The organism is Streptomyces sp. NPDC127084 (assembly GCF_042724175.1).
Classification (GTDB): Bacteria; Actinomycetota; Actinomycetes; order Streptomycetales; family Streptomycetaceae; genus Streptomyces.
Genome location: NZ_JBHXFA010000003.1, coordinates 23094 through 80161, shown reverse-complemented (window position 1 = coordinate 80161; position 57068 = coordinate 23094). Strand labels below are relative to the sequence as shown.

At 70.6% G+C, this 57068-nt stretch carries 49 protein-coding genes and 5 pseudogenes (1 of these 54 only partly in view); 20 read left to right on the top strand and 34 right to left on the bottom strand.

Going from position 1 to position 57068, the window contains the following annotated elements; translation table 11 throughout:
* On the top strand, positions 1-1777 hold the 3' portion of the coding sequence (locus ACFWI9_RS01755; protein ID WP_387158262.1) for a hypothetical protein. 1058 nt of this gene lie to the left of the window's left edge; 1777 of the gene's 2835 nt are visible here — the last part of the coding sequence; its start codon lies off the left edge, out of view; the stop codon is at positions 1775-1777.
* A gap of 528 nt (positions 1778-2305) precedes the next feature.
* On the opposite strand, the gene ACFWI9_RS01750 is transcribed toward ACFWI9_RS01755, so the two are convergent.
* The 10 genes from ACFWI9_RS01750 to gpmI form a co-directional block, all read right to left on the bottom strand.
* Positions 2306-3274, bottom strand: coding sequence for a hypothetical protein (locus ACFWI9_RS01750; RefSeq protein ID WP_387158260.1), 969 nt, complete (start codon positions 3272-3274; stop codon positions 2306-2308).
* Positions 3261-4478 carry an MFS transporter gene (locus ACFWI9_RS01745; protein ID WP_387158258.1) on the bottom strand — a complete coding sequence of 406 codons (1218 nt, stop codon included), beginning with the start codon at positions 4476-4478 and terminating at the stop codon, positions 3261-3263. The genes ACFWI9_RS01750 and ACFWI9_RS01745 overlap by 14 nt, the downstream gene beginning before the upstream one ends.
* Positions 4475-5365: a hypothetical protein gene (locus tag ACFWI9_RS01740; RefSeq protein WP_387158256.1), complete on the bottom strand. Its 891-nt coding sequence runs from the start codon at positions 5363-5365 to the stop codon at positions 4475-4477. Before ACFWI9_RS01740 ends, ACFWI9_RS01745 begins: the two co-directional genes overlap by 4 nt.
* A 58-nt stretch (positions 5366-5423) precedes the next feature.
* Positions 5424-6677 carry a biotin carboxylase N-terminal domain-containing protein gene (locus ACFWI9_RS01735; RefSeq protein WP_387158254.1) on the bottom strand — a complete coding sequence of 418 codons (1254 nt, stop codon included), beginning with the start codon at positions 6675-6677 and terminating at the stop codon, positions 5424-5426.
* A 38-nt stretch (positions 6678-6715) separates the two neighbouring features.
* Positions 6716-11821, bottom strand: a complete 5106-nt coding sequence (locus tag ACFWI9_RS01730; RefSeq protein ID WP_387158252.1) for an amino acid adenylation domain-containing protein — start codon at positions 11819-11821, stop codon at positions 6716-6718.
* A 17-nt stretch (positions 11822-11838) separates the two neighbouring features.
* On the bottom strand, positions 11839-12990 hold the full coding sequence (locus ACFWI9_RS01725) for a phosphonoacetaldehyde reductase (RefSeq protein ID WP_387158250.1): 1152 nt from the start codon (positions 12988-12990) through the stop codon (positions 11839-11841).
* Positions 12980-14098 carry a phosphonopyruvate decarboxylase gene (aepY, locus tag ACFWI9_RS01720; RefSeq protein WP_387158248.1) on the bottom strand — a complete coding sequence of 373 codons (1119 nt, stop codon included), beginning with the start codon at positions 14096-14098 and terminating at the stop codon, positions 12980-12982. The genes ACFWI9_RS01725 and aepY overlap by 11 nt, the downstream gene beginning before the upstream one ends.
* Positions 14095-14952, bottom strand: coding sequence for an isocitrate lyase/phosphoenolpyruvate mutase family protein (locus ACFWI9_RS01715; RefSeq protein WP_387158246.1), 858 nt, complete (start codon positions 14950-14952; stop codon positions 14095-14097). Before ACFWI9_RS01715 ends, aepY begins: the two co-directional genes overlap by 4 nt.
* A 126-nt stretch (positions 14953-15078) precedes the next feature.
* On the bottom strand, positions 15079-15921 hold the full coding sequence (locus tag ACFWI9_RS01710) for a TauD/TfdA family dioxygenase (protein ID WP_387158244.1): 843 nt from the start codon (positions 15919-15921) through the stop codon (positions 15079-15081).
* 10 nt (positions 15922-15931) lie between these two features.
* Positions 15932-17401, bottom strand: coding sequence for a 2,3-bisphosphoglycerate-independent phosphoglycerate mutase (gene gpmI, locus ACFWI9_RS01705; protein ID WP_387158242.1), 1470 nt, complete (start codon positions 17399-17401; stop codon positions 15932-15934).
* Between the two features lie 426 nt (positions 17402-17827).
* Here gpmI and ACFWI9_RS01700 point away from each other — a divergent pair, with 426 nt between their 5' ends.
* The 6 genes from ACFWI9_RS01700 (at position 17828) to ACFWI9_RS01675 (ending at position 24816) form a co-directional block, all read left to right on the top strand.
* Positions 17828-19108, top strand: coding sequence for a hypothetical protein (locus ACFWI9_RS01700; RefSeq protein WP_387158241.1), 1281 nt, complete (start codon positions 17828-17830; stop codon positions 19106-19108).
* A 148-nt stretch (positions 19109-19256) separates the two neighbouring features.
* On the top strand, positions 19257-20483 hold the full coding sequence (locus ACFWI9_RS01695) for an argininosuccinate synthase-related protein (RefSeq protein ID WP_387158240.1): 1227 nt from the start codon (positions 19257-19259) through the stop codon (positions 20481-20483).
* Positions 20477-21244 (top strand): hypothetical protein, encoded by a 768-nt coding sequence (locus ACFWI9_RS01690; RefSeq protein ID WP_387158238.1) that lies wholly within the window; start codon positions 20477-20479, stop codon positions 21242-21244. Before ACFWI9_RS01695 ends, ACFWI9_RS01690 begins: the two co-directional genes overlap by 7 nt.
* A complete protein-coding gene (locus ACFWI9_RS01685) occupies positions 21244-22452 on the top strand; it encodes an acetyl-CoA carboxylase biotin carboxylase subunit family protein (protein WP_387158236.1) in 1209 nt (402 codons plus the stop codon). Before ACFWI9_RS01690 ends, ACFWI9_RS01685 begins: the two co-directional genes overlap by 1 nt.
* Before the next feature lie 62 nt (positions 22453-22514).
* Positions 22515-23780: a lysine N(6)-hydroxylase/L-ornithine N(5)-oxygenase family protein gene (locus ACFWI9_RS01680; protein WP_387158235.1), complete on the top strand. Its 1266-nt coding sequence runs from the start codon at positions 22515-22517 to the stop codon at positions 23778-23780.
* A gap of 106 nt (positions 23781-23886) precedes the next feature.
* A complete protein-coding gene (locus ACFWI9_RS01675) occupies positions 23887-24816 on the top strand; it encodes a fatty acid desaturase family protein (protein ID WP_387158233.1) in 930 nt (309 codons plus the stop codon).
* A 258-nt stretch (positions 24817-25074) separates the two neighbouring features.
* Here ACFWI9_RS01675 and ACFWI9_RS01670 read toward each other — a convergent pair.
* Positions 25075-25575 (bottom strand): annotated as a pseudogene (locus ACFWI9_RS01670) (antitermination regulator); the annotation flags it as partial.
* A gap of 582 nt (positions 25576-26157) precedes the next feature.
* Here ACFWI9_RS01670 and ACFWI9_RS01665 point away from each other — a divergent pair.
* The 5 genes from ACFWI9_RS01665 (at position 26158) to ACFWI9_RS01645 (ending at position 31342) form a co-directional block, all read left to right on the top strand.
* A complete protein-coding gene (locus ACFWI9_RS01665) occupies positions 26158-26394 on the top strand; it encodes an ATP-binding protein (protein ID WP_387158231.1) in 237 nt (78 codons plus the stop codon).
* 254 nt (positions 26395-26648) lie between these two features.
* Positions 26649-27791 (top strand): polyprenyl synthetase family protein, encoded by a 1143-nt coding sequence (locus tag ACFWI9_RS01660; RefSeq protein WP_387158304.1) that lies wholly within the window; start codon positions 26649-26651, stop codon positions 27789-27791.
* Positions 27788-29356, top strand: a complete 1569-nt coding sequence (crtI, locus tag ACFWI9_RS01655; RefSeq protein WP_387158229.1) for a phytoene desaturase family protein — start codon at positions 27788-27790, stop codon at positions 29354-29356. The genes ACFWI9_RS01660 and crtI overlap by 4 nt, the downstream gene beginning before the upstream one ends.
* Positions 29343-30338 (top strand): phytoene/squalene synthase family protein, encoded by a 996-nt coding sequence (locus ACFWI9_RS01650; RefSeq protein ID WP_387158227.1) that lies wholly within the window; start codon positions 29343-29345, stop codon positions 30336-30338. The genes crtI and ACFWI9_RS01650 overlap by 14 nt, the downstream gene beginning before the upstream one ends.
* Positions 30335-31342: a DUF5914 domain-containing protein gene (locus ACFWI9_RS01645; RefSeq protein ID WP_387158225.1), complete on the top strand. Its 1008-nt coding sequence runs from the start codon at positions 30335-30337 to the stop codon at positions 31340-31342. The genes ACFWI9_RS01650 and ACFWI9_RS01645 overlap by 4 nt, the downstream gene beginning before the upstream one ends.
* A 424-nt stretch (positions 31343-31766) precedes the next feature.
* Here the strand turns inward: ACFWI9_RS01645 and ACFWI9_RS01640 are convergent, their stop codons facing one another.
* From ACFWI9_RS01640 to ACFWI9_RS01610, 7 genes are all read right to left on the bottom strand, one after another.
* Positions 31767-33266 (bottom strand): FAD-dependent oxidoreductase, encoded by a 1500-nt coding sequence (locus tag ACFWI9_RS01640; RefSeq protein WP_387158302.1) that lies wholly within the window; start codon positions 33264-33266, stop codon positions 31767-31769.
* A 56-nt stretch (positions 33267-33322) separates the two neighbouring features.
* Positions 33323-34054: a class I SAM-dependent methyltransferase gene (locus ACFWI9_RS01635; RefSeq protein WP_387158223.1), complete on the bottom strand. Its 732-nt coding sequence runs from the start codon at positions 34052-34054 to the stop codon at positions 33323-33325.
* Positions 34051-35274: a lycopene cyclase family protein gene (locus ACFWI9_RS01630; RefSeq protein ID WP_387158221.1), complete on the bottom strand. Its 1224-nt coding sequence runs from the start codon at positions 35272-35274 to the stop codon at positions 34051-34053. The genes ACFWI9_RS01635 and ACFWI9_RS01630 overlap by 4 nt, the downstream gene beginning before the upstream one ends.
* Positions 35271-35801: a hypothetical protein gene (locus ACFWI9_RS01625; RefSeq protein WP_387158220.1), complete on the bottom strand. Its 531-nt coding sequence runs from the start codon at positions 35799-35801 to the stop codon at positions 35271-35273. Before ACFWI9_RS01625 ends, ACFWI9_RS01630 begins: the two co-directional genes overlap by 4 nt.
* A gap of 1060 nt (positions 35802-36861) precedes the next feature.
* Positions 36862-37617, bottom strand: coding sequence for a transglutaminase family protein (locus ACFWI9_RS01620; RefSeq protein ID WP_387158218.1), 756 nt, complete (start codon positions 37615-37617; stop codon positions 36862-36864).
* Entirely contained in the window at positions 37614-38696 is a 1083-nt protein-coding gene (locus ACFWI9_RS01615; protein ID WP_387158217.1) for an LLM class flavin-dependent oxidoreductase, read from the bottom strand. The genes ACFWI9_RS01620 and ACFWI9_RS01615 overlap by 4 nt, the downstream gene beginning before the upstream one ends.
* Complete coding sequence (locus ACFWI9_RS01610; protein WP_387158301.1) at positions 38693-39466, bottom strand: GntR family transcriptional regulator; 774 nt, start codon at positions 39464-39466, stop codon at positions 38693-38695. The genes ACFWI9_RS01615 and ACFWI9_RS01610 overlap by 4 nt, the downstream gene beginning before the upstream one ends.
* Before the next feature lie 214 nt (positions 39467-39680).
* Between ACFWI9_RS01610 and ACFWI9_RS01605 the strand changes: the two genes are divergently transcribed.
* Entirely contained in the window at positions 39681-40016 is a 336-nt protein-coding gene (locus tag ACFWI9_RS01605; RefSeq protein ID WP_387158216.1) for a putative quinol monooxygenase, read from the top strand.
* Positions 40017-40579: 563 nt separating this feature from the next.
* Here the strand turns inward: ACFWI9_RS01605 and ACFWI9_RS01600 are convergent.
* A pseudogene (locus tag ACFWI9_RS01600) lies at positions 40580-41032 on the bottom strand (transposase); the annotation flags it as partial.
* 331 nt (positions 41033-41363) lie between these two features.
* Between ACFWI9_RS01600 and ACFWI9_RS01595 the strand changes: the two are divergent.
* The 3 genes from ACFWI9_RS01595 to ACFWI9_RS01585 all read left to right on the top strand — a co-directional run bounded on the left by ACFWI9_RS01595 (position 41364) and on the right by ACFWI9_RS01585 (position 42536).
* Positions 41364-41612: an SCO4226 family nickel-binding protein gene (locus ACFWI9_RS01595; RefSeq protein ID WP_387158215.1), complete on the top strand. Its 249-nt coding sequence runs from the start codon at positions 41364-41366 to the stop codon at positions 41610-41612.
* 178 nt (positions 41613-41790) lie between these two features.
* A complete protein-coding gene (locus ACFWI9_RS01590; protein WP_387158213.1) occupies positions 41791-42000 on the top strand; it encodes a hypothetical protein in 210 nt (69 codons plus the stop codon).
* 161 nt (positions 42001-42161) lie between these two features.
* The gene (locus ACFWI9_RS01585; protein WP_387158211.1) at positions 42162-42536 is read left to right on the top strand and encodes a hypothetical protein; all 375 of its coding nucleotides are present in this window, start codon (positions 42162-42164) and stop codon (positions 42534-42536) included.
* Between the two features lie 34 nt (positions 42537-42570).
* On the opposite strand, the gene ACFWI9_RS01580 is transcribed toward ACFWI9_RS01585, so the two are convergent.
* From ACFWI9_RS01580 to ACFWI9_RS01540, 9 genes and pseudogenes are all read right to left on the bottom strand, one after another.
* On the bottom strand, positions 42571-43599 hold the full coding sequence (locus ACFWI9_RS01580) for an endonuclease/exonuclease/phosphatase family protein (protein ID WP_387158209.1): 1029 nt from the start codon (positions 43597-43599) through the stop codon (positions 42571-42573).
* 71 nt (positions 43600-43670) lie between these two features.
* A pseudogene (locus ACFWI9_RS01575) lies at positions 43671-43859 on the bottom strand (peptidase inhibitor family I36 protein); the annotation flags it as partial.
* 536 nt (positions 43860-44395) lie between these two features.
* Positions 44396-44824 (bottom strand): DUF6223 family protein, encoded by a 429-nt coding sequence (locus ACFWI9_RS01570; RefSeq protein WP_387158207.1) that lies wholly within the window; start codon positions 44822-44824, stop codon positions 44396-44398.
* A gap of 224 nt (positions 44825-45048) precedes the next feature.
* The gene (locus ACFWI9_RS01565) at positions 45049-45456 is read right to left on the bottom strand and encodes a hypothetical protein (RefSeq protein WP_387158205.1); all 408 of its coding nucleotides are present in this window, start codon (positions 45454-45456) and stop codon (positions 45049-45051) included.
* Between the two features lie 58 nt (positions 45457-45514).
* A complete protein-coding gene (locus tag ACFWI9_RS01560) occupies positions 45515-46411 on the bottom strand; it encodes an RNA polymerase sigma-70 factor (protein ID WP_387158203.1) in 897 nt (298 codons plus the stop codon).
* Between the two features lie 134 nt (positions 46412-46545).
* Entirely contained in the window at positions 46546-47778 is a 1233-nt protein-coding gene (locus ACFWI9_RS01555; RefSeq protein ID WP_387158202.1) for an NAD(P)/FAD-dependent oxidoreductase, read from the bottom strand.
* A 535-nt stretch (positions 47779-48313) separates the two neighbouring features.
* Positions 48314-48454, bottom strand: coding sequence for a hypothetical protein (locus ACFWI9_RS01550; protein WP_387158200.1), 141 nt, complete (start codon positions 48452-48454; stop codon positions 48314-48316).
* A 691-nt stretch (positions 48455-49145) separates the two neighbouring features.
* Positions 49146-49220, bottom strand: a pseudogene (locus tag ACFWI9_RS01545) (transcriptional regulator); the annotation flags it as partial.
* Between the two features lie 154 nt (positions 49221-49374).
* Positions 49375-49518 carry a hypothetical protein gene (locus ACFWI9_RS01540; RefSeq protein WP_387158198.1) on the bottom strand — a complete coding sequence of 48 codons (144 nt, stop codon included), beginning with the start codon at positions 49516-49518 and terminating at the stop codon, positions 49375-49377.
* Between the two features lie 250 nt (positions 49519-49768).
* On the opposite strand from ACFWI9_RS01540, the gene ACFWI9_RS01535 reads away from it, so the two are divergent.
* Positions 49769-50179 carry a DUF4357 domain-containing protein gene (locus tag ACFWI9_RS01535; protein ID WP_387158300.1) on the top strand — a complete coding sequence of 137 codons (411 nt, stop codon included), beginning with the start codon at positions 49769-49771 and terminating at the stop codon, positions 50177-50179.
* A 1509-nt stretch (positions 50180-51688) separates the two neighbouring features.
* Here the strand turns inward: ACFWI9_RS01535 and ACFWI9_RS01530 are convergent.
* Both ACFWI9_RS01530 and ACFWI9_RS01525 read right to left on the bottom strand, forming a co-directional pair.
* Positions 51689-51877 (bottom strand): annotated as a pseudogene (locus tag ACFWI9_RS01530) (FAD-dependent oxidoreductase); the annotation flags it as partial.
* Positions 51874-52290 (bottom strand): arsenate reductase ArsC, encoded by a 417-nt coding sequence (locus tag ACFWI9_RS01525; protein WP_387158196.1) that lies wholly within the window; start codon positions 52288-52290, stop codon positions 51874-51876. The gene ACFWI9_RS01525 and the pseudogene ACFWI9_RS01530, both read right to left, overlap by 4 nt.
* A gap of 93 nt (positions 52291-52383) precedes the next feature.
* On the opposite strand from ACFWI9_RS01525, the gene ACFWI9_RS01520 reads away from it, so the two are divergent.
* Genes ACFWI9_RS01520 through ACFWI9_RS01510 form a run of 3 tightly spaced genes read left to right on the top strand, consistent with a single transcriptional unit; the run spans position 52384 to position 54562 of the window.
* The gene (locus tag ACFWI9_RS01520; protein ID WP_387158194.1) at positions 52384-52698 is read left to right on the top strand and encodes an ArsR/SmtB family transcription factor; all 315 of its coding nucleotides are present in this window, start codon (positions 52384-52386) and stop codon (positions 52696-52698) included.
* Between the two features lie 35 nt (positions 52699-52733).
* Positions 52734-53510 carry an aquaporin gene (locus ACFWI9_RS01515; RefSeq protein WP_387158192.1) on the top strand — a complete coding sequence of 259 codons (777 nt, stop codon included), beginning with the start codon at positions 52734-52736 and terminating at the stop codon, positions 53508-53510.
* On the top strand, positions 53507-54562 hold the full coding sequence (locus tag ACFWI9_RS01510) for an ArsO family NAD(P)H-dependent flavin-containing monooxygenase (protein WP_387158190.1): 1056 nt from the start codon (positions 53507-53509) through the stop codon (positions 54560-54562). The genes ACFWI9_RS01515 and ACFWI9_RS01510 overlap by 4 nt, the downstream gene beginning before the upstream one ends.
* A gap of 60 nt (positions 54563-54622) precedes the next feature.
* Here the strand turns inward: ACFWI9_RS01510 and ACFWI9_RS01505 are convergent, their stop codons facing one another.
* The 4 genes from ACFWI9_RS01505 to ACFWI9_RS01490 form a co-directional block, all read right to left on the bottom strand.
* Positions 54623-55111, bottom strand: a complete 489-nt coding sequence (locus ACFWI9_RS01505; RefSeq protein ID WP_387158188.1) for a GNAT family N-acetyltransferase — start codon at positions 55109-55111, stop codon at positions 54623-54625.
* Positions 55108-55434 carry a metalloregulator ArsR/SmtB family transcription factor gene (locus ACFWI9_RS01500; protein ID WP_387158186.1) on the bottom strand — a complete coding sequence of 109 codons (327 nt, stop codon included), beginning with the start codon at positions 55432-55434 and terminating at the stop codon, positions 55108-55110. Before ACFWI9_RS01500 ends, ACFWI9_RS01505 begins: the two co-directional genes overlap by 4 nt.
* A 62-nt stretch (positions 55435-55496) precedes the next feature.
* Positions 55497-55865, bottom strand: coding sequence for an ArsR/SmtB family transcription factor (locus tag ACFWI9_RS01495; RefSeq protein ID WP_387158184.1), 369 nt, complete (start codon positions 55863-55865; stop codon positions 55497-55499).
* A gap of 51 nt (positions 55866-55916) precedes the next feature.
* Positions 55917-56915: a flavin-containing monooxygenase gene (locus ACFWI9_RS01490; protein WP_387158182.1), complete on the bottom strand. Its 999-nt coding sequence runs from the start codon at positions 56913-56915 to the stop codon at positions 55917-55919.
* Positions 56916-57068: the final 153 nt, after the last annotated feature.

The following is a 57068-nucleotide window of genomic DNA, read 5'->3' as shown; positions in this document are numbered from 1 at the left end:
GCTGGAGGACATCGCGCGTGCCGAGGAGGAACGCGAGCGCATCGGCGAGCACTGGGAGCCCGGAGAGCACTTCCCCTCTCCGGCGCTGCTGCCGCTAGAGCTGACGCCCGCCCGGCGTCGGCTGCTGGAGGAGCGTCGGCGCTGGGCCCGCGAGCTGCGGGATGGTGTGAGGGAGGCCCTGGACACCTGGCGGGCGGAGTACGACACGGCGGGCCCCGACCGCCGCTCGAACATGATCGGCCAGCTGATCGGCCAGGTCATCGCCGTCCTGCTGACAGCCCGGGCGGCCGGTCCCCGGGCCGTGGGCGGTGGTGGTGGCGCCGGTTCGGCGGCGGCCGCCGCCGAACGCGTCCCCGGTGCCATCGGTGCCATCGTGGAGCTCGGCGCCGACGGAACCGCCGTTACCCGGCCCACGCTCGCTCTGCCGAGCGTCTCGGAACTGGCCGACCGGCTGGGCGTAGTGCTGGAGCAGGCCGGCCCGCCACCCGCGCTGGCCGTGGGCGGAGCCGTTCTGATGAGCGCCCCACCGGGCGAGTCTCCGCCCAGTCCCGCCGCAACCGCGCGCGGCAACGGCAGCCGCTCCACCGGCGGCAGCAGCCGGGGCACCTCCGAGCGCCACCCCTTGCCGCCACGCCCGGACCGGGCCCCACGCCGCAGGCTCTCCCGGGCCGCTCGGCGGCGGCTGCAGGAACGCCTGACCGCCGTCGAGGTGGAGGCCTGGCGCCGGGTGCGGCTGCTGGAGGAACTCACTGCCGTCCGGCGGCAGATCGAGGAAACCTTCGGCGAGGCCATCCCCGACACCGCCCTCTGGCGACGGCTACGAGCCCGCGAGGCGGCGCTGCTGCGCCGGTTGGGCCGCCGCGAGCTGGGCAGTGGAACCACCGCCTCGGAGCAGCTGCGGCTGAGCACCCAGGGCCTGATCCGGACCATCCGCGAGCTGCGCCGCTCCGCGCGGGCCATGGAGTTGGACGACGCGGCGCTCCGAGCCGTGGAGGACCTGGACCTCGAGGACCATCTGGCGATCAGCACCTCTGCACACGCCAGTCGCGGCGGCCACTTCCGCGGCTACCCCGTCCGGCACGAACCCGTGCGGGGGCCGGACCTCTCCCCGCTGGACAGAACGGTGATGCGTCGCACCCGGTCCGGGGTGATCAGCAACCCGGCCGGTGCCATCGGCGAGCGCATCGGCCAGCGCACCGCCGACCCGGTGGCCCGCGCCTGGGCACGCGATCAGGCCCGGCGACTGGGCCACACTGGCGAGCCGCTGCGCGGCAGGCTGTACGCCTATCGCCGGGCCGTCCGGGACGGCGAGGAGGTGTTCGTACGCACCGAGATCGGCGATCCCGGAGCCTTTGTGGCGGCCGATGGGGACCGGCTCTCGCTGCTGGTCTACGCCGAGTCCAAGACCAGCCGCCAAGTCGCCGCTCAAGCCGTCACCGAACAGACCGAGGCCGCCCTGACCCGCGCCCACACCGCCGATTACCTGGAGTTCGTCGCCGACGACGGGCAGGTGATCGTGGTCCCGGGGGCGGGGCTGAGCAGCGGAGACCACACCATGCTGATTACCCACGGCGTCCGCGACAGCACCGTCCTGGACTTCGCCGACAACATCCCGGGCGGCCTCGGCACCCACCGCCACAACGTCATCCCCCTCACCCACGCCGAAGTCCGCGACCTCGCCTCGCACTACACCGCCGCCATCCCCGAATCCCGCGCCCTGCCCCCGCCCGCCGACTTCCAGCCGGTGCCCCAGCTTCGCCCGCCCGAGACGCTGTAGGCTCGCCTGAGTGACGGCTCCCCTGTGCGAACGCCGAAGCGTTGCCCCACTGTTCGGTGAACCAGGCAGCGAGCCAGTAGCGGACCGCGTCGACCGAGATCGTCGACTCCCAGGCCGACGCCGAATTCGCTGCCCGTACGCCGAATTCGCTGCCCGTACGCCCACCCGGAGTGGGCGGCCGGCGTGTGGTCGGCCGCGCGGGCCGCGCTGCTGTCCGCGGACAGCCGGTGAGCGCGTACGGCGGGGATCAGGGCGGCAATGACGACGAGGGCTGGCATGCCCACCAGGCAGACGACGGACGGCCACCAGCTGATACGGATGGAGGCCCTCAAGGACGTCACACCCGCACATCTCGCAGCCGCCGTACGCCTGGTCGACACCGGTGACGCAAAAGTGGGACGGACCCCCTTCTGCGACTTGCATGGTGCGAAAATCCGGGCACATGACGCCCTCACAGCCGGGCCATCTTCCCGCGGACTTCGGTCCCGGGCAGGCGTGGCCGAGGGGGCTTCGGGCGCGGCCCCGGGGTCAGTCCGCCGCGCCCGCCAGTACCGGCAGGACCGAGACGTTCCGGAACACCCCGGTGAGGAAGCCGGCCGCCGCCTCTTCGGCGGGGTTCCCCGACAGCAGGAGCAGGTCGTGGCCGCGTGCCGACAGGGCCTCGGGCAGGGCCGGTGACGTGCCGCGGTACCCGCCGGAGGCGACGACGAGGGTCGGGTCCGCCAGGGACCGCAGGCTCAGGAACCGGTCCGCGTGCTCCCCGCCCAGGTGGGGGTCGAGGACCTGCGAGGGCACGGGGGTGAAGCCGAACCGGCTCTTGAAGTTGAACAGGCCGGGCTGGACCACGTGCCCGAAGAGCGACGGGTCGTTGCCGAGCGAGGCGTGGGCCAGGCCCCGGCCGCGGGCGAACTCCAGCGCCTCGGCGTACACGGCCCGCAGCACCCGGCCCGACCGGGCGTCCGGGGCGGACGCAGAGAAGCGCATCTGGAGCACCGAGGGCTCGGGCCGGACCCGCCAGAGGGACCCGGCGACCATGGTCGGGCCCGCGTAGACGCTGACTCCGATGTGCTCCGCGGCCGCGTCCAGCAGCCGCTCCCGCCGGGCGCGCGCGAAGTTCCTCCCGCGTGGCATGCCGGCGATCTGGGCGTCGTAGACGTCCAGGAAGTCGTCCATGAGCTCCTCGGTCAGGCCCTCCTGGACCACGAGCCGCAGCGACTCGTCGAGGATGACCCGGCGCCCCAGCCGGACGTTGCGCCGCTCGGTGCCGGAGAGCGTGGCCGTGTACTCCGCCTCGGAGGACCGTACGGGGGCGCACCAGTTCACCCAGTGCGGGCGGGCCGTGAAGCCGAGTTCGGCGAGGACGTTGTCGTCGGCCTCCTCCGAGTCGGCGAGCCTGGCGATGTCCAGCGGCACGTCGGCCTCCCGCCAGGCCCGGCGTTCGGCCTCGGCCCGGTCCAGCGTCGCGATGACCAGTCCGTCCTGCTCAGCGATCTCCACTGAGGGCTCCTTCCCGAGGGGTCGCGACCGCGATCCGCCCCGCCTGGCGTGTGTACACGGCCCAGATGGCGATCGAGACCACCCAGATGCACAGCGAGGGCAGCCAGAAGCGGAAGCCCTCGAAGCGGCTCGCCCAGGCGTAGAGGAAGCCCGACAGGGGCGTGGCCCCGGTGATGAACATCCGGATGGTCGCGTTGGCCCGGCCGGCGATCTCGACCGGGATCGTCTCCTGCCGGTAGGTGATGGAGGCGACGTTGCTCACGGCGACGGCGAAGCACTCGATCATGAACCCGGCCAGTTTCACCGGCACGTTGGGGACCGAGACGAGTGCGAGTCCGGCGAACGCGATCAACTGGCAGGCCAGGATCCGGCGTTCGGGGCCCGCTGCGGGCAGGATGGCCGGCGCCAGCCGGCTGGCCACCGCGCCCATGAGCAACCCGACCGCGAGGACGCCCGAGATGACGGTGGTGTTCATGTCCCGCTGCCCGAACTCGGTGATCAGGGCCGGTTCGAGCTGGCCGATGGCCAGGTTGGTCATCGACATGGTCACCACGAGCCAGAGGATCTCCCGCTTGCCGACCCAGCGGAACCCGATCGCGAGATCGCGGCGGAGGTCCATCTTCCCGTGGTCCGACGGGACCTTCGGCAACAGCAGGGCCGTCGCCCCGGCGAGCAGGTACAGCCCCGCGATGCACAGGGCCGCCGGGATTGCGCCCAGCGCGGAGAACGCCGCCCCGCCCAGGACCAGGCCGATGACCTTCGAGAACTCGATCGTCGAGTTCAGTTTGGCCACCGCCACGGGCCGGCCTGGCTCACTGATCAGCCGGGGGATCAGGACGAACTGGCCGGTGATGGTGCTCGCGACTCCGCCGATGCCGGAGAGCAGCAGCAGGCCGGCCACCGCCACCTGATCGGACAGCAGACCGGCCAGCAGCACCAGGCACGCGGCCTGCTGCAGCTGGGACAGCACGTAGATCGCCCGCTTGTCGTAGCGGTCGATGAGCGCGCCGAGGAAGGGGGATCCGACATACATCACGCCGCGCATGGCGAACGAGACGAGCGACATGGCGACCGAGTCCGTCGCGCCGAGCACGGCCAGCGGGATGACGATGCCCAGCTGCCAGTCGGCGACCTTGGACAGCATGGTCGAGCCGAGCAGGGCGCGCAGCACCCGCCGGTCCGACGCGGCGGTGCCGTCCGTCATCGGGCGTCCACTCCGCCGCCGGCCGGCGCGGACAGCCGCGCGGCCAGCGCCGGGTGGGCGCACAGCGCGTCCAGGCCGCGCCGGGTGTTCGCCTCGACTCCGGCGTCGTCAACCTGGTGCACGATCCAGCCCGAGGTGTCCGCGTACTCCCGGAACAGGGCGGCCGTCTCGTCCTGCATGCGGCTGAACGACTCCTCGCTCCGCTCACCCGCCACGCCGTAGTCCTCCAGCGCTCCGACCGCGCCGTTCTGAGCGGTGCGCCACCGGTAGGCGTACGCAGACGGGCCGTCCACCAGGATGCCCACGTCCGGCTTCAGCAGCCCGGAACCGAAGACGAGGTCGAGCATGCCCCGCAGCGCGCGAGCCAGCTCGCCGACCGGGGCCGCCGCCGGGTCGCCCTGTCCCTCGGCGGCCAGCCGTTCGGCCACCGCGAGTTCCTTCAGGACGTGCTTGAGGGGGAAGGACTCCTGGACGACGACCGCACCCCGGGCGAGCGCCGGGCGGGTGACCTCCGCCGCCAGCAGGACGTTGCCGGCGATCTCCACGAACGCCGCGGCCAAGGCGCCCGAGGCCCTGTTCCGCATGACCGGCTCGGCGGCCAGGCGGCGCTCCCAGTCCTTGTCGCGCCACTCGTCGTAGCCGCGCGGGATGTCCAGCGGGCGGTCGTCGCGCAGCCCTGCGCCGTACAGGGTGCGGAAGGACTCCAGCCACAGCTGCTGGAGGGGTACGGCCGGCCAGGGCGCGGCGGTCTCCTCCAGCGCGGCGCGCCAGCTGACGGTCACGACTTCCTGGCCCGCCTCCCGCAGGCGCTCCTCGAAGGCACGGCACAGCGTGCTCTTGCCGATGCCGTCGATGCCGAGGAAGGCAACGGTCAATCCCTGCTGCATGTTCTGCTCTCCTGGTGTTCCACTGGGGGGGGGTCGGTGTGCTCCGGGTGGGGGCGGCTCAGCACTCGTCGTTCAGCCGCTGGGTGATCTCCTCCACGTAGCAGCGCAGTCCGTCGACGCGGGAGGCCTCCAGCGCCTTGCGGACCAGGCGCGCCGCCGCGGGCCGGTCGGTGCCGTCGGCCAGGGCCTGGGCGAGGATGAGTTCGTAGGTGACGGGCCGCTGCGGGTCCACCGACCACGCGTACGAGACCCCCTCGGTGTCCGCCAGCTCGAAGTGGTCGAGCTGGCCGACCTCCGGGAAGTCGGCCAGCTCCTGGGGGTGCGTGAAGAGGCGGGCCTCCAGGCAGTGCCGGGCGCGGTCCACGCGGACGTCGTCCGGGGAGATGTGCTCGCCGCGGGCGATGCGCAGCTGGAGTCCGACCAGGTCGACGCCGGTCTGCCGCTCGGACATCTGGTACGCCAGCGGCAGCCGCCCGTTGACCTCCAGGAAGTAGTAGCGGTCCGGGCCGACGATGAACTCCACCGTCATCACGTTGCGCAGGCCGAACGCCTCCGCCACCCGGGCCGCGTCCGCGCGAAGCGCCGCCAGGGTGTCGGCGCCGACGCCCTGGACGGGAGAGGCCTCCAGGAGCTTGAGCCCGTCCGCGACCAGCAGGCTCTCCCGCTCGCCCAGCGGGATCACGGTGCCGTGGTGGTCCACGGCGAGGGTCACACCGATGACCCGGTTCACGGTCAGGTACTTCTCGATGTACCAGGACGTGTCCGCCCCGCCTGCCACGAGGGCGCGTTCGACGTCCTCGGCCGAGCGAGCGATGCAAACCTCCTGGCCGCCGTAGCCGTATTCCGGCTTGAGCACGGCGGGCAGGCCGACCTCCCGGACCCGGGCCAGGACCTCGTCGCGGCCGCGGGCCGAGGCGTGCGGGAGGACGGGCACACCGATGCGGTGCGCGGCCTCCACCGCCGCCGCCTTGCTGCCCGCCAGGCGCAGGGCCGCGGCCGAGGGGCCCACGAAGGTCACGCCCAGGGCCTCCAGGCCGGCGACGAAGTCGGCGTTCTCGGCGAGCGACCCGTATCCGGGGTACACGCAGTCGACGCCGCTGCGCCGTACCGCGTAGAGCACCCGCTCGGCGCTGTCGTAGGTGTCGGGCAGGCCGTACCCCTCGACGAGGACGGTGTGGTGGGCCCACGCCGCGTGGGTGTCCTGGGTGTCCGTCGCGGCGCACAGCGCGGTCGTCTCCAGGCCCAGCGATCGGCAGGTCCGTGCGGCGCGCACCGCGATGGCAGCGCGGTTGGCGATGAGTATGTGCTGCATGTGATCTCCTGGCCGGACGGGCCGCCCGGCGGTCTGGGTCAAGGGGAAAGCCGTTCCATCCACTGCTCGGTCGCCCGGGCGACGCGCCGGATCCGTTCCTCGTCGTGCACGTCGGAGCTGAACTGCCAGGACAGCTCCAGGCCTGCCGGGACGTACTGCGCGTAGAGCTTCACCGCGTAGGGCTGGGTGCGGTCCGTGGTCATCTCGGTGCCCACCGCCCCGGCGCGGGCCCGGAACGGTCCGCTCGGGCCAAGGCCGTTCATGCGGTGACCGAGGAAGTTGAGGTAGACGTCCGGCTCGGGCAGGACGCAGAGCCGGTGGCGGACGGCGGGGTCGTCGTGCAGGTGGCGCAGCGCGCCCCAGGTCTGCTCCATGTCGCGGATCTCGCCGATCTGCCGGCGCAGCGCTGCGGCTACGGTGGCGTCCGCTTCCGGGCCGTTCTGCCCGCTCCGACCGCTGTGCTCGGGCAGTGCCAGCACGTAGGGGGCGATGCTGTTGAGCCATCCGACGGTGTCGGGGAAGCCGGGTCCGCCGGTCGGGTCGGTGCGGCCGTGCCGGCACACGTCGACGGCCGTGGCGCGGGCATCGGTCTCCGCGGTGACGGCCATCACCAGCGCGAGGACGAGCAGTTCCTCTTGCTCGGCCGGGCCGGCCCCGGCGGCCGGGGCCACCGTGGTGGCGAAGGACCTGATGTGGCGCAGGTGCATGCTGCCGGTGGGCCGGTCGGCTGGCAGCGGGCGCAGGGCGTCCCAGGGCAGCGCCTCCCAGCGGCGCAGGAAGTGCCGGTCCAGTGGGCCGTTGGCGAAGCGGCGCAGGGTGCCGGCGTGCGCGGCCCAGGACACGGCCGCCGGGAGCCCGGAGGTGCGGCCCGCGGCCACCTGGTCGTACAGCGTCCCGAGGTCGCGGGTGAGGATCTTGCGGGACATGCCGTCGGTGACCAGGTGGTGGAAGACCAGCAGCAGTCGGTGGCCGCGGCGGCCGGCGAACACGGCGGCCCGCCAGACGGGGCCCTCGCGCAGGCTGAGGGAACGCTGCAGGCGGTCGGCCTCCGCCAGGAACGCCTCGTCTTCCTCCGCCTCGGTGCCCGGCGGCAGCTCGTGCCAGGACAGCGGTACCGGCGGCGCGGGGTCCGTGACGGCCTCGGGCGCGTCCGCGGGCCCGGTCAGGCGCAGCCGCAGCGCCGGGTGGCGGTCGGCCAGCAGGCCCAGGGCGGTGCCCAGGGTCGCCCGGTCGACGGTGCCGTCCGCGTCGAGGAGGACGGAGACGTTGTAGTGGTCGGACTCCCGGTATCCCCAGTCCAGAAAGCGGTGCTGGGCCGGTGACAAGGCCGGCGGCAGGTCGGCGGCGGGTGCCGGGTCGGCGGGCGCGGCGGCGCGTCGCTCCGCGGCGAGCGCCACCAGTTCGCCGAGCGTGGCGGTGCCGTAGAGGTCGGCGGGGCGGATGGGGATGCCGCCCTGGCGGGCCCGGACGACGACCTCCATGGCGCTGAGGCTGTCACCGCCGATGTCGAAGAAGTTGTCGGTGTCCTCAACCGTCGCCGCGCCCAGGACGTCGCGCCAGATGCCGGCCAGTTCCGGGCTCTCGGCGGCCGCGGGGCCGCCGAGTTCGCGCAGCGCCCGGTGGTCAGTCTTGCCGTTCGGGCTCAGCGGGATCTCGTCGAGGGCGACGAACCGGGAGGGCAGGGCGTAGGCGGGCAGCGACCGGGCGAGGTGCGCGCGCAGGCTGGCGGTGTCAGTGCCCTCGGCGAGGACGACGTAGGCGACCAGGCGCAGGGAGTGGTGGGCCCGCTCCGCCACCACGGCGGCGGCGCGGACCCCGTCGTGGCCGCGGAGCCGCTCCTCCACCTCGCCGAGCTCGACCCGGTGGCCGCGGATCTTGACCTGGTCGTCGTTGCGGCCCTCGTAGGCGATCCGCCCGTCGGGTCGGCGCCTGGCCAGGTCGCCGGTGCGGTAGAGGCGGCCGCCGGGGCGGAACGGGTCGGCGATGAAACGCTGTTCGGTCAGGTCGGGCCGGTCGAGGTAGCCGGCGGCCAGGCCGTGGCCACCGATGTGGATCTCGCCGGTCTCGCCGTCGGCGCAGCGCTCGCCGCCCCGCAGGATCTCCACGACCGTGTTGCCCACGGGCCGGCCGAGGGTGATGTCACCTGCCGCGTCGGCGCCGACCCGCTCGCAGAGGGAGTAGACCGAGGTCTCGGTGGGCCCGTAGATGTTCCACAGTGCGCCCGCACCGGCCAGCGCGGCGGCTAGCGAGCCGGTCAGGGCCTCCCCGCCCGAGACGATCGACAGCCGGCTCCCGGGCCGCCAGCCCGAGGCCGTCAGGGCCGCGAACATGGAGGGCGTGCCCATGACGAAGGTGGCGCCGCTGGCGGTCAGCGCCGCGTCCAGCAGCTCCGGGTCCCGGGCCACGGCGCGGTCGACCAGGTGTACGGCGCCGCCGGCGACCAGCGGCAGCAGGATCTCCAGCTGGGCGAAGTCGAAGGACACCGGGGCCAGGGCGAGCACCGCGTCGTCCGCGCCGAAGCCGAACTCGGCGAGGCTGTGCCGGAGGATGTTGGCGATGCCCCGGTGCGGCAGCACGGCGCCCTTGGGCGTACCGGTGGAACCCGAGGTGTAGATGACGAACGCGGCGTCGTCCGGAGTCACGGCTGCCGGGCGCCGGGCGGCGGGGGCCGCACCGCTCCCCGCCGGCTCCCCGTCCACGCACACCAGCCGCTGGTCCGTCCCGTGCGGGGGCACGTTCAGCCCGAGCCGGGTGAGCAGCGCCGCGGGCCGGGCGTCGTCGATCATGAACGACAGCCGGCCCTCCGGGTACTCCGGGTCGAGCGGCAGGTAGGAGCCGCCGCTCAGGAGGACGGCGAGCATGCCGGCCACCAGGTCCCGGGACCTGTCGAGGTGGATGCCGACCCGGTCGCCGGCCCGGACCCCCGCCGCCCGCAGCCGTTCGCCCAGTTCCTCGGCGCGGGCCAGCAGTTCGGCGTACGTGCAGGGGCCGTCGGCGTCCCGCACCGCGACGCGTCCGGGAGCGCGCAGCGCCTGGGACCGCACCAGCTCGTGCACCAACTCCGGCGCTGCCAAGCCGGGTTCCGGCTCTGCCGGCCCCGGCGCACCGCCCGCGGCGACCCCGAACGCCTGCTTGTACATGGTCAGTTCCGCCTCGATGCATTCGATGATGGTGGCACCGCGCTTGAATCCGTGCCGCTCGCCCTCGAACACCACGTGCCGGTGGGGCGCCGCCCCTGGCCGTACGCCCGCCAGGAAGCGCTCGGCCTGCGACGGCGGGCAGATCGGGTCCGCGCTGCCCTGGAAGAGCAGGAAGGGCGCCTCGACCCGGTCGGCGGAGTGCGCCGGGGAGCGGACCAGGTACCGTTCCCGGGCCTGCGGCCACGGGCCGATGAGCGTGTCGAGGTAGAAGGCCTCGAAGCCGCCGTTCTGGGACTCCCGCCAGGACACCGGGTCCAAGACGGGGTAGTACAGGGCGGCGCAGCAGTACGTGTCCGTGGCGGTCAGGGAGACCGCCGCGGTCCAACCGCCCGCACTCGCGCCGCGGATGGCCAGCCGCGCTGGGTCGGCGGTGCCCTCGGCGGCGAGCCCGCGGGCGACCGCCGCGCAGTCCGCCACGTCGGTGACGCCCCACGCGTGTCGCAGCCGTTCGCGGTACTGCCGGCCGTAGCCGGTGGAGCCGCCGTAGTTGACCCCGACGACACCGATGCCGCGGCTGGTGAAGTAGGCGACCTGAAGGTCGTAGGCCATGGGGAAGCGGCTGGTGGGACCACTGTGGGCGAACACGACGTACGGGGGGATCTCGCCGGCCGGCCCTTCAACGTCGGGGTGGCGCGGCGGGAAGACCACGGCGTGGACCTCGCGGCCGTCCGGTCCCTCGAACGACCTGGCCTCGGGCCGGGGCAGAAGCTCCGGGTCGGCCGTGGCCCGGGGCACCGACAGGGTGGCGTAGGTGCCGGCGCGGGTGTCGAAGCACACGGTCGTGAAGTCGGCCACCGCGCTGGCGCCGATGGCGACCAGCCGGCGGCCATGGCTGGCCAGCAGCGGCTCCCACTCCGTGAACGGACAGGGCAGTGCGCACAGTTCGCCGGTGGCTGGGTCGAGGATCGAGAGGGTCAACGCGTGCGTACCGTGCAGGACGGCCAGCAGCCCGCCCTCCAGCGATGCGCACCAGGTCAGGCCCAGCTTGGTCAGCGCCCCGCCGAACTCCTCTTGGCGCGGGCACACGTTGACGGGCACGCCGCCGTCGAGCGGCACGCGGTGGACGTTCCACCAGCCCGGCCGGTCCGTCAGGGCGTACAGCGCGCCGTCGTCCGTCCAGACCACCTGCGCCACCGACTCTGGCGTATCCTGCGTGCGGGCCGTGTCTGCCGTATCCGCTGCCGTGTCCGCTCTGCCTGCTCTATCTGCTCTGTCCGTGGGGCGCGGCGCAACGCCGTCGAGCACGGCCAGCGTGCCGTCGGGGCTGACGGCCGCCACCCGGACCCGGCTGGCGTCCCACGGCATGTCCGGGTGATCCCAGGCGATCCAGGCGACGTGCCGGCCGTCGGGGGACACCTGGGGGCCGGTCAGGAAATCGTGCCCGCCGGCCAGCGGGCGGATCGCGGCGGCGTCCTCGGAGGCGGAGCCGTCCAGCGGCACCGCCACCAGGTCGCGCCGCGGCACCCCGTCGGGCCCAGTGGTCTCGCGTACGCACCACACCTCCCCCGCCGAACACGCGGCGACGGTGCGCGGCGCCAGGACCGGGTCGGCGAAGCACTGGCTGAGGGAGACTCCTGAGACGGGCGTGAGGGGCTGCGGAACCGCGCCGGCTGCTTCGGGTTCGAACCGGTAGAGGCGCTGGTCCTCGGCCCGGACGAAGACGACCAGGGGGCCGTCCGCCGTCTGCTTCCCGGCCCAGGCCCGGCCGCCGTACTCCATCACCCTGCTGCGCACGTTCCAGGGCGCAGGCAGGACGCTGCGCGCCTCGGCCGCGTCGGCGGTGCGCCGCATGAGTGTCGTACGGCCACCCTCGTGGGGCAGCCGCTCCGACCACCAGATCTCGTCGCCGACGAAGCCCGGCCAGTTGGGGTGGCTGTCCGTGGCGCTGACGTCCTCGGCCGAAATGGGGGAGTTCCACGTCCCATAGGGAGCTGCCTTCTTCACGCCCGTCTCCTCATGAATCAGTGGATCTCGCGCAGGGCCCGCAGTACCAGCGCGCCGTCGAGGCGCACGGGGTTGTTGTCGGCCCGTGCCGTCGACCCCAGGCCCGCCTCGACCTGCTCCGGGAGGTCCTCGGCGGATACCCCGTAGTCGGACAGCCGCGGGGACCAGCCCAGGTCCGACAGCAGTCGGCCGAGCCGCTCCGGCACCCCTCGCGGCTCGACGCCCCAGGCGGCGGCCACGGCCTCCAGCTGGGCGTGGACGTGGGCCGCCCCGCGCTCGTCGTCGCCGTGCGTCCCGGCTCGCTCGAGGTTGTAGCCGTACAGCCACTGGAGGTTGAGCAGGCAGGCGACCCCGTGCGGGACGCCGTATCGGCGGGTGAGCCGGTACGCGAAGGCGTGCGCGGCCGTGGTGCGGGTGATGTTGATCGCCCGACCCGCGGCTAGTGAGCAGCGGGCGAGCTCCTCGCGCACCGGCGCCGACGTGTCCTTCAGCCCGTCGCCGAGCGGCCCTGCCAGGCCGCGCAGCGCGTCGAGCGCGTGGGCCCGGGAGCCCGGATCCGACCTCCGGGCCCACAGCGACTCGACGGCGTGGCAGAGGGCGTCCATCGCACAGCTGGTCAGGACGTCCGCCGGGCAGCTGGCGGTGAGCTCCGGATCGATCACGGACCGCGTGGCGGCGGCCAGGGGGTGGTCGAAGGAGTACTTGCGCTCTCCGTCGAAGACGGTGGCGAACCGCGTGACCTCGCTGCCCGTACCGCTGGTGGTGGGCACCAGCAGGAGCCCGCCCACGTCGGTGGCGACGGGGCCCTCGCCGCCCGTGAGGCAGGCGAGGGCCGCGTCGCGCCCGGCGGGCAGCCCGCGCACCAGTTTGGCCACGTCCATGGCGCTGCCGCCGCCCAGACCCACGACGAGGTCGGGCCGCCAGCTGTCGCGCAGGGCGCAGCCGGCGAGTACGTCCGCCAGGTCGGGGTTCGGCCGGAAGTCCGCGAAGAGCCGATGGCTGGGGGCGTCCAGCCAGTGCTCGAACCCGGTCCGCGCCAGTCCGCTCTCGGTGGCCACGACCAGCACCCGGCGGGCGCCGGACTGCTCGATCAGCGCGTCCAGTTCGCGGACCGCGCCAGCCCCGAAGGTCACCGGAACGGTGTCGTCCCCGCGCGTGTCAGGCGTCAAGGGAGGGCTCCTGGACACCCAGCCGGCCCGCGAAACCGTCCCGGATGTCCCGGGTGGTCATCGCCGCCGTCGCGCGGGAGAAGGACGTGCCAGTGCCGGCCACGTGGACGTGCAGCAGGTGCGGGCCGGTCTCGCGGAGCGCGGTGGCCAGGCCGTCCACGACCTCGTCGAGGGTACGGCAGGTCCGCGCCGTGGCGTAGCCCGAGCCGAAGGCGACCGCCGCGAAGTCGGTGACGTGGGACGTGGTGGCCTGGCCGCCGGTCGACTCGTACGTGCCGTTGTCGAACACGAGGTGGACGAGGTTGGCGGGGGCCGAGGCACCCACGGACGACATGGTGCCCATGTGCATGATGGCCGCGCCGTCGCCGTCGAGGACGACCACGGGCTTTTCGGGGGTGCGCAGGGCCACCCCGAGGCCGAACGCGGCCGCGTGGCCCATCGAACCCTGCATGTAGAAGTGCTCCTTGGAGCCGGTGGCACCGAAGAGCTCCCGGGAGGTGTAGCCAGTCGTCGAGATGACGGCGGCCTCGGCGACCACGGGTTCGATCGCCCTGAGCACCTCCAGGCGGCTGAGGCCGCCGCCCGGGTCCGCGACCGGGGTCTCGTGCTTGGCGATGGCGCCCTTCTCGGTGAGCACGAACACAGTCCGGCGCTCGGCCATCTCCGCCACGGCGCGGTCGAGCGCCGCGCCGAACGCCCGCGCGTCCGCGGTGGCCGGCACGGTCACGTGCGCGATGCCCACGGCGTCCAGGAGCTGGTGCGTGGCGGTGCCCATCACGGCGTGCTGCGGTTCGTCCTTGGTGGGGTCCGGCCAGCCGCGCAGGCTCATGAACACCAGGACGGGGATCTCGTAGGTCTGCGCCAGCGAAGTCAGCGGGTTGATGAGGTTGCCGAGCCCCGAGTTCTGGGCGATGACCGCCGAGCGGTGCCCGGCGACCGTGGCGCCGGCGGCGGCGGCCAGCGCAGCGCCCTCGTTGGACGCGGCGAGGTACAGCCCGTCGCGCGTCAGCTGGTCGATGGGGCCGCTGAAGAACGAGCACGGCACACCGGCCACGAAGTCGAAGCCGCGGTCCTTGAGGGCCGCGCAGAATTCGTCGTTGGAGATCATTTCTCGAGCGCCAGCCAATCGCCGAGGTTCTGCAGGGCGAAGACGTCCGAGACGGGCGCGATCTCGTCCTCGACGCCCAGGGAACTGCCCTCGGCGACGATGGCCGTGAACGTGTCCCGCAGGGCCTGGACCGTAGCCCGCAGGCCCTGGTTGGCGTAGATCACCATGGAGACGCCGTGCTTCTCGGCCTCGGCCGCGCTCCACTGCGGGTAGGTGGTCGGCACGATGACGACGGGCCGGCGGCCGTCCCAGGCCTCGAGGAACGCGACGATCTCGCCCTCGTCGCGCTTCTTGGAGTGGATCAGGATGGCGTCCGCGCCGGCGTCCGCGTAGGCGTTGCACCGGGTCAGGGCCTCGTCGACGCCCATCTGGTTGATGAGTGCCTCGCAGCGAGCGATGAGGAAGAAGTCCTCGGTGCGCTGGGCTGACTTGGCGGTCTCGATCTTGCTGACGAAGTCCGGGATCGGCAGCAGGGTCTGCGCCGCGGAGGCGAAGCTGTTGACCTTGGGGTAGAGCTTGTCCTCCATGGCCACCGCGGTGATGCCGGCGGCCTCGTACTCGTGGACCATGTGCGCCACGTTGAGGTTGTTGCCGTAGCCGGTGTCCACGTCGGCGACGACGGGGATGTCGACCGCCTTCTGCATGTTGGCCGCGGCGGCGAGGTACTCGGTCATGGTCAGGACGCTGGCGTCGGGCAGGCAGCGGGAGGCGGAGACCTCCAGGCTCGACGCCCATACCGCCTGGAAGCCGGCCTGCTGGGCGAGCGTGGAGCCGAGGGCGTCGTGGGCACCGGCGGCGCGGACGAGTTCGCCACGGGCCATCAGTTCGCGGAACGACGTACGATGAGCGGGCAACGCTACTCCTTCTGGGCATGCCGGGGACGCCGAAGGGCGCCGTGCGGTCCCGGCGGGCAGGGAAGTACCGCGCGGCGCGCACAGCGCGGCCGGGCGGGAAAGGCTCGTGCGGGGTGATCCGGTGGGTCAGGAGTCCTGGGCGGCGATCCAGGTGCGCAGCATCAGCCGCTGGTGACCGCCGTCGAGGTCGCGGAACTCCACCCTGCCGTGCAGGGTCCACCGGTTGTCGATGAAGATCATCTCGCCCTCCTGGAGCCGGCCCTGGGACCGCAGCTCGGGCGAGTCGAGCAGGGCATCCAGCGTGTCGAGCGCGTGGACCTGCTCGGGCGTCAGCGGCTGGATTCCGGGCTGACGGTGGCCGATGTCGATGTACTCCCGCAGGTAGTGCACGCGGTCGCTGCCGTTACGGGAGTCCAGGACCGGCCGGAGGACCGTCCGCGGGACGCCGGGAGTGTCGTCCCGGGTGTCGAAGTGGACGGGGGTGCGCAGGGTTTCGAGGACGTCGGGCCGCGACGCGAGCCGCTCGACGATGTCGGCCAGCCGGACGAGTACGAGGTCGCCTCCGACGGCGGCCTGGTGGACGCAGCTGAGGGCGAAGTAGTCGGGTACCGGACCGGGGCGGTGGGGGGAGTCGGTGTGCAGGTTCCCGCCGGTCCGGGAGTCGGAGTAGCGGCCGGTCGATCCCTCGCCCAACTCCACGCCACGGTAGCGGACTTCGCGCAGCAGGGTGCCGGCGCCGTCCTGCGGTAGCAGCTCGCCCAGGGCCGCGGAGGCGGCGAGGGCGAAGGCGCGGTGGCCTTCGAGGTCGAGATGCCCCAGTCCGGTGAGCACGAAGTAGCCGGGGTCACCGTCCAGACAGCGTTCGGCGTGCGGCCGCAGTTCGGCGGCGAGTACGTCGTGGGGGGCGTCCCGGGTCAGTTCCGGCGGGACGGGAAAGCTGACCGCGTCGAACACGTTGTGCCTTGCCATGAAACGTCCTTCAAAGAACTCGACCGGACATCGCTTTCGGAGAGTCGATGCCCAGGAGGTGGAGGCAGGTCGGTGCGATGTCGCGGAGGTCGCCGGACCGGGCCGGTTCGCGGCCGGCCCCCAGCACCCACAGGGGTACACGGTTGGTCGTGTGCCGCGTGTGGGGCGTGGCGCCGTCCTCCTCGCGCATGCGCTCCGCGTTGCCATGATCTGCGGTGATCACCATGAACACGCCGTGCTCGCGCGCGGCGGCCGCAAGCTCGGCCACGCACCCGTCGACGGTCTCGGCGGCCCGGCGTACGGCGTCGTAGTTGCCGGTGTGTCCCACGGTGTCGACATTGGCGAGGTTGGCGACCATCAACTGGGCTTCGCCCGTGCTGATTTCAGCCAGCAGCTCATCGGTGATACTGCGGGCCGACATCTCCGGGGCCTGGTCGAACGAGGGAACGTCGGTCCGGCTCTCCACAAGGACGTGCCGCTCACCCGGTTCAAGGTCCTGGGTGTAGCCGTTGAGGAGATACGTGACGTGCCCGAACTTCTCCCGTTCGGCCACGTGCAGCTGCTTCAGACCAGCAGCGGCAACCGCCTGCGCCAGCGTACCCTCCAGTCGGCCCGGATCGAACACCACCGGTACCGCGATGTCGTCACTGTACTTCGTCATGGTGGTGAGGGAGTGACCGGATCCTGCCAGCACGACGGCGAGTTGACGCAGGCCGTCAGGGCGGAAGTTGGTCATGACGATCTCGTCGCCGGGCGCGATCCTGGGCGCGTCGAGCACGACGGGCAGCAGGTTCTCGTCGGTCGCCCCGCCGTCGTACTGCTCCCGCACGGCGGCACGCCAGTCCGGCACGGGTGCGGGCCCGTCCCCGGTCAGCGCGGCGACGACCGCCGCGGTTCTCTCGGTGCGCCCAGAGCGGTCCATGGCGAAGGACCGCCCGACGACCGTGGCCAGCCGGGCGCCGCGTTTCACCAGACCTGACACATCTTCAATCACACTGCGAGCAGGAACATCCCGCCCGTCGCTGACGGCGTGGACGTAGGTGCGGTCCGACCAGCCGAACTCCTCGGCCAGGTCCAGCACGGCCGCGATGTGATCGACGTGGCCGTGCGCGCCGCCGGTCGAGGCGATGCCGATGACGTGCACCGCGGATCTCGACCCGATCGCTCTCTCGAAGACCGAGGCCAGCTCCGGTCTGCTGCGGAATCCGTCGCCCGCGATGGTCCGGTCGATCACGACGGCCGCCTGCGGGATGGTTCTCCCCGCACCGATCGTGAGGTGCCCCACCTCGGAGTTGCCCACCTGACCGGCCGGCAGGCCGACCACTTCCCCCGACGCCTCGAGCAGGGCCGGAGGGGATTGCTCGGCCAGTGCCGAGATAAAAGGAATATGAGCTTCCAACAGCGGATTATGGGGGCCCTCTGGGGCCCATCCAAAACCGTCCAGCACCAGCAAAAGAACGCGCGGATTCGCGCCATCCATGCACTGCCCCCGTATGTCGATCTGAACCGTTGGTGCGGTTCCAGCAAGATCTCCAGCCAAGCCTGCGTGATTGATCGCCGGACGTCAAGGAGGTTAATTCCATGTTCACCGCGGGGGGAAATTTCCACCCACACCCATAAATTACCCCATTTTCCGGCGGGGTCGGTGAAATCGAAAGGAAGCAGGGAGCAGTTGACGGCCAAACCAGACACTGCTTAAATCTGCCACTGATCATCTTGGTGGCCGTGCGGCTGGACTTCCGATCCCCGGCTGCTTTTCCCTCGTCGCCACAGTGCACCCCTTCGGGCCCGCCTCCGTTGCGAAATCCCGGTGCCGTCAATTCCCTTCAGGGCGATTCACCCCGAGCGGTCGCCCGCGATTGACGCGCACCTCCCTCATGCCCCGCGTACTGCTCTAGGAGCTTCCTTGACCGCGCAGTTGAACCACAGTGACGGACCTCACGGCGCGCCCGTCGCCAGGCACCTCGTCTTCGTCGACGCCGCGCACCAGTACTCGATGGCGGCCACGCCCGGCGCGCCGGTCCTGGTGGCCGAGCTCGCCCCCGAGAAGGGCGGCGGACCTGCTGCGATGGAGTTCCTCCGCAGGGAGGACACGGCCACCAGAACGGTCACCGTGCTGACCGGGGCGGGCGCGGAGCTGACCCTCGCACCGCCGACCGAGCCGCTCGCCTCCTGGGCGGCAACCGCGTTCACGGCAGAGTTCGAGGAGTATCTGCGGGCGACCGGAATACCGGAGGCAAAGGATCCGGAAATTTCCGAGGCCGGCCTTTCGGCACTGGGCGCTCTCCTTGTTCTGCGTACGCACACCAGGCCCGAGGAGTCGTACACGGAAGTCCTCGTGTGTGCACGCGTCCGCAGCATCGGCACGCTCTTCACAAGAGTGACACAATTCGCGCACGCGGCGAGCACGGGTATCGCCGAACTCACACACCGCGCACTCGCCGCCGCCGATTGCCTGCAGGATTACGTGCGCATCGAGAACACCGCGTACCTCAACCCCGAATCAGGTATCGAGATCGAGCAGAAGCTGAACCTGCTCGACGAGGTGTCCATCTGGGACCTGAGCAAGCGGGTATGGGGCGCGGTCGACCGCGGCGAGTTCCCCGGATTCATCACCGATCCCGGCTACGAACTCACCCGCTGGCACTTCGTCCAGCACAACTTCGAGGTGCTGGCACCGGCCGGTGAAATCGGTCACATAGCGTTCCAGGCGAACCCGGACAGCCGTTACCAGCTCAAGATCAAGAAGTTCCCCGCGGACGCGCTGCGCCGCGAGGAGTCCTTCGTGAAGGGCGTGGAGGTCGAGGACGGCGACTTCGAGGGGTACCTGGCGCGCACGTACCCGGGCCTGACGGTGCGCCAGCTGCCAAGCTTCCGCCGTACCCGGTTCGACGTCAACGTCCAGTCCCTCGCCACCGGTCACTGCTTCGGCATCGAGACGGACGAGGTCACCGTCCCGGACCACGCCGGCCGCAAGCTGAAGCAGGTCGAGATGGAGTACCTGGAGACCCGCCGCCACGCCGGCATGGACGCGACGACCATCGACGCCGACATGGACCGGCTCACCTCCCTCGTCGAGCGGTACCTCGCCGACCAGGGCATCACCACCGAGCGCACCTTCTACTCCAAGCTCTCCTTCCTGCGCGACTGCCTGGAGGGTCCTGCCGCGGAGGCCGCCAGGGCCTGACCCAACGTGCCGGGCCCGGCGGGCCCGGCGCCATCCCGGCCCTCCCGGTCCCGGCCCGCCCGGTCCCGACGCGGCGCCGCGGTCCGGACGGCGGCTGGCGACACCCTCATCGCTACTCAACACCAGCAGAACCATAAGGACGGCCAGTGTGAAGACAAGTCGAAGGAGAGTCCGCTCCTTTCGCGACATCACTCACCACACCATCGACGTGCGACGCCCCGTCGTCACCCTGTTCAGCGGCGGCCTGGACAGCACCTACCTCCTGCACAGGCTGGTCCAGGCCGGAGCCACCGAGGTACATGCCGTGAGCGTGGGCCTGGGCAGCGACGAAGAGCCTGCCGAGATCCAGCAGATCGCCGACACCCTCGGGGTGCGCCTGCACGCGATCGACGCGCGGACGCGCTTCGTCGACGAGTTCGTCCGGCCCGCCATCGCCGCGCACGCCATCTACCTGGACACGCACCCGATCAGCTCCTCGCTGAGCCGCCCACTGATCGCCGAGACCGCGGTCGGCGTGGCCCGGGAACTGGGTGCCCCCCTCATCCTGCATACTGCCAACCGCTCGCAGAACACCCTGCAGCGCATCAACGGCGCGCTCGAACTCCTCGGCTTCGAAGGTGAGTTCGGCAGCCCGTACGACCTGGAACCGGTGAGCCGGGAGCAGAAGAAAAAGGAGCTCCAGTCCATCGGGCTGGACCAGATGGCCGAACGCTCCGTCAGCGGCGACTCCAACCTGTGGTGCCGTGAGTTCGAGTCCGGCGTGCTCGACGACCCCGAGGACCACGACGTCCCGGAGGAGTACTACCGCTGGACCGCGCGGCGCGACGCCCCCGTGTCGGCGGAGTACGTCGAGGTCGGCTTCCGTGCCGGCGTACCGGTGTCCGTGAACGGCCGCGAACTGCCCCTCATCGACATCATCGAGCAGCTGAACCGGACCGTGGGCGCCCACGGCCTCGGCCGCTACACCGGCCTGGAGCACCTGCCGGGCGGCGTGAAGGTCCTGGAGGTGCGCGAGATGCCTGCCGCCAGGCTGCTGCTCGCCTCCCGCCGCCACCTGGAAACCGCGGTGCTCGACTCCGAGACCCTCCGCGAGAAGCTCCACATCGAGCAGATTTGGGTGCGCGAGGCCCTGGAGGGCCGCTGGTTCGGCGAACTGCGGGCGGCCAGCGAGGCGTTCATCGGCCGGCTCAGCTCCGCCCTCACCGGCACGGTCACCTGGCGGCTCGCGGACGGGCGGCTCGCCACGAGCTCCATCGTCGCGGCGGACCCCCGGTACGTCCGCAGCAGGGAGGACTGGGAGGAAGTCTCCGTCAGGCAGGAGCTGTCGCACTGCGGCGGTAGCCCGGACGACCGGATCGGAATCGCGCAATGGTAGACGTCCAGCACACCACCAGCCTGACGGTGCCGGGCCCGGACCTCTCGGGCCGGCGCCTCGTGGTCATCGACTCCGACGTGCCCACCGCGCGTACCGCGCACGCGCTCGGCTGCCACACCGTGTTCGTCCAGCAGCCGGGCTCCCCTGTACCGGACCTGGTCGACGACCAGTCCGGCTACTACTCGGTCGACTTCACCGGTGAGCTGTTCCCGGGCTTCGTCACGGACGTACTGGCCCCGCTGGCCCCCACCGCGGTCGTCTCGCTCAGCGCAGCGGGGCTGGGGGCGGCCGCCCTGGCGGGCGCGCTCCTCGGCACCCCGGGCCTCCGGCCCGAGGTGCTCGCCGGGCTGGCCGGCGTGTCCCCCACCGCCACCGGGCCGGCCGGCCGCGAGGTGATCCTGCACGCCTTCTCCATGGACGGCGACCACCGGCTGCTGGCCGTGACACCGCGGCCCACCGCGTCCGCGGCGCAGGCCGAGCCGCCGCTAACCCCGCACGAGCAGGTCGCCGCCGCGGCGGCACTCGGCTCCCACCTCGACGGCGCCGGCCTGCTGAACGGGCCCTCCCGCACCCGCGCCCGGGTGTCCGGCGACGCGGTCCACGTGATCGCCACCCGCCCGTATCCCGGCAGCCCCGATGAGGCGGCGCTGGTGCGCCGCGCGACCGGGATCGACCTGACCCGCTGGGCCCTCGGCTGGCCCCTCGGCCTCCGGGAGGCCCACTGCACGGTGTCCGACCGGAGCCTGGAGACGAGCGCCTGATGACTCCCACCGCACTGTTCATCAACAAGCACCCGTACGCGCACTTCAACCGGGGCGGCACCTACATCCTGCCGACCGACGAGGTCGACATCCACCTGGTGACGCGCAACCAGTTCCACGGCGGCGTCGCGGGTCTCGCCGACCATCCGCTCGCCCACGTGTCGCTGTGTGACGCGGAGGAGGAGGACCGCTGGCGGGCGATCTGCGAATGGACGCTGCGCAACCACCGCATCGACCGCGTCATCGCCGTGCACGAGCGGGCCGTCCTGCTGGCCGCCGAGCTGCGGACCAAGTTCTCCCTGCCGGGCATGGGCCACGCCACCGCCACCCGCTTCCGCGACAAGGTGGTCATGAAGGAGGCGGTCCGCGCCTGCGGGGCGGCGAAGGTGCCCGGGTTCTCCGCCCTCGACAGCGCCGCGGACCTGGAGAACGTCGACTGGAGCACCGGGCGGAAGGTCATCAAGAGCCGCCTGGGGCTGGCCGCCAAGGACCTCTACATGGTCGACACGCTGGAGGAGGCCCGTACGCTGGTGGCCGGCCTGGACCTGTCCGGGTCCCACTACGAGATCGAGGACTTCGTCACCGGCCAGATCTACCACTGCGACTCGGTCGTCAAGGACGGCGAGATCCTCTTCACCAGCGTCGGGAAGTACCTCGCGGATCCGGCAGGCTACTCGCCCGGCGGCATTTTCGGCACCGTACTCGTCCGCGAGGGCGAGCTGCAGCAGCGCATCAACGAGCTCAACACGGCCGTCCTCAGGGGCCTGGGCCTCCAGGACGGCACCGCCCACCTGGAGCTGTTCCACACCCCCGCCGACGAACTCGTCTTCTGCGAGGTCGCGGGCCGGCCGCCGGGCGGCATCATCCCGCCGGTGATCCAGTGGCAGTACGGGTTCAACATCGTCGAGACCCAGATCAGACTGGACACCGGTCTCGACATCTCCCTGGGCCCCGCCCCGGCCTCCGAGACCGGCGGGACCTGCGGATTCATCGCCTTCTACCCGGGCGGCAGCGACGAACTCGGCGTCGACCCAGCCGAGTTCGCGGACCTGGGCATCGTGGAGCACATCGGCCACCGGGGGGCGGGGAACGGACGCGGCGGCGTCCGCCACTCCACCGACTTCCTCGACGCCTATGTGGTCAAGGCCCCCGACGACGCGGAGCTCCTGCGTCGCATCGCGCGCGTCGAGGAGACCTACCGCCGCTGAGGCGGTACGGGACTCCCCCAGCGCAGTGCCAGCACGATCCCTCTCTGGACGAAAGACGAGCAATGACCGACTTTGATTTCCTCGGCATCGGTGTGGGCCCGGCGAACTTGAGCCTCGCCGCGCTGGCCGCCCCCGTGACCGAGCTGACCGCCGAGTTCCTCGAGGCGAAGCCGGAGTTCCGGTGGCACCCCGGGCTCATGCTCCCCGACTCCCAGCTCACCGTGACCTTCTTCCGGGACCTGGTCACGCTGGTCGATCCGACGAGCCGGTTCTCGTTCCTGAACTTCCTCGTGCAGGACGGGCGGGCGTTCCGGTTCCTGGAGGCCAACGGCCTCGGCTGCTCGCGCCGCGAGTTCGAGCAGTACTTCCAGTGGGCCGCGGCGCAGCTGCCGTCCGTCCGCTTCGGCACCCCCGTGGAGTCGGTGACCCTGTCCGGTGAGGGCTTCGAGGTCACCTCGCCGGGCGGTGATGTCCGTACGACCCGTACCCTCGTCCTGGGTTCGGGATCCGAACCCCACCTGCCGGACTTCGCCAAGCCGTTCGCGAGCGACTCGGTCCTGCACAGCAGCAAGCTGACCGCGGTCCGCCCCGAGTGGAAGGGCCGCCGGGTCCTGGTCGTGGGCGCGGGCCAGAGCGGCGCCGAGGTCGTCAGCCACCTGCTCTCCGACGAGAACGCGCTGCCGTCCTCCCTCACCTGGACGTCGGGCCGGATCGGCTTCCAGCCCCTGGACGACTCCCCGTTCACCAACGAGTGGTTCGCGGCGCCCTTCGTCGACTACTTCAACGGCCTCTCCGACCGGCGCCGTGCCGAGATCCTGCGCGAGCAGAAGGACGCGGGCGGCGACGGGATCACCGACGAGCTCCTCACGTCGGTCTACCGCCGTCTGTACCACCTCGACATGGTGCTGGACTCGCAGATGCGGCACTGCCTCCTGCCGTCGCGCCGGGCCGTCGGCCTGGAGCGGGACGGCTCCCACTACGTCGCGGAGCTGCTCGACGTCAACCACGACTCGGTGCAGAGGCTCCCGGTCGACCTGGTGATCTTCTGCACCGGGTACCGGCGGGGCATCCCGGAGTACCTCAAGCCGCTGCACGACCGGCTGCGGCTCGTCGACGGCGACTTCGCCATCCGCCCGGACTACACCATCGACTTCGACGGCCCCGAGGACCTGAAGATCTACATCCAGGGCCTCGCGGAGCGCACACACGGAATCGCCGACAGCCTGCTCAGCCTGGCGTCGTGGCGCAGCGCCCGCATCCTGAACTCGATTGCCGGCTGCGAGATTCACCGCGTCGACAACACCACGACCACGGTGGCCTGGCAGTAATTTTCGGCTCCGGTGTCCCGCCCGGGCAGTGCGCCGATCCGGCCGCCTGCCCGGCCAGGGGAGCCACCCATGCGTCGAGCCGGACGACCAATCCAACGAGGGGATCATGACCACCAGCAACGCGGCAGTCAAGCCTTTGTTCGAGCGGACAAGAGTCTCGCAGACCGACGAGACGGTCTTCGTCCTGAAACTGGTGGTCGCGGGGGCCATCGGTGTCTTCGGCGGATTCCTGACCCTGACCTGCGGGTGGCTCGGCACATCCGTCGGCGTGTTCCTGCTCGCGGCGATCTACACGCACATGGTCGAGCTCCAGCACCAGTGCCTGCACCATTCGTCGTTCCGGCGCAGCGGCTTGCACCGGCCGGTCGGCATCGCGCTGGGGCTGCCCCTGCTGACCGCCTACAGCCACTACCGCGTCCAGCACCTCCAGCACCACAAGTACCTGGGCACGCCGCACGATTCGGAGTTCTTCGGCTTCGACACGCGCAAGCCGCTGACGTGGGGCGCCCTACTGCGCAGCACGCTGAGCCCAAAGCGCCTGTTCCAGGTCGCCGTCGACGTCGTCAAGAGCTGCGCGGGCACGTGGACCTACACCCGCGGCAAGATCGGCGACCGCCCGAGGAAGCAGATCATCGCGGAGTACCGCCTCTTCGCCCTGGCCATCGCGGCCGCCGTGGCCCTCGGCTTCGCCGGCTACGGCCGCGCGGTACTCGTCCTGTGGACGATACCCCTCCTCATATCGATCCCGATCCACTTCCTGCTGGAACTGCCGGAGCACGTGCTGTGCGACACCAGCAGCACGGACGTTCTGCGCAACACCCGTACGATCAGCGGCAGTTGGTTCAGCCAGTGGTACACCAACGGCAACAACTTCCACGTCGAGCACCACGCCGCCATGGTCGTACCCATCAACCGCCTCGCCGAACGCCACCCCTTGGCCCGCGAACTGGCCACCCACACCGAGCAGAGCTACGTGGCCTTTTACCTGAAGGTGGCCCGCGAGGCCCACCGCAACACCCGCCACCGCACGGCCTGACAGCCACCCCCCACCCCACCCTTCGGGCCCGGTACGCCCCCGTCCTCCGCGACGGGGCCGGCGCCACCGGGTCCGAAGGCATGCCCCGACCCGGTCGTCCGAGCGGATCCGCCGTTCGCAACCCGGCGGGCGCGCGGACGCCGCCGGGTGCACCAGCCGGGTCGGCGAATCCGTCGAGGTCCGGATGAAGGCGTAGGCCGGCCACGCGGCCAGGGACGATGCGCAACGGTTCAGACACCGCCCGTGGATGCTGTCGTACGCGCGCCGGCTGGCCCTCCGGGCGCGGAACGGCTCTCCGGTCGCGTAGACGTGTTCGATCTTCCCGAAGAGGTCGCTGGCGGAGGCCGCCATGGGGTACGCCTCGAGCAGAAGCGCCCCGCTGACGGAGCTGCCCGGCCGGCCCGCAGGATCGAGGAAGCGGCTGTTGGCGTGGCGGATGCGGAAGTCGGTGAGATGCCCGTCGGCGTCGAGGTGCGGGACGAGAACGAGTGCCGGATCGTGCAGTCCTTCGGTCAGCTCCACGAGCTCGAGGATGCCGTCGGGCTCCCGGGCCGCCGGGAGGCCGACGGCATTGGACGGGGCGGTCTCCAGCGTTTCGGCGCACAGCTCCGCCAGAGCGTCGAGCTGCCGTTCGACGGCGGGCGCGTTGTCCGGAAGGGACTGGGGCCAGCAGATCTCCAGTACGCCGTGGATTCTGCCCCCGGTCCCCGCCGGCAGGGCGACTCGGCCTCCTGCCGGCGTCCGGTGGTGGCCGATGGACCGGTAGGAACAGTGGTCGTGCGACAAAATACGAGGCAGCGTACTACTTCGGCGCCGCCGCACCGCCGCGGTGAAGACTCGTTCGGGTGGCCACTTAGCCGTCCAGGCCCGATCCACCGGAGGCCGACGGAAGGACGCCCCCGGCGCCGAACCGCTCAGAGGCTCTGCTCGCCGGTCAACGTCTCCCCGACAGCATTTTAGGCTTGCCCTCTCAGGTCGGGTCGTGCGGCCGGTTCCGTCCTGATCATCCGCCCGCATGGCCGCACGGAACCGTGGTGAAGAGCGGGCGCGTGTTTGACGGCATGACGGGTAGGCGCGAGCTGGGAGCAGGGGCGAGGTCATTGGGATCCCGTGCCGAGGCGGTGGCAATGCGGCGCTCGGACGCACACCTGGTGCACGCCGGCTACAGCCTGGGCGGAGACATCGGCTGCATCGCCGAGCCTGTCACCACGCCGCCGCCTTCCTCGACCACGCCGGCACCGCCCACAACCTGTCTGTTTCCCCACGTGTGCGGGACCTCACCCAACTGGTCGTCAGCGAACTGGTGACCAGCGCCTGCAAGTACGCCCCCGGCCCAGCGTGATGGAGCTGCGCATCACCACTCGTGCGGTGGAAGTCGCCGTGTGGGACAGCGATCCCACCGTTCCCACCGCCCGTGCAACCAATCCGGAGAGGATCGACCAGCATGGACTGGAGCTCGTCAAGGTGGTGACGCAGGACCTTTCCATCCAGCAGTTACCGGTGGGCAAGCGCGTCACGGCGTCCCTGCCCCTGCTCGACCCACCAGGCGCCCGGGCCACCCCACGCGGCAGCGACTGACCACACGGCGCAACCGGACGACTCTGAGTCAACGGCTGGGTCCCCCGTCATGGGCACATGGGGAAGGCCGGGCCGGCGCCACGCGCGCGCTGCTGTCGTACGCCCCGGGCAGCGGGAGTGGCCCCGGGCCGATGGGCCGGTGGAGTGGAAGGCTCCCCGACCGGTCTCACGCCGGGCAGAGATCAACGCATCCGTGCACGGGCTGCGCCAGAAGTACCGGTGTGCGGGTGAGCGCGAGCGTGAAGGGGTTGCGGATGCTTGAGGTGCAGCCAGCGATGACAGAATCGGGGTGCGTGGTGGAACCACGCACGGCTCTCGACGCCGCCGAGGCAGTCGGGACGGTGCTCGAGCAGCACCTCGAGACGGCGATGGGCCGCGCGCGGGACACGGACCCGCTGTTCGCCCGGGACGTGGCGGGGCACGTGAGCGGGTTCGTCAGGCGGGGCGGGAAGCGGCTGCGAACGGCGTTCACCTGGTGCGGCTGGCGAGCCGCTGGCGGCTCGGGTGACGCTTCGGAGGTCCTGCGCACGGGAGCCGCACTCGAACTCCTTCAGGCGTGCGCTCTCATACATGACGACCTGATGGACGGGTCGTCCCTGCGCCGGGGTGAGCCGGCGACGCATGTCGCCTTCGCCCGGCTGCACCGGGCGGAGCGGATGACCGGACCACCGAAGTCGTTCGCGGCCTCGGCGGCGGTGCTCGCCGGGGACCTGGCACTGGCATGGGCGGACGATCTGCTGACCGAGCTGGCACTCGACTCACCACACGGTCGTCAGATCCTTCTCGAGTGGCGGGCGATGCGCAGTGAAATGGTCGCCGGCCAATACCGCGACATCCACGCGCAGGCGGCAGGCACATCGTCGGATGTCGAGCACGCCCTGACCATCGCCACGCTCAAGAGCGCCCTCTACACCGTCGAGCGTCCCATGGCCCTGGGCGCCGCACTGGCCGCCGCTGACCAGTTCACTTTGCGCGCGTTGCGCTCGGCCGGCCGGTGCGCGGGGCTGGCCTTTCAACTTCGCGACGACCTGCTCGGCGCCTTCGGAGACCCGGCGCTCACGGGCAAGCCCGCCCTCGACGACCTGCGCATGGGCAAGCTCACCTACCTGCTCGCCGTCGCGCTGAGGCTCGCCGAGGCGACCGAGGACGAGGAGGCCACCGCCGTGCTCACCCCGAGCGGGGCTCACCGGACGGAAGACACCGTGGAACGGATGCGGGTGGCGCTGGAGCGGACCGGAGCCCGTGCCGCCGTGGAGTCGCGGATCGCGGAACTGACCGCCACGAGTGTGTGCCACTTCGCGACGGCCTGTGCAGAACGGGAGGTACGACGAGACTTCGCCACGCTGGTCGAACGAGCCTCGGGCGTCCCCCTGGACCCCACCGGGGAGGGCGTGTGAGAACGGTGGCGGGTCCCACCGACCATGTGGTCGTCGTGGGCGCCGGACTGTCCGGCCTGGCCTGCGCCCTTCACCTGCTCGGCGCCGGTCGCCGGGTAACGGTCGTTGAACGGGATGCCGGGCCTGGGGGCCGGGCAGGACGTATCCAGGCCGGCGGCTATCACCTGGACACCGGCCCCACGGTGCTGACGATGCCGCATCTCGCCGACGAGGCGTTCGCGGCGGTCGGTGACAGCCTCGACCGCCACGTCGAACTGGTGGCCCTGCACCCGGCGTACCGGGCCTGCTTCGCGGACGGGACGTCCCTTGATGTTCACACCGACGGCGAGGCAATGGAGGCCGAGGTCCGGCGGTTCGCCGGCCCCTCGGAGGCCGCGGGCTACCGCAGGCTCCGGGGGTGGCTGGAGCGGCTCCATCGGGCGCAGATGCGGCGCTTCATCGACACGAACTTCGACTCCCCATTCGGGCTCCTGCACAAAGACCTTGCACGGCTCGCTGCGCTTGGCGGCTTCGGACGCCTGGACCGCCGGATCGGCCGCTTCCTCACCGACACCCGGCTGCAGCGTGTCTTCTCCTTCCAGTCGCTCTATGCCGGTGTGGCACCGGCCCGGGCTCTCGCGGCCTACGCGGTGATCGCCTACATGGACACCGTGGCCGGTGTCTGGTTCCCGCGGGGAGGGATGTACGCGCTGCCCCGCGCCATGGCCGACGCCGCGGCCCGGGCGGGCGCGGACCTGAGGTGGGCAGCCGAGGCGGCCAGTCTGGAACGGTCGGCCGGCCGGGTACGCGCCGTACGCCTGGCATCGGGTGAACGCGTTCCCTGCGATGCCGTCGTGCTGAGCTGTGAACTGCCTGCCGCCCACGCACTGCTGGGACGTGCGCCCCGACGGCCTCTGCGGCTGCGGCACTCCCCCTCCGCTGTCGTCCTCCACGCCGGGACTGACCGCACCTGGCCAGGGCTCGCCCATCACACGCTCTCCTTCGGTGCCGCATGGGAGCGCACCTTCGATGAACTCACCCGAACAGGGTCGTTGATGAGCGACCCCTCGCTGCTGATCACCCGGCCGACCACGCACGATCCCGCCCTGGCGCCGCCCGGCAGACACCTCCACTACGTCCTGGCCCCCTGCCCCAACACGGCTGTCGGCCCCTCAGCACCCGCCTGGCGGAACCTGGGCACACGCTACCGGGACAGCCTGGTCGCCGAGTTGGAACGCCGAGGTCTCGACGGATTCGCGGACAGCGTCCGGGAAGAACTCCTGGTGACCCCGCTCGATTGGACCGCACAGGGCCATGCGGCGGGCAGTCCGTTCTCGGTATCCCACACCTTCGCCCAGACGGGTCCGTTCCGTCCGCGCAACCTCGTGCGCGGGCTGGACAACGCGGTACTGGCCGGCTGCGGGACCACGCCCGGTGTCGGCGTCCCGACCGTGCTCATCAGCGGCAAGCTCGCCGCCGCGCGCATCACCGGAGGCCCGCAGGGCCCTGCCCCCCGATGCGGCCTGCCCCAGCCGCCGGCCGTCCCGCTCACCCCGACCGTGGCAGGTACCGATGACCCGTCGTGAACTGGACGCCGCCGGGATCACCGATCCCGCCCTGCGCGCCGCCTACACCCAGTGTCGGCGGCTCAACGCCCGTCACGGAAAAACCTACTTCCTGGCCACTCGTCTGCTGCCGCCGGAACGCCGCTCGGCAGTCCACGCGCTGTATGGCTTCGCGCGCCGGGCGGACGACATCGTGGACGACCTCGGCGGGCACCGGACACCCGACGAGCGCGACCGGCTGCTGCAGAGCCTCGAGAACGACCTCGCGCACGGGCTTCGCACCGGCGAGGGGGAGGAACCCGTGGTGCGAGCCTTGGCTGACACGGCCGAGCGATACGCCATCGAGCCCGCGCTGTTCACCGACTTTCTGGGATCGATGCGTGCCGACCTGACCGTGACGGACTATCCGACCTACGCCGATCTGCGGACCTACATGCACGGCTCGGCCGCGGTGATCGGCCTTCAGATGCTGCCTGTGCTCGGCACGGTCGTGCCTCGCGAGACGGCCGCGCCGCACGCCGCGGCCCTGGGAGTGGCGTTCCAGCTCACCAACTTCCTGCGGGACGTGGGTGAGGATCTGGACCGGGGCCGCGTGTACCTGCCCGGGGATCTGCTCGCCGCTCATGGTGTGGACCGGCCGCTGTTGGAGTGGTGCCGGCGCACAGGACACCCTGATTCGCGAATCCGCGGAGCGCTCGTCGCCGCCGAAGCCATGACGAGGAACGTGTACCGGGAGGCGGAGCCCGGAATCGACATGCTGGAACCCCGGGTACGCCCCTGCATCCGCGCCGCGTTCACCTTGTACGGCGGGATCCTCGACGCGATCGCGGACCGCGGCTACACCGTGCTGCACCAACGTGCTGTGGTGTCATGCCGACGGCGTGTGGCGACGGCCGCGGCGGGGGTGGCGCGCGTGGTGGGGGCGCGGTTGCGCGCCCGCGTCGCCGTTACGGCACCCGTGGCAGACGGCGCGGCGCTTCAGTGGAAGGGGCCGGGGCAGTGAGCGGTGGGACGGACGGGGCCCGTTGGCGACCGCCGTTGCGGCGGCGGCGCGGACCCGACTGGGCGTCGCAGGAGCCGACCTGGCGGAAGGCTCGTCCCACGCTGATCGCCGGCGCGCTCAAACGCGCCTCGGCGCGCCCCTCGGGCAACTGGTTCGTCGTCGGTGCGTCCCGGGACATGCGTGCCGGCGATCGTCCGTACGGTAGGACGGTGAGCGGTGTCGAGCTCGTGCTGTGGCGCTCGGACACCGGTGGACTGCACGCGGGTCCCGGCGCCTGCCCTCATCTCGGTGCCCCGCTGCGCGACAGCCGCGTGGTGTGCGGCACCCTGGTGTGCCACTGGCACGGACTGGTGCTCGACGGCAGCACCTTCGCGGGGTGGGAGGCCTACCCCGTGCACGACGACGGGGTACTCGTGTGGGTGCGACTGGACGCGGTCGGCGGCGAGGAGCCGTCCCCGTGCCCCGTGGTACCCGAGCGCCCTGCGGCGGGCAGCGGGGTGGCTGCCGTGTTCACCACGGTGGGGCGGTGCGAACCGCAGGACGTGGTGGCCAACCGTCTCGACCCGTGGCACGGCTCGTGGTTCCACCCCTATTCTTTCGTGGACCTGTCCGTGGTCCGGGAGCCGGAGGTCCACGGAGACGACGCCTTCGTCGTCGATGTCTGCTTCCGTGTGACGAAGCGTCTGGTGGTGCCGGTGCGGGCCGAGTTCACCTCGCCGGGGCCGCGTACGGTCGTGATGCGCATCACCGATGGAGAAGGGGCGTCGTCGGTGGTGGAGACCCACGCCACGCCACTGACGGCTGAGGCCGTTGATCGGCCGCGTACCGCTGTCGTCGAGGCGGTCGTCGCTGCCTCGGACCGGCGCGGCTTCCGCATGGCCAGGTCCGCCGCCCCGGTGCTGCGTCCGCTGATGCGCCGCGCGGCAGGGCGCCTGTGGCGCGACGACCTGGCTTACGCCGAGCGGCGCTGGAGGCTGCGCAGCACAGGGCGATTCCCGGGATGACGGCGGGGGCGAGCTGGGCGGCTCACCTCGTCCACCACGATCCAGGTTGCGCGCCTCGAGGGGTCAGCCATGCTCGGGCCGGAGAGGTGCCCACCGAACCGGAGCCGCGCTCATGTTGGCTCCCGCACTGCGGCCGATGCTGTTCTCGCCTGCCGGTGCCGCCGGGCGCCCCGCGAGCCGAGCGCGGTAGGCGCCCGCCTCGGGAGGAGTCGGTACGCTCGCACCACCGCGTAGTTGTCCGTCCTGGTGACGTGTACGAGCTGTGCGCGGAGGCTGGTCGGGCAGCGGGTGTGCAGGCGGCCGCCTTGAGGGACCGGTCCCCTGACGGGTTTGACGGCGATCGCAGCCGCAGCCCCGTCAGTACACGCAGCGCGAGGACCGGCCGGGCACGGCGGCAAGGCTGTCGGGCCGAAACGGCCGGGGTTCAGGAGCGGCCTCCAGCGAGGGCGCCAAGCGCGCGCAGGGCTGGGGAGCGGCCCCTGCGCGGGACCGTCCAGAGCACCTGGCCCCGGACGCCCCAGGTGGCGAGCAGCGCGTTGGCCGCGAGAAAGCCCGTGGTGGCGGCGCGCTCCATCAGTGCCACGGGGAGTTCGCAGCGGATCGCGTCACCGGCCAGTGTCAGCCGGGGGTGGGGCGTGCGCACGGTGGGACGCCGGTGGTGCGAACCGACGAGGAAGAGCGGGCAGTCCGAGCGCCACTCGTGTCGGGAGTCGATGATGCGCGCCTCTCGTGTTTCCGGATACACCCGGTGCAGCCGGTCGACGAGGGTGCTCCGCAGGTGATCCGGTCGAGCGTCGGCGGCGGCGTAGGCGTGCAGCTCGACCACCGAACCTCCCTTCCTGGCGGCCCAACGGGCGGCCTCACCCTCGTAGCGTTCCAGGACGGTGACGTTGTCCAGGCCGTCGTACCCGCTGGTGCCCAGGAACCCGGGCCGGTCTGAGCGGACCGGCCGGTCGAGCCAGAGTCGTGAGACGAGAAACGGCGGCGCGATACGCAGCGCGGCGATGTCGTCGCGCCAGGAGGCGGTGCCGAGGCCGGGTGAGTCGGCGACGACCTGGCGCAGTCCAGCCGTGTCGAGGGCGAGTACCGCCGCGTCGTGCCGGTGGACACCGGTGTCGGTACGCAGCTCGACCCGTCCACCGGCGAGCAGGCGGATGGCCTGCGCGGATGTGCCGGTACGGACGACTGCTCCGTGGCGCTGGAGGTATTCGCCGAGCGGCTCCCACAGGGCTTGCGGGAAGGGTTCGTTCGGGACGTCGAACAGCAGACCCTCGGCAGAACCGAGGAAGTAGATGTGGAACATCAGCAGCAGTTCCGCGGCCGACAGTTCGCGCGGGTCGGCGAAGAAGCTCCGGGAGAAGATCTCGAACGCCAGATGGTGGGCTGCCTCGGGAAAGCGGATGCGTTCCAGGAATCGGGTCGCGCTGATCCGGTCGAAGCGCTGGTAGACCTCGGGCACCCGGACGTCAAGGAGTGGCAGTGCCGCCCGGGCGTTCATGGCTGCCAGGTCGCGCCAGTCGAAGGTCGGGCTCAGCGCGACGAATCCCAGAACGCTGAAGGGTGGGGTTCGCGGGACGCGGGCGAAACTGTCCGTCAGGCCGCCGCTGTGCAGCAGCGGGTAGTCGGGCAGCGGTGTGAGTCTGCTCAGATCGGGGTCGGTCCGCCGCAGCAGGCCGCGCAGGTTGTAGTACTGCCGGAAGAAGGCGTGGAAGCCCCGGCTCATCGTCGCTTCGGATCCGTCGGCCAGACGGATGCACCAGCCTGCGAGGCGGCCGCCGAGTGACTGCTGCCGCTCGTACACGCTCACATGGGCGCCGCGTTCGACGAGCAGGGTGGCTGCCGCGAGTCCGGCGATGCCGCCGCCGATCACGGCGACGGACGGTGCGTTGCCCTGCTCGAACCTGGGACGCCCGGGTCGGGGCATCAGAATCTCCGCCTTGCGGTCGCGGCCGCGTCGGGCGGTGGTGCGCACACAGCCGCTCACGAGGTGCGCTCCCCCGTCGCCATGGAGCCGCTGCGTGCGAGGAAGGTGTGCACGATGCCGGTCTGCCAGCCGGCGACGGGGACGGTGCGCACGTGCGTGAAGCCCGTGCGCTTCAGTCGTTCGGCGAAGGCGGGAGCGGTATCGAAGGCCAGCACGCTGCGCCAGAGGTGGCGGTACAGGGCGCGATCGCCACTGAGGGTTCCGGCCGGAATGATCACCCCTTGGCACACGACCGTCCACAAGACGCGATGAACGGACGCGCCACTGAGGCTGTACTCGTGGACGGCGAGTCGGCCACCCGGCCGCAGCATTGCCCGGACGGCGGCGAGGACGCGGTCCCGATCGGTGACATTGCGCAAAAGGTAGGCGGCGAAGACGGCGTCGAAGACTCCTCGCCCTATCGTGGCGAGTTCCTCTGCCGTCAGGTGCACGAAGCGCACTTGCGGGGGCCAGGGTTTCGCCAGCGCCCGCGTCAGCATCCCCGCCGAGGCGTCGACGGCGGTGATACGGGCGCGGGGTGCCACCTTCAGCAGGGCCTGGGTGGAGGCGCCGGTACCGCAGCCCAGGTCGAGGAGGTGGAGTCCCTCCCCGTCGCCGGGCAGCCGGAGTCTGTGGGCCGAGCGGAACAGGTCGCCTCGATAGCCGGGGTTGAGCGCAGTAAGTCTGTCGTAGGTACGCGAGGCATGGTCGAAGGCGCATGCCAGTTCGTGGTCGCGCAGCAACGTCATGAAGGGCTCTTTGCGATTCGCGGGGCGGGACGGGAGCGACGGGGCAGGAATGGAAGCTCGACGGCGGTCCGGAGCATCGGGCCCACAGGGGTACGCAGTCCGATCTCCCAATCCTCCCAGGGGGAGGTGGCGCCATCGAGGAAGCGCAGCAGGCGCTCGGCGGGTGTACGGCGGAACAAGCCGGTGAAGAATTCGGGGCCGTCGATTCGTCCGGTATCCAGGGCCCGCAGCAGCACCGCGTCCATGGCGAGCGCCCGCCGTCCGTACGGCGGGGGAACGACGGCGCGTCCTTCGTGCAGTGCGGCGGCGATGGCCCTGCTCTGACGCTGCACGGCGGCAAAGGTGTATCCGGTGGCAGGGCGTGTGGCGCCACCTGCGGCGCCGATGCGGTGGACCGCCGCGCCGACTCGTCGGGGAAAGCGCGCGTCGGTCATGGCGATGACACCCTGCTCCGCCGCTTCCACGGTCAGTGGGCCGAGAGCCAGGACCTCGCGACTGTAGTGGGCGAGTGCCGCCTCGTACGCCTGGATGGTCAATGGTGCACGCGAGAACTCGGTGTACTCGACAAGCGCCCGGTCCGGTGCCAGCGGTAGGACGTAGCCGAAGGCGAGCCCGTGCCGCGGCTGCGGCAGCCGGAAGTCCATCAGGTCGGCGACCGCCTGGTCGAACCGGTCCGTGGCCGTGCGTACGAACCAGCCGCGGAAGTGCTGCAGCAGAAGCGTCCGGGCCGGAGGCAGCGCGCGAAGGGGCCGGGAGTCGAACACATGGCGTGCCCGTAGCGTCAGCGTCCTGCCGTCGGACGTCGTGCAGCGGACTTCCGCTCCGCCGACCACGTTTCGCACAGCGTCAGCCGTCGCACGCAGCATCCGGGACTGGGGAGATCGGGCCAGGTGGGAGTGCACCAGCCGCTCGAACCGCGTGGAGCGCAGCATGCGGTAGCTAAGCGGTGCCGGGTCGACGGTGACCTCGGCGCCGTCGGCGCCGTGTACGCGCAGCCGGGACCAGGACGCGGTGACTGCTTCGTCGAGGTCGCCGGTCCCCCGCTCCCAGTAGCACCAGGTCCGTTCCGGTGGCCGCAACGAGTCGTCTGGCGGCTCCACCACGGTGACGCCAGCCGTACCCGTCGTCGTCAGCCGATGGGCGAGGCTGAGTCCCGCTGCGCCGCCGCCCACGATGACCACATCGTCGCTGTCGAAATGGTGCGGGAGGCGGGGGCTCATCTGGTCCGCCGTTCGATGACGGGTGCTTCGTCCGGGGCTTTGTGGAGGAGTTCCGCGCCCTCGGCCAGGGCGTTGGCGACGGCCCTGACGCCTGCCCGCGGTTCGCCTCCGGAAGGAGACAGTGGGGCGGTGCCGACGACGGGTCTGTCGGTGAGATCTGTCTCCGGGTGCCCGGGCCGAATCCCCTGCACCCTGATGCCGCCGCCGAGCGCGGCAAGTACGAGGACGTTGACCGCCATGAAAGGCTTCGCGATCCCGTCACCGACCTCTTGTGCCCTTCCGAAGGCCACTGCGGCGCACGCGGCCACGATACGGGCGAAGCCGCCGAGTGCGGCGGAGCAGTCGTGGGAGACCCGGACGCAGGACCCGGCGTCATACGCCTGGAACAGGGCTGTCGAGTCCACCGGGTACGGTCGGGCCACTGTGCCCAGGGGTTCCCGGTTTCTTCCGGCGAGGGCGAGGCGGGCCTCCTGGCCAGCCGACTCGGCTGTGAGCACACTGCCGATAACACCGGTCGCATCAGCCACCTGCGCACATACGCCTTTCATTTCCATGTCTCACTCCGCGTCGCGGGGCAGGGCCCTGTGTCTCTGTGTCTCTGTGTCTCTGTGTCTTCGGCAATGGGATCGGCCTTGGATGCGGTCGGCTGAATCCGGCATATGGGCGGCCGCGCCTGGTGGGCCTCATCGGCGGGTCGGGTTCCGACGCGGGCGCACCTTGCATGGGTCCATGGCAACGGGAGCCTCCGCACTTCTTGGGGAATCCGCCAGCACGGCGGTCCACGCGCATGGGCACTGGCGCAATCGGGCATTTGCAGCAACGACGGTGATGTCTACAGCGCTGACGCGGATCTCGGTGGGCTGGCCGGTCTAGCCGCCGCCTTGCCGTCGACCGCCCACGTGGATGCCCCGGGGGTACGCCTGTTCCTCCACCACCCTCGCGGTCAACGTCGCCGCAGCTACGCCGAGGGCAGGTCACCAACACCGCCACGGTCTCCGGAGGCGCCGCGACCGGCACCAGCCCGCCACCGCGACCACCACCATCAGGCGGGCCGGGCCCACCCGCATCCCGCAGCCCAAGCCGCCGCAGCACGACCGTCCAGCCATGGCAAGCCGGAATGCCCGGATACGGCAAGCCGGGCCACGACCGCCCCCCACCACGGCCACTGCCCCGGACCCCGCTGACACCAGGACATACGCACCGGGGCCGACCACCCACCCTTGGACCGTCGGCGCCGGGGCATTGACCTATCAACCCCGGGCTGCTGCCGATCCGGGAGAACGCGAAGTCGGCACATGGGCGTTACGGTGCGCCTCAGCCTGCGTCCGCCTGGACCGTCCGTGCCTGAGCCTTGTTCAGGCGCGGACGATGGCAAAGGCCGGATCGTGGGTCTCGAAGACGGAGTTGCTCGCGGACCCCGGCCGCATGGCGGTGGAGGGGCCGGTGGCGGGACGCGGCAGGAGGTGGCAGGAGGTGGCGCAGGTTCCGTGCGCGCGGCCCGTACCGCCCCCGACCCTCAGCGCGTACCCCTCACTCGTCGTGAGACGCCGTCAGTTTCAGCCGGATCTAGCGAGGAACCCCGGGCGTTTACGCCCGGGAGGAATCGCTTCTCTGGACTGCTCTGACCCGGACGAGGTCCGGGTCGGGGCCTTTCCACAGCTGGTCGTCGGTGGCGACCCGCTGGTGCGCGGCGGGTGAGTCAAGCGCTTCGAGGACTGCGTGGGCGACGTGTTCGTACCATCGGGCGACTTCGGCGGGGTAGTCGGCGTAGCTGCCGTTCTCGTGCAGTACGGGTCCTTCGACGGTCGGGATGTCCGTGATGCCGTCGTAGGCGACGGTGTAGGGCTTTCCCAGGCTGGCGGCGGTGGGCGGGTCGATGGTGGCGTCCAGTTTGATCCACCGGCCGCCGAGGTAGGCCTCGCCGAGGGAGTGCCAGGGGAGTGGCCGTCCGACCGGGCCTCCCCACAGGGTGCGGACCTGCGGGGAGATGAATTCCATGTGCGGGGCGTCGAGTGCCTGGAACGCGATGCGGGCGGGGATGTGGGAGGCACGGGACAGGGCGACGAAGGAGCTGGCCTTGCCCATGCAGAAGGCGACGCCGTGGGAGAGGACGTCGCTGGCAGCCGATTCGCCTGCGGCGAGGTAGCGGAATGAGGCGAGGACGTCGTAGGGGATGTCGCGGACGTAGTGGTAGATGCGTCCCAGTCGCTCGGTGTCGGTGGTAGCGCCGTCGGTCAGCGCGCGTGCGACGGAGACGACGACCGGGTGGTCGGAGTCGAGGTAGGCGGTCGGTCTGAGGTACGCCTCGCCGATGGTGGTGGGCTCGTTGGTCGCGGAGGTCACGGCGTTGTCCTTCGGTGAGTTGTCGCGGGTTGCGTGTGCCGTGCGGGCTTGATGTGGGGCAGGATCTGCTCGCCGACGACGTCGAGGTAGGTCGAGTCCGCGATGTCGGGGATGGTGAACAGGAAGTGGTCGATGCCGGCGTCCTGGTAGGTGCGGATGCGCTCGAGGCACTCTTGCGGTGTCCCGGTGATCAGTCCGGTGCCGGGGATCGACTTGAAGCGGGCGCGCAGTTCGTCCTGCTCCGCGGTGGAGTCGGTCGGTGCGAGCAGGGTGGTGATCGACAGGCGCAGGGATGCGGGGTCGCGGCCGATCGCCTCGCATTCACGGTCAAGGAGCGCGCGGCGTTCCGCGTATTTCGCGGCGGGCCACCAGCGGACGTTGATGCCGTCGGCGTGGCGGGTGGCGATGCGGTGGATCCGCGGTCCTTCGCCGCCCACCCACAGGGGCGGATGCGGCTTTTGGAGCGGAGGCGGGTCGCAGACCGCTCCGTCGATGCTGTAGAAGTCGCCGTGGAAAGCGGGGTGCGGGTCGGTCCACACCCGGCGCATCACCTGCAGCGACTCACCGAGCGCGGTGACCCGCTCCCGGGCCGGGGGGAAGGGGATGCCGTAGGCCTCGTACTCCTGCTGGAACCAGCCTGCTCCCAAGCCCAGTTCCAGGCGGCCGCCTGAGATGACATCAAGTGTGGCGGCCATCTTGGCGAGTACGGCCGGGTAGCGGTAGGAGTTGCACAGCACGCTGGTGCCCAGCCGGACGGTGGCGGTATCCCGGGACAGGGCCGACAGGGCGGTCCAGGATTCGAGCAGTGGCAGCGATGACGACCCGCTCTGCTGGACTGTGCCGCCACTCTCGGGTCCTGCGGCGATGCCTGCGCTGCGGATGTAGTCGTCGGGGCTGAGGGTCAGGAAGTGGTCGCACAGCCACACCGAGTCGAATCCGTGGGATTCAGCCGCCCGCGCGACGCGGGCCATCTCGGGATAGCGGCCCACAGCCAGCCCGCGGATCGTCAGGGCCAGAATCAGTCCGATGTGCGGCTCGCAGGCACCGGGAACCGTCTCGGAGGTGCCGTCTTCGCTCATGGACTTCGCCTTTCTGTCATGTCGGTCATGCCGGCCGGCGCACCCGGCACGGTGCGGGGAAGCGTTACGGTGAAGCCGTAGCGTTCCGGCCGGTAGTGGAAGACCACGACCTCCAGCGCACGGGCGTCGTCGCCGAAGCTGACTCGCTCCAGGACAAGCACGGGCGAGGACTCGGCGATCCCCAGCGCCGCAGCGACGTCGCGGGATGCGCCGGCCGCGTGAATCCGGTGCCGGGCCCGCGTGATGCGCACCCCTAGGCGCTGCTCCCACATCGTGTAGGTGGTCTCGGTGACGGGCTCACCCAAGCGCAGCGGCCCGGCCGCCTCCAGGACTCCCGTCGGGAGGTGGATCGTGACAAGCGCGACCGGCTTCTCCCCGTCCCCGTACCGGCGCCGGATCGTCAGCACCCTGGACTCCCCCAGGAGCTGCGCGACATGCGCCGCAGCGGGTTCGACCCCGAAGCCCAAGACGTCGATGTGCGGTGTGATGCCCTGCTCGAGCAGCACCTCGGTGATGCTGCGCACGCCCGAGGAGAGTTCCTGGTTGACCGGCTCCGAGACGAAGGTCCCCAGCCCCTGCTTGCGTACCACCCAGCCCTGTGACTCCAGTGTGCCCACCGCAGCACGGACCGTGACCCGGCTCAGACCGGTTTCGGCGATCAGCTCCCGTTCGGTGGGCAGCCGGGTCCCCGGCGGCAGATGCTCTTTCACGATTAGGGCCTTGATCTGCTCCGCCAGCTGCGCCGTTGCTGATACGCGGCCCCGCTCGATCCGGAATCCGGTGGCCCGCAGGCCGAAGCGGGGTTCGTCTCCCGTGCAAGGGGCCGTGAGTCGCTTTGAAGCCAGCCCCGGGGCCCGGGGCCCGGCAGCATCCCTGCCCGGCGCTTCCGACGCGGATTCCGCCCTTGACCCATCCATTTAAGACATTATATAACATCTTACGTCTAAGGGATGCGAGTGACCTTCCCGAAGGAGGCAGGGGACCGTGCCTGACCAGACCCACGTGACCGTGATCGCCCGTTTCACCCCGGCCGTTGACCACACCGCGCAACTGCAGTCCCTGCTCGAAGGAATGATCAGCCCGACCCGTTGCGAGCCGGGCTGCCGTTTCTACGACCTCTACGCCACAGACACGGAAGAGCCGGGCTTCGTACTCCTGGAGCGCTACGAAGACTTCGCCGCGCTGCAAGCGCACCGCGCGACGGCTCACTACAAGGCGTACCGCGCTCAACTGCCCGACCTGCTCGCTAGGCCCCTCGACGTAAGCGTCCTCACGCCGGTCCATGCCACCGGCCCGAGCACGGACTGCAGAAAGCCCTAACCCCAGAGCCCCGTCCAGCCAATCCGGCACAGCCCTGGAGCGATCCGACCCAGGTCGTAGCCGCGGCGCCTGGCGGAGGGTGGCGGGTGCACGGGAAGGGCGAGGGCCCAGCAGGACGCCGCTGACGTCGCCGTCGCCGTCCCCGAACCCCTAAGGCCAGCCGTTGCCGCCTTGGACGCTTCCCGCATGCGGGCCCAGGACCGGGCCCGCCGAGTCAGCACCCGCCCCGCAGCGATCACACACGGGAAACCGCCCTGGCCATCCTGCGGGACCTGGCACTCTTCCTCATCCACTTCGAGCCCACCGACCGCGTCTTCTTCATGCACCAGGGCTATCAGTTCGAGTTCATGCGAGGCACCGGACCTGATCCCGAGGTCTGGTCATACTCCGAAGGCGAGCACGCAGACGCAGACGTTCCCCTCCGCAGTTACGCGTCCTTCACCGACTAGCTCCGCGCGACTGCCGAAGCAGAGATACCTGCGTGGAAGCAGCATGTCGAGACGGTGCGCGAGGAGATCAACGCCGACGGCAGTGTCACGTTGCACTGGTAGGCAGTCCCAGGGTCAGCTGCTCGTCACTTCCTTGCCTGGCGTGACGGGAAAGGCGATGGATTCGTCGAAGGAGACCCGGGCCTGAAGGCAGTGGTGGAGCTGGCCGAGCATCCGGTTGAACAGGTGCCGCAGAGCCTGCATGTGCCAGTCCCCTCCCGCTCGGCGGCGCCGGTAGTGGGCATCCGCGCCGGTAGAACCGCTGATGGAGGCGAAGGCCTACAGGTGGCCGACATGGCTGAGCCGGTTGTTCTTGACGAACCGGCGTCCGACGTAGCGGCGTTTGCCGGAGGCCCGGGTGATCGGGGCGGAGCCGGCGTACGCCTTCAGCCCACCGGCCGTGGCGAACCGGCCCCTGTCGTCGCCAATCTCGCCCAGAATGCGGGCACCGACCTGAGGGCCGATGCCGGGGTCGACCGCGACACCTACCGACGCCGCAACACCGTGGAACGCTGCTTCAACCGACTCAAGGCATTTCGCGGCATCGCCACCAGATACGAGAAGACCGCCACCTCCTACGAAGCAGCGGTCACACTCGCATCGATCCTGCTCTGGGCAAGATCACTTTGAAGACGGACCCTAGATCGCTAGGGCCTGTCCAGTGAGTCGGCAGGGTCCCGCGCAATCAGGCATGGGCGGGGGACAACGCCCGATCCCTTCTTCACACCGCCAGGAACCGGTCGGCCAGGAGCTGCACGCTCGCGATCCCCGTCGTATGGGCACAGGATGGAGATGACGGAGCCGACCAGCGGCTCGGCGATTTCGAACGCCGGGCGCGACAACCGGAAGGAGGCACACCATGCCCCAGTTCATGGATGTCCACCACGACATGAAGGGCATCACAGCCGACCAGCTGAAGGAGGCCCACAGGGCCGACCTCGCCATAGAGAAGGAAGAAGGCGTCCACTTCGAGAAAGCCTGGGCGGATCCGGAGTCCGGCACGGTCTACTGCCTCTCCCAGGCCCCCTCGGCCGAAGCCGTCCAGCGCATCCACGAACGCACTGGTCACCGGCCTGACGAGATTCACCCGGTCCCCCTGACCGTGTGAACCCCCAGCCGGGGAGCCGACCCCAGGGAGCGGCTCGGGCCTGCGCGCGCCGGGAATAGGGTCCCGCCGATGGCGGGCCAGTGGATGCGTCCCATACCGGTACATGTACCCAAGCGCGTTCGCGCTGGTCACGGCACTGGACAAGCCTCGGAGGCATGGCGCTGGGCAAGCCTGGGGTGTGGGTGGGCAAGCCCCCTCCGGGGTTGCCGCGAGCAGTGCCGACCGCTCCCCCGAGGCCGTCCAGGCCTACTTCGAGGACTACTACGAGCGCCCCGTCCCCCTCGACGCCGTCCGCCACGTCCTAGCCGGACACCCCCTAACCCCTGAGATCGCCGGGGCCCTCAACCCGAACGAGACGGTGGCGAACGCTGGATCACCGACCCCATAGTCCCGTAAGGCCACGGCGCCACCAGCCACCGGCGGCTGACGGCGTTGCTCGCGATACGAAGTTGAATGCGCGATGTCGGTCAGCCATGTGTGATCACGGGGCGTCCTCGGTCGTAGATCGCCCGTAGCCACGGTTCCCTGACGGCGGGTATCCGCGCGAGCGTGTACCGGAACGCCTCCCTGGACGGGCTGGAACGGGTACCACGGGTGCGGCGGCAGCGGGTCGTCCCGCTCGACGCCTGCCGGCAGCCCGCCGACCACCGGCAGCCTGGCCGGGTGGGGCGGGAAGGCCAGCTCGGCCCAGAGCGCGGCATCCATAGGTACCGGTACCGCCCCGGCACGCGGCTGCCACATGTCGCCGGTTTGCGGATGAACCGGCACCAGCACCAGGTCAGCGGTCGGCTCCCCGAACTCCGGTCCCGCCAGGTTCAGCCGCTTCGCGCCTTCCCCGGCGGGCAACAGCGCGCCGAGTGCCCGGCCGAGGAGCTCCCCGACCGGTCACGGGAGGCAGAAGGAGACCGCCACACAGCAAGCTGACGGGGGCAGGCTGGCCCCGCTGACTGGCCTGTTGTCAGCCGGTTTCGCGGATACGCATCGCGATGGGGTAGTGATCGGAGAAACCGTCCTTGTTGACGGGTTTGCCCATGCCTCCGAACAGGACGGGGACGGGATACCGCCCGGTGCCGACCATTCCAGGTGTGCCGGTGAAGATGTGCACGGAGGCCGGGTCAGCGCGCAGCGGCGCACGGTCGATGAGCATGTTCTCGTTGACGAGGAACTGGTCGAACACGTTGGCGTGGTTTTCGAAGTAGAAGGTGCCTGCGGGGCGCGCCGTGCCGTCGTTGGTGGCGTCGGGGTCTGTGTGGTCGTCGGTTCCCATCAGGGGCCACATCAGGTTCAGCAGTGGGTGGGTGGTGGTGGCGTTGACGACCTTCTTGCGCTGGCGTGTGCTCAGGGCGTGCTGGGTCAGCGAGGTGTCGAAGGGGTCGTCGTTGAAGTCGCCCATGACCAGGACCGGGGTATCGGGTCCGTGGACTTCGAGGGTGCGTTCGTGGAAATAAGCGAGTGTCTCTCCGGCGGTGGCTCGGTAGGCGGCTGATTCCATGTGGCCGCCGCGGCGGGAGGGCCAGTGGTTGGCGAAGACCGCGAAGGTGCGGCCTTGGACGTTCTGGAAGTTGACCTGGAGGATCTCGCGGGTTCCGGTACGGCGCATCACCACGTGCTGGAAGATCTGGTCGATCGGAGCCGTGAACAGCGCGGAGTCGAAGATGAAGGCCACGTCGACGCCTCGCTGGTCGGACGTGTCGGCGTGCGCCACCTGGTAGGTGCGGTCTGGTACCAGCGTGTTGATGGCGGCAGCCAGTTCCTGCATGACGAACTCGTTCTCGACCTCGCACACGCCCAGCAGGTCCGGGCCCTGGCCCGTGTTCATCTGTGCGATCACCGATGCGAGCTGGCTGATCTTGCGATCCCGGAGCTCCGGTGTCCACCCTCGCAGGTCGTTACCCAGCACGCGGGTGAGCTTGTCACTGCGGCGTGGGGAGCGTTCCTCGTCGAATAGGTTCTCCACGTTCCACCACGCGACATAGAGAGTTCTCAACGTAACCGCCTTCCGTCGGCGCCAGGAGTGGCGTTGGCCGCGTACTGCGCATACCGGTTCGGGTTGCCGCTCTAGCCGCAGTCGTTGCGGTTGATCTTCAAAGAGCGGGTCTGGTCGTTGAGGTTGTAGGACCGCACGTCATGGATGGAGCCGCCGCTGCGGGTCACGCACACCAAGCGTCCGGCATAGTTCCTCTTCTCGTACACCCGCGCGGTGCGGTCGGACTCATTCCGGATCGAGCTGCCGCGATCCGGTAAGCGTGAAGGCTGCCAGAATTTGGAAAGCGAGCCTGCTCATGGGAATCCTCCCTGGCCCTTTCAAGCGTCGCACCGTTGCAAGTCGACTGCACGTCCGGGTCTCGCATGTGCCCCCCGCGCACCGGCGAGGTCCCCCTACGGCTCTCTTGATCGGCAGTCGGACCTGGGACGGGCTGGCACCTCCACGAGGGGCGCAACTCCGGCCTGACACACCTCGGCCAGGCCGGGGCGAGCCCGCTGGTGCAGATGGCAAAGTCCCGGAACGCGCGGACCGGCTGCTTGACTTGCAGTCGATGCTCGACGTCGGACTGTCCGGCGGCGTCTATACGTCGCAGAGCGGCGCTGGCCCATTCCCTAGAGGCTGGGGCCCGGTGACTCGGCGTCGTTCCCCGCTGATCCCCATGCCGATCAGCGACGTACCGGCTGGGTTGGTCGGCCTTGCCTCCACTGCTCGCCCGGCGGCAGGGGTGCTCTGACCAGGGCTGCTGCGGGCAGCCCACCGAGTACAGCTGGGGCCTTGCCGAGGATTCGCGATGAGATCAGCGGGTTTGGTGGGAACGGGAGCGGGCCAGCCAGCCGAGGGTCACGGCGATCAGGCCCAGAACCATGGCGAAGTAGGCGCCGCCGAGCCCGTTGCCGGTGCCGAGACCGCCATCAGCGGTGGCCGCGACCGTCCCGCCGACGACCAAGGCAACCGGACCCGTCACGAGAGCCGTCACCGCTCCGTTCCGCCGGGCCCAGGTGACGATGCGTCCCCGCGTGCTGGTGCGGGCCAGGGCCAGACCGCCGCTCACCGAGCCGAGGAGACCGGCCAGCGCTGACAGAAAGGCTCCGACCCGGCCGACGCTCACGGTGTAGACGCTTGCGGCGACCGGCTGGACCGAGAGGTCCGCGGCGGCCGGTTCGGCGAACGCGAGACCGCCGATCAGGACGGCAGCGGCAATGGTGAGCACGGATCGAACGGGCATGAGGTGTCCTGCCTTTCTGAGATGGGTCTGAACTGGTCATTCGTCAGATCACGGCCCCCAGGGGCCCGGGTATGACCGCGAATTGCGGCTCCCAGGCGGCGTCGGCGATGACGGTCCGGAGTCGTACCGGGCATCTGGGCCCGGCCGGTCGGTGCCGAGACGGCTCTCGTGACCGTTGGGTTCACCGTTGAGATCGCCATCCCCAGCGGTCCGCCAGGCGGCGGCTAGGACCTGGCAGCCGGGCGCAGCGGCAAGCGGGGGGACAGTGTCCGGACCAGGGCCAGGGTGCTGAGGGCGAACATCACCACGCCCAAGGGGACATGGAACGAGGGCACGTGCGCGACGCCCAGCGCGACCTGCGCCGAGGCAAGGAGGAGGAAGCCGGTGGCGTACAGGACGGGGCGGGGGGATCCGCCGCCCGCGCGCCAGGCCAGGATCGCGGCGAGCACGTACAGCATGGCGGCCGCGTACATCACCTTCGACCCGACGTCGTGCATCAGATGGCCGTGGGAGGAGGTCAGCAGCATGCCCGCTGTGACCGCCTGGAAGAAGAGGGTCAGGGTCTGCAGGGCTATCGCGGTCCGGAGGAAGGTGCGGCCGCGCGGCGCGGCGGCCGTCGTCGGTCTGGTCATGGTGTGGTTCCCCTCTTGTGGTGTGCGGCGATCGGCGGGTGCTTCCGAGTCGTTGGCGTCAGCGCAGGGTGAGCGGGGTCTCGGAGGTGACGTGGGTCAGCTTCTCGGGATTGCGGACGAAGTAGAGGCCGGTGATGCGGGCGTCCTCGACCCGGACGGCCATGACGCCGTCGAGCTCGCCACCCACGTATACGGCGAGTGCGGGGCTGCCGTTGACCACGGTGGGCTCCCAGGTGATGGTGGCCTCGACCTTGGCGGAGCCGCCGAGGTAGAAGCGGACGATCTTCTCGGAGCCGATGACCGGATGCAGCGCGGCCCTCTTGAGGCCGCCACCGTCGCTGAGCAGAACGACGTCGGGGGCGAGTACGTCGAGGAGGTCTTGCGGGTTACCGGTCTCGATGGCGCGCTGGAAGGACTCCAGAGCCGCTCGGGTCTCGCTCAGGGAGGCCGTTCTGCGGGGCCGGCGAGCGCCGACATGCCGGCGGGCGCGGTGCGCGATCTGGCGGACGGCGTTGGGGCTCTTGCCGACGGCCTCGGCGATCTCGTCATAGTCGACCTCGAAGACCTCGCGTAGTACGAACACGGCCCGCTCGGTCGGGGAAAGGCTTTCGAGGACGAGCATCATCGCCATCGACATGCTCTCGGCGAGTTCGATGTCCTCGGCCACGTCCGGAGTCGTGATCAGCGGTTCGGGCAGCCACTGGCCGACGTACGCCTCGCGGCGGCGCTTCATGGTGCGCAGCCGGTTGAGCGCCTGCCGGGTCGTGATCCGCACCAGGTACGCCCGCTGGTCGCTCACCTGTCCCAGGTCGACCTTGACCCAGCGCAGCCAGGCCTCCTGGAGGACGTCTTCGGCGTCGGCCGCCGATCCGAGCATCTCGTAGGCGACGGTGAACAGGAGGTTGCGGTGGGCGACGAACGCTTCGGTCGCCAGGTCGGTGGTGTGGTCGGTCATCTCTCGATCTCTCTCCCTCGAATGCCTGGTCAGGCTGCCCGCCCCGCGGTGCCGACGCCCCGCCGTGCTTGGCCTGCGGCGGTACCGGCGGTGATCGCCGCTTGGGCCAGGTGTGCACGACGACATCGGTGTTCTCAGCCATGGGCGGCTCCTCCGTTTTCCAGGGGGCGGACCGTCTTCTCGATGGACGGATCCGGCGCGGCGGCCAGGCGGCGCTTGCGCTTGGGCAGGCCGAAGGTCGGGTGCGAGGTGGCCCACAGCGACATCTTCACGATGCCCGCCTTGATCCGCGCGGCCTTCCGGCCGCCTACGTACTTCGGCTTTGCCTGCGCCTCGGGATCGACCAGCTGCAGGATCCCGTCCCGCCGCCCGAGGCTGATGTGGTTGCCGAGGTACTCCAGCTTGGTGTGCGCGATCTTGCGGCCGGTCAAGCGTCCCACAATCGCGTCCGTGGCCTGTCGGCCGGTGTAGCCGGCCGAGGCGCAGGACATCGGCAGCGGCCGGCCGTTGTCGCCGATGGCGTAAGCGCTGTCGCCGGCGGCGTAGACGTTCGGGTGGGAGACCGACCGCATGGTGCGGTCGACGACGATCCGACCGTCCTCGGTGACCTCGAGGCCGCCGGCAGCGGCGAGGGAACTGACCGCGAACCCGGCCGTCCACACGGTCGCGTCGGAGGCCAGGGCGGTGCCGTCGGCGCACAGCACCCGCGTCGCTTCGACGGCTTCGACGCCAGTGTGCTCCAGGACGGTGATGCCCAGCCGGTCGCAGGCCCGGAACAGGTGGCTGCGGGCTCCGGCGGAGAGCAGGGCGCCCAGCTCGCCGCGGGCGATCAGGGTCACCGACAGGCCGGAACGGGATTCGGCGAGCTCGGTGGCGGTCTCGATCCCGGTCAACCCGTCGCCGACGACAAGCACCTTCCCGCCTTCGCCCCGCGCGTCCAGGCTGTCCAGGCGCTGACGCAGGCGCAGCGCGGCGGGCCGGCCGGTGACGTGGAAGGCGTGTTCGGCCACGCCGGGCACACCGTGGTCGGCGACGTGGCTGCCGAGCGCGTAGAGAAGCGTGTCGTAGCCGAGCTCGCCGCCGCCCCTGCCGGCCTCGGATACGGCGACGACCTGGCGCTCGGGGTCGACGGCGGTGACACGGGCCAGGCGCAGCCGTATCCCCGTGCCCGCGAAGACGTCGGCGAGCTGTGGAACCTCGATCTCCTGGCCGGCCGCGAGCTGGTGCAGACGCAGCCGCTGGACGAAGTCCTGCTCGGCGTTGACCACGGTGATCTCGGCGTCCGCCGGGGACAGCCGGCGAGCCAGGGTCCCCGCCACGTAGGCCCCGGCATAGCCGGCGCCGAGGACGACGATGCGGTGCTTCATGTCTCGCTCCTGTCGGGTTGGCTCGCTCCCGGTGACTTGAGCGGAACAGCACTCCGATTGCTGACGGGAACTGACACCGGCGTATCCGCTGCCCATCACGACTGCCTCGATATTTTCGGCCATGCTGTCTCCTCTGTCTCAAGGGGTTCGGCCTCAAGACACCGCGCGACTGATCGCTGTGACAGCCTGTGAGGCAGATCACTCCACAGCTGTGGGCTCGGCACGCGAAGTCTTCACTCACCTCCATACGGGCCCGCGTCCGGGTCGGCAGGCGCCGGCAGGAAGCTCACCGCGGACCAGGCTGCACTCGCCCAACGGCTCTACGGCGAGCGGGAGAAGACCGTCCAGCAGATCGCGACATGTTCGGCGTGCCGAGGTCGACGGTGTACGGGCACCTCGGCAATACCACGACCGTGCCGCGCCAATCGAAGAAGACCGGGTGACGAAGCCCTGGAAGCTACCAGCGGGTTACTTTTTTTCCTGGTGTCCGCGCTAGGACTTCGGGGCCCCTTCGTACGGTGCGGCGGCATCGGGATCACTCGCGGTCCCCTCTGTTCCGGACCTGCGCCAGCAGCTTGGCCACGACGTCGTTCGCGCCGTCGTCGGCCCGCTCAACGAGCGTGTACACCACGTCGTCGCCGGGCCCGTCGAGGACCTGCCGGGTGAGCCGTTCCACCAGCCCGGGGTCGGTGCCGCTGCCGGGTGTTCACCGACTTGTGCACGGAATCGGAAAACAAGGCCTGCGCGCCGCGAGCACCTGTCGGACCGCACGGCAGATTTCAGTGGCGCAGGATTCATTTCAGTACGCCCTTCAGTACTGCGGCCTCGAACGCGGGCGGGCAACCATCCGACCGTGCTCGATCGTCCTTCGGGTATGCCACACCCGAGCCCCGAACCGCCCCCAACTCCGCCTGCATGGCCGCACTGTGGCCACGGCACCACCCCGGATGATCAGGCTGGCTGCCGCGGCATCCGCATCCCAGGCCAGACCGCCTGTCTCGCGCACGTGGAGGACAGCGCAGTCCGCACCCTCGATGGCCCAACCTCATGAGTGCGCGTACCCACGTCATGCATGTGTGCCTATTCGACCGCCAGTTGAGGGGGCGAGCACCGCGAGCAGAGGCCGTACCTGCTCCGCATATACGCGCGAGCCGCTCCGACCATTCGCCGCCGAGCCCGTGACTGGCTTCGCGTAGCCGCAGCTGGGTGGCGACGAAGGCCTCGGTCTCAGCCGACGTCCACGGATTGGCTCGCTCGGTGTCCATCGCCTCCCGAAGGGCTGGCGGACTGGCCCAGTTCCCGCAGGCGCCCGGTGTGTTGCTGTGCAGCGGGGCTTGCTCTCGCCGCGCCGGTAGACGCCCTTCTGCCTACCGCAGGTACTCGTGCACGGCCGGCTCGGGAACACGGAAGCTGCGGCCCACGCGGATGGCCTGCAGCTCCCCCACGGACCATGCCGACCTGCCGCCGCCGCGCCGCCCCGACGACGAGGTCGCCGATGAGTCGGTCCAGCGCGGTAATCGAGGGAACTCCGTCTGCGGCGCGCCGATTGTTGCCCATGCGCGCCCGCTGGTGCCCCCGCGCCCCGAACGCACGCTGTCACTCGTCGAACGAAGGCGGTGTCCACTCCCCTTCCCAGGACGCAATCGTGCAGACCGTGCAGTCCCCCGCCCACGCCGACAGCTCCTCCTGCTCCTGCGGAAGCAGTTCCAGGGCGTTGAGGTCGGTCGTCGTCTCGTTCATCGCTCTGCCTCTCTCTTCGCCTTTTCGGCCACTTTGACCCTGAGGGGGCGATATCTCTACGAATCACCAGAACTCTTAGCGGTTTCTTTGCACGTAGAAGCCGTTGTCATTGGGGCTTTCATGCGCGTTCACGCGCAGCACATCTGAGCCAACCTCTCCCTAATTCTCCACTCCAGAGCGCTCCTGAGTGCTGTAGAGTGGAGTGGTAGTCAGTGATCGTGTCGTTCGGAGGAGAACCGAGTTGCCCAGCGTGAACTTGAACTTCGACTTGTCCGTGATTGCCCGCCTGGCCGCCCTCGGGCCGGACGAGACAGTCCACATCACCCTGTCTGTCGACGAACCCGCCGGCGCAGCGCACGAGGGCGCCTCCAAGGCGGGGCGTGCCGTAGCCCCGCAAGGCCCGCTGGCCGAGCTGCTGCTGAAGGGGCTGCTTGAGGCCGGGGACACCCTGTCGTTCCAGCAGCGGCGGGCAGGCCGGGAGGCGGCGGCCACAGTGACCGCCGACGGCCGACTGATTGTCGAGGGACAGGCGGCGCCGTTCACCTCACCGTCGAAGGCCGCCGCCGCCGTCACCGGTACCTCGTCGAATGGGTGGGTGCTGTGGCGGACCGCTGACGGCCGCACCCTCGACGCGCTGCGCCAGCAGATTCAGCAGGACTGACCCACGTCCGGCCCCCGGCCTCCGCATCAGCCGACCCGGCACCGCCCCTTCAGCCCGTTCATGGAGGAGTACGTGAGTTCGCCGCACCACCTCGCCCGTCCCGTATTACCGCCGGCACAGCTCCCCGGCACGGGGGCCGCGTTTTCCGCAGCTTCGGCAGACGAGCGCGCATGCGTACGCGCGTGAGGAGGACCCCCCGGGGGGGGGGGGGGGGCCCCGCGGGGCGCCGCCGCGGGCGCCCCCCCCCCCCCCCCGGGGCCCCACGGCCGCGAGGGCGAACAGACCCAAGCCCATGTCCCAGGGGGAACCAGGGGCGAAGTCGCCGCCGCAGTCGACGAGGAGGTCCAGGAGCAGTCCGGCCAGCAGTCAGCCGTAAAGCTCCGCCCAGTGGGGCGCGGTGAGTCGGGCGCCGATCGAGCGCAGGGGCAAATGGTCCTTGTGCCAGTTCATGGCCCGGACCGTCGCACCCGAAGCGGACACCCCCTCCGGGCCCGGGCCGCCAGCACGCGCCCGATAGGGACGTTGCCCGCGGAATATGCCATCCGGTCGAGTGAATGAGTGCCTCGCACACCCGAAGCGGCGAGTAGCGTCGATTGCGCCAGTAAGAACGTGGTCGCCCGCGCCCGGTCAAACGCCGGGAGAACGAGCGTCATGCGTACTTTGCCTTATATGGGGCGATGTAAAAGACCGTCGGATACCTCAAGGATCCACTGACGGTCCCCATAACCCCGTATGTGGAAACTGTAAGTGCGTAGCTCAACCCAGTGGGTTGCGCGTCTAACCCCCTGCTCCAGCACCTTGAATGCGGGCCCGGTGACTGCTGGTCTCGGAGCGCCTCAGCCCCGCCCGACGGCGGGGCTTCGCACTTTCGCCTCGCCACCGGACCTTGGTTCCGCACGCCCAAAGCACTGGAGATCTTCCATGGACCCACTCGCCGTACTCGCCGCAGCCGTACTTGTTCTTGCTCTGCTGTGCTCCGCTGTGGTGTGCGTCGTGGCAATCTGCCGTGCTCACCGAAGTGACGTCGTCGCTGTTGTCCGAGCGCTGCCCGATCTCGTAGCCGCACTCTTGCGTCGGCAGAAACGCCCGTGACCAAGCCGCGGCACGGTGCAGGACAGAGGGAGACCGCGGCGCTGCTCGACCGAGTGGCCCGGCTGCGGGAGGAGGAGGCGTGCACGGAGTGGCTGGGCCGCGTGGTACCCGGGGGATTCGCCGCCCCCCGGGGCCCGCTGGCCCCGTCACTCCCCGGCGCGAAACGGCATCGTCGCGGCACAGATCCGTGCGCGCCGTGAAGCAACGGAGTTCTGGTCACAGGCTCGCGTCCGGTGGGGCTGAGGTCGAGCAGCGGCCGGGGTCCTCGCACTGGCCCGGGGCACCCATCGCGGGGAAGCGGCGGACCGCTGGCAGATCGAGGTCACTGCCGCCGGATGCATCTGGTACCTGGTCGACGTCGAACGCCGCACGGTCTGGATCGACCGCGCCTCGACCGGCCACCCCAAGGCCACCGACCGGTAGGTCACTGCCTAAGGGGGTGCCGCCCTTGAAGTTCTCCACCTCGGTCGTGGTGGTCAGCGAGCCGCCGACGAAGATGGAACTGCCGAACAGCAGGGGCCTGAGTCAGGCGCGTGCGGTGTAGCCGGCGGCGGTGTATCCGGCGGGGCCGGAGCCGATAATGACGACATCGCGGCTTTCGCTCATGCCGCAGGCTCCGGGGCGATCTCCGCGATCAGTCCCTCGATGAGCTTCTTGATCTCGTCGCGGATAGGACGTACGGCCTCAACCCCCTGCCCTGCGGGGTCTTCGAGCTTCCAGTCGAGGTAGCGCTTGCCGGGGAAGACGGGGCAGGTGTCGCCGCAGCCCATGGTGATGCACACGTCCGATGCCTGTACGGCCTCGACGGTGAGGATCTTCGGGGTCTCGGCGGACATGTCGATGCCGACCTCACGCATCGCCTCGACCGCGGCCGGGTTGACCTGGTCGGCCGGAGCGGAGCCGGCGGAGCGAACCTCGACCCGGTCTCCGGCGAGGTGGGTCAGCCAGGCGGCGGCCATCTGGGAGCGGCCGGCGTTGTGGACGCAGACGAACAGCACGGACGGCTTGGCGACGGTCATGCGAGCCTCTTCTCAGGCGGTGGTGAGCACACAGCGGCAAAGAGCAGCAGCGCGAGCTGGTGTCAGCGGCCGCTGATGTGAAAGTATCAGTACATGATGACGTCAGTCGACACTGACCTGATTCGGGTTCTGGCCGACCCGCTCAGGCTCCAGATCGTGACCCTCCTCGCCAACGAGACGCTCTGCACCACCCACCTCGTGGAGGAGACGGGCGCCAAGCAGACCAACCTCTCCAACCACCTGAAGGTGCTGCGCGAAGCCGGGGTCGTGGAGACCGAGCCGTGCGGGAGGTTCACCTACTACCGCTTGCGACCCGACGTCATCGAGCAGCTCGCCGGTCAGTTCACCGACCTTGCGAAGACCGCGCGTGCCAACGCCGAAGCGAACCTCAAGCGGTCCTGCCCCTGACCCGCTGTGCCTCATCTGCCCGAGGAGAACCTGCCTTGACCGCCACCGAGCCCGTCGGCACGCCGCTACCCACCGACGCGCCGCAGCCCGCACCGGGCGCGACCCCGCCGCGCACTCCGCTGATCGCCCGTGGCGCTGCGGAGCTGGTCGGCACCGCCGCCCTGGTGGCGATCGTGGTCGGCTCCGGCATCCAAGCCGCCGAACTCACCAAGGACGTCGGCCTGCAACTGCTGGCCAACTCCACCGCCACCGTCTTCGGCCTCGGGGTCCTGATCGCCCTGCTGGGCCCGGTTTCCGGCGCCCACTTCAATCCGGCCGTGACACTTGCCGAGTGGTGGACCGCCCGCCGCGGCGGCGCGGGAGTCAACGCCAAAGAGCTGGGCGTATACGTGCCGGCTCAGGTCGTCGGTGCGATCGCGGGTGCGATTCTGGCGGACGCGATGTTCGGCGAGCCGCTGGTCAAGTGGTCCACCCACGACCGCTCGGCCGGCAACCTCCTCCTCGGCGAAGTCGTGGCGACTGCCGGTCTGATCCTGCTGATCTTCGGCCTGGCTCGCACCGACCGGCTCCGTTTCGCACCCGTGGCCGTCGCCTCCTACATCGGCGCTGCCTATTGGTTCACCTCCTCCACCTCGTTCGCCAACCCGGCTGTGACGATCGGGCGGGCCTTCACCGACACGTTCGCGGGGATCGCCCCCGCCTCGGTCCCGGCTTTCGTCACCGCCCAACTTGCTGGGACCGTCGTCGGCCTGGCGCTGGTGGCGGTCATCTTCCTGCCCGGGCGGGCGCCGGCCGGTGAGCCTTCCGCATGACGCCGGCGACGCAGGTGGTGGTGATCGGCGGCGGTCAGGCCGGGCTGGCCGCCGGGTACCACCTGCGCCGAGCGGGCGTCGAGTTCGTCATCCTCGACGCCCAGCCCCTGCCGGGCGGCGCGTGGCAGCACACCTGGGACTCCCTGCGTCTGTTCTCGCCCGCCGCGTATTCCTCGCTGCCCGGCCGCCTCATGCCGACCCAGCCGGGCGAGCTCTATCCGGATGCCGCTCACGTGGTGGGCTACCTCACCGACTACGAGCAGCGCTACGACCTGCCCGTCCAGCGTCCCGTACACGTCGAAGGCGTCCACCGCGACGGCACATGCCTGCGCATTGAGACCGATACCGGCGCCTGGCAGGCGGACGCGGTCATCAGCGCGACCGGCACATGGTCGCGGCCTTTCCTCCCCGCCGTCCCGGGCCGCCGCGATTACCGCGGCGAGCAACTGCACACGGTGGACTATCGCTCCCCGCGAGAGTTCGCGGGGAAGCGGGTGATCGTGGTCGGCGGCGGCAACTCCGGGGCCCAGATCGCCGCCGACCTCGCCGATCAGACCGACCTGACGTGGGTCACCCAGCGCGAACCTCGTTTCCTGCCCGATGAGATCGACGGCCGCGTCCTCTTCGACGTCGCCACCGCCCGCCGCCGCGCCCTCGACGAAGGCCGCGTCGACAGCGGCGGCGTCGCGTCCCTCGGCGACATCGTCGCCGTCCCTCCTGTCCGAGCGGCCCGCGACGCGGGACTTCTCAAGGCTGAGCCGATGTTCACCCGTCTCACCACGACAGGTGCCGAATGGGCGGATGGCACCCGCTCGGAAGCGGACGCGATCATATGGTGCACCGGCTTCCGCCCTGCCCTGTCTCCCCTCGCGCCACTCGGCCTGCGTGGCCACCGATGCCATATCGCAACGGACGGCACCCGGGCCCTGGACGAGCCCCGGGTCCATCTCCTCGGCTACGGCGACTGGACCGGTCCTGCCTCCGCGACCCTCATCGGCGTCGGCCGCCCCGCGCGAGAGGCAGCGCGTCAGGTCGCCGACCTTCTCAGCTGAGTTCCGACTACCGGCATCTCCTCACGCCGATACGACGGTAGCTCCGTCCACTCAGCGGGCTCAGATGATCAATGGACTTCGCCGTTCGACCAGGAGCACGTCACGCCAGATGCCGTGGTGGCGGCCGATGCGTTCACGCCTACCGATGACTCGGAAGCCGGCCCGCTGGTGGACGGTGAGGCTGGCGGTGTTCTCCGGGAAGATCCCGGACTGGATGGTCCAGATCCCGGCCGCCTCGGTGGAATCGATGATTGCCTTCAGGAGCGCGGAGGCGACGCCGTGCCCGCAGGCAGCAGGGTGAACGTAGACGGAGTGGTCTACCACGCCGGCATACGCGCAGCGGTCGGAGACCTTGGAGGCCGCGACCCAGCCGAGGACGGTGCTGTCGTCGCCCAGGGCGACGAAGCGGTGCTCGGGCAGCTTGGCGGCGTCGAATGCCTCCCAGTGGGGGGCGGTCGTCTCGAAGGTGGCGTTGCCCTCCTCGATGCCGAGTCGGTAGATGCGCAGCACCTGTTCGGCGTGGGCGGAGGTCAATGGGGTGATCTTCATGAGCGGTCCATGATCGCTCGTACGGCGGCGGGAAAGCATTCCAGGCAGGTGGCGTTGACCTCGTAGCGGGTCGAGGTGCCGACCCGCTCGGCCAGGACGAAGCGGACCTCGGCCAGGACCTTCAGATGGTGGGAGACCGTCGGCTGGCCGATCGGCAGGTGCTCGGCGATCTCCCCGACGGCCATCGGGCGGCGCTCGGTGGCGAGCAGGTTCAGCACCCGGACCCGCATGGGGTCGGCCAGGGCCTTGAACCACCCGGCATACAGAGCGGCGTCATCGGTAGTGAGCGCGGCGGAGCCGTGGTCCTTCTCTGACTGATTCATCGATCATTGACGATAATCGATGAATGGTCGGGGTGAAAGAGCCAGCGAGGGGATCGACGGCGTCAGGAGGTCCCGGCGGCGGTGAGGAGCTTGCCCATGGCCGCGAGCACGGAGGGCTCGACGCGGTAGTAGACCCAGGTGCCCCGGCGCTCGGAGGTCAGTAGGCCGGCCGCTTTGAGCTTCTTCAGGTGGTGGGAGACGGTGGGCTGGGAGACGCCGACGTCGGAGATGTCGCAGACGCAGGCTTCTCCGCCTTCGTGGGAGGCGACGGCGGAGAACAGGCGCAGCCGTACCGGGTCGCCGAGGGCCTTGAACATCTTCGCGGCGGTCTCGGCTTCCGCGGCGTTCATGGGGCGTTCGGTCAGCGGCGGGCAGCACGGTGCCGCGGCCTCAGCCGGTTCCAGCAGCGGCAGCACCTTCGCATTCGACATACGTCTATGTTGACATACGTCGAACTAACGCGGCCAGGAGTCGATGCGCGGTCAGCCGACGCCGAGTCGGTGTGCGAGTCGGCGGGCTGCTCGGGCGGCGTCGCGGCCGACGCCGCGCAGCGAGTTCGACGACAGTGAGCGCTGCCATTCCAGGCCGACGAATGCCAGCGCGGGGTGCGTCAGGGAGGCGCCGTCGCGGTGGCGGGGGCGCCCTGCGGCGTCGAGGACATCGAGCCCGTCGAGATAGGGCAGGTCGGGGCGGTATCCGGTGGCCAGGAGAATCGAGTCGATCTCCTCGACCGTGCCGTCCGGCCACGTCGCCTTGCGGTCTTCCAGGGTGGTAGGCAGTTCCCGGCGGTGGGGCGCGCCCGCGGGCAGCGCGGGGGGGGGGGGGCCGGCGGCGCGGGGGGGCGGGGGGGGGGGGGGGGCGGGGGCGGTCCGGGGGGGGGGGGGGGGGGTGCGCAGGTAGCGGCCGAGCGGTGCGGTGTCCACGCCGGTTTTCTTGAGCCAGAAGTGCAGGTCACGGCCGAGTATGTGCTGGCGGGCGAACTTCACCGGATGGCGGCTGGCGAGCGTCACGTGCGCCACGGTGGCGAGCTCGGCCGCGATCTGCATGGCGGAGTTCCCGGCCCCCACGACGACGATCCGCTGCCCGGCGAACGGGGCCGGTTCGCGGTAGTCGGCGGCGTGCAGGACCGTGCCGGTGAACCGGTCGAGGCCCGGCGGTGCCGGACGGTAGGGGCGACCGAAGGTGCCGGAGGCCGCGACCACCGCGCGCGCCGACAGTTGCCCGCCGCCTTGCAGGTCGAGGCTGAAGCCGACCGCGTCCGGGCGGACGGCTTCGACGCGGGTGCCGGTGCGGATGTCGGCGTCCAGGCGGGCGGCGTAGGAGGTGAGGTAGGTGACGACCTCGTCGCGGTGCGGGTAGCGGCCTGGATCTCCGTCGAACGGCATTCCCGGCAGAGAGCTGTACCGGGCGGGCGAGAACAAGGCGAGGCTGTCGTAGTAGCGCGGCCATGATCCGGCCGCCCGGTCGGATGCTTCGAGCACCACTGGCTTCAGACCCTGCCGGGTCAGCTCGTATGCCGCGGGGGGGGGGGGGCTGGGCCGTCACTGCGGGCTGAGTGGGGGGGGTCACGCGCGGACGCCCGGTAGGTCTCACGCCGCCACTCGCAGATGCACTCCGCGGCTCGCGCGCGCGGC

Coding starts and splice junctions, on each gene's coding strand:
- ACFWI9_RS01745 (WP_387158258.1), bottom strand. CDS start 4,478: ATGACGGACGGCACCGCCGCGTCGGACCGGCGGGTGCTGCGCGCCCTG.
- ACFWI9_RS01615 (WP_387158217.1), bottom strand. CDS start 38,696: ATGAGCGAAGACGGCACCTCCGAGACGGTTCCCGGTGCCTGCGAGCCG.
- ACFWI9_RS01665 (WP_387158231.1), top strand. CDS start 26,158: ATGGAGCTGCGCATCACCACTCGTGCGGTGGAAGTCGCCGTGTGGGAC.
- ACFWI9_RS01685 (WP_387158236.1), top strand. CDS start 21,244: ATGACTCCCACCGCACTGTTCATCAACAAGCACCCGTACGCGCACTTC.
- ACFWI9_RS01660 (WP_387158304.1), top strand. CDS start 26,649: ATGCTTGAGGTGCAGCCAGCGATGACAGAATCGGGGTGCGTGGTGGAA.
- ACFWI9_RS01650 (WP_387158227.1), top strand. CDS start 29,343: ATGACCCGTCGTGAACTGGACGCCGCCGGGATCACCGATCCCGCCCTG.
- ACFWI9_RS01640 (WP_387158302.1), bottom strand. CDS start 33,266: ATGCCCCGACCCGGGCGTCCCAGGTTCGAGCAGGGCAACGCACCGTCC.
- ACFWI9_RS01565 (WP_387158205.1), bottom strand. CDS start 45,456: ATGACCAGACCGACGACGGCCGCCGCGCCGCGCGGCCGCACCTTCCTC.
- ACFWI9_RS01680 (WP_387158235.1), top strand. CDS start 22,515: ATGACCGACTTTGATTTCCTCGGCATCGGTGTGGGCCCGGCGAACTTG.
- ACFWI9_RS01595 (WP_387158215.1), top strand. CDS start 41,364: ATGCCCCAGTTCATGGATGTCCACCACGACATGAAGGGCATCACAGCC.
- ACFWI9_RS01540 (WP_387158198.1), bottom strand. CDS start 49,518: ATGAACGAGACGACGACCGACCTCAACGCCCTGGAACTGCTTCCGCAG.
- ACFWI9_RS01630 (WP_387158221.1), bottom strand. CDS start 35,274: ATGAGCCCCCGCCTCCCGCACCATTTCGACAGCGACGATGTGGTCATC.
- ACFWI9_RS01675 (WP_387158233.1), top strand. CDS start 23,887: ATGACCACCAGCAACGCGGCAGTCAAGCCTTTGTTCGAGCGGACAAGA.
- ACFWI9_RS01495 (WP_387158184.1), bottom strand. CDS start 55,865: ATGTCGAATGCGAAGGTGCTGCCGCTGCTGGAACCGGCTGAGGCCGCG.
- ACFWI9_RS01525 (WP_387158196.1), bottom strand. CDS start 52,290: ATGACCGTCGCCAAGCCGTCCGTGCTGTTCGTCTGCGTCCACAACGCC.
- ACFWI9_RS01735 (WP_387158254.1), bottom strand. CDS start 6,677: ATGCAGCACATACTCATCGCCAACCGCGCTGCCATCGCGGTGCGCGCC.
- ACFWI9_RS01555 (WP_387158202.1), bottom strand. CDS start 47,778: ATGAAGCACCGCATCGTCGTCCTCGGCGCCGGCTATGCCGGGGCCTAC.
- ACFWI9_RS01500 (WP_387158186.1), bottom strand. CDS start 55,434: ATGAATCAGTCAGAGAAGGACCACGGCTCCGCCGCGCTCACTACCGAT.
- aepY (WP_387158248.1), bottom strand. CDS start 14,098: ATGATCTCCAACGACGAATTCTGCGCGGCCCTCAAGGACCGCGGCTTC.
- ACFWI9_RS01570 (WP_387158207.1), bottom strand. CDS start 44,824: ATGCCCGTTCGATCCGTGCTCACCATTGCCGCTGCCGTCCTGATCGGC.
- ACFWI9_RS01560 (WP_387158203.1), bottom strand. CDS start 46,411: ATGACCGACCACACCACCGACCTGGCGACCGAAGCGTTCGTCGCCCAC.
- ACFWI9_RS01510 (WP_387158190.1), top strand. CDS start 53,507: ATGACGCCGGCGACGCAGGTGGTGGTGATCGGCGGCGGTCAGGCCGGG.
- gpmI (WP_387158242.1), bottom strand. CDS start 17,401: ATGGATGGCGCGAATCCGCGCGTTCTTTTGCTGGTGCTGGACGGTTTT.
- ACFWI9_RS01690 (WP_387158238.1), top strand. CDS start 20,477: ATGGTAGACGTCCAGCACACCACCAGCCTGACGGTGCCGGGCCCGGAC.
- ACFWI9_RS01710 (WP_387158244.1), bottom strand. CDS start 15,921: ATGGCAAGGCACAACGTGTTCGACGCGGTCAGCTTTCCCGTCCCGCCG.
- ACFWI9_RS01740 (WP_387158256.1), bottom strand. CDS start 5,365: ATGCAGCAGGGATTGACCGTTGCCTTCCTCGGCATCGACGGCATCGGC.
- ACFWI9_RS01520 (WP_387158194.1), top strand. CDS start 52,384: ATGATGACGTCAGTCGACACTGACCTGATTCGGGTTCTGGCCGACCCG.
- ACFWI9_RS01635 (WP_387158223.1), bottom strand. CDS start 34,054: ATGACGTTGCTGCGCGACCACGAACTGGCATGCGCCTTCGACCATGCC.
- ACFWI9_RS01505 (WP_387158188.1), bottom strand. CDS start 55,111: ATGAAGATCACCCCATTGACCTCCGCCCACGCCGAACAGGTGCTGCGC.